This window comes from Micrococcus sp. ACRRV (assembly GCF_022346985.1).
Lineage (GTDB): Bacteria > Actinomycetota > Actinomycetes > Actinomycetales > Micrococcaceae > Micrococcus > Micrococcus porci.
Genome location: NZ_JAKRNH010000001.1, coordinates 1 through 57,671 on the forward strand (window position 1 = coordinate 1; position 57,671 = coordinate 57,671).

Sequence of the window (57,671 nt, forward strand, 5' to 3'; positions counted from 1 at the left end):
CCGTCCCTCCCGCCCTCCTCTTCCGCGGGGCCGCCCTGGCCTCCGGCCGCGTGGCGGACGTCCTCGTGCGCGACGGCCGCGTCGCCGCGGTCGGGGAGGTCCCGGCCGTCGACGCCGAGGGCGCGAGCGTCGTCGCGGCCGCCGGCACGGTGCTCCTGCCCGGCCTCGTGGACCTGCACACCCACCTCCGCCAGCCCGGCAAGGAGGACGCCGAGACCGTCGAGACCGGCACCCGTGCCGCCGCCCGCGGCGGATTCACCGCCGTCCACGCCATGGCGAACTCGACGCCCACGGCGGACACCGCGGGCGTCGTCGAGCAGGTCTGGCGCCTGGGGCGCGAGGCCGGCTGGTGCGACGTCCACCCGGTGGGCGCCGTCACGGTGGGCCTGGCGGGGGAAGCCCTCGCCGACATCGGCGCGATGGCCGACTCGCAGGCGCGCGTCCGGATGTTCTCCGACGACGGCATGTGCGTGCACGACGCCGTGCTCATGCGCCGCGCCCTCGAGTACGTGAAGTCCTTCGGCGGATTCGTGGCGCAGCACGCCCAGGAGCCCAGCCTCACCGCGGGTGCGCAGATGAACGAGTCGGAGCTCTCCGGCGTCCTCGGCCTCGCCGGCTGGCCGGCGGTCGCGGAGGAGGCGATCATCGCCCGCGACGTGCTGCTCGCCCAGCACGTGGACTCGCGCCTGCACGTCTGCCACGTGTCCACCGCCGGCTCCGTGGAGCTGATCCGCTGGGCCAAGGCGCAGGGCGTGCAGGTGACCGCCGAGGTGACCCCCCACCACCTGCTGCTCACCGAGGAGCTCGTGCGCTCCTACGACCCGGTGTTCAAGGTCAACCCGCCGCTGCGTCGCGAGTCGGACGTCCACGCCCTGCGCGCGGCGCTGGCGGACGGCACCATCGACACGGTGGGCACGGACCACGCCCCCCACACGGCGGAGTCCAAGCAGTGCGAGTGGACCGTCGCCGCGATGGGCATGACCGGCCTGGAGACCGCGCTCTCCGTGGTGCAGCAGGCCATGGTGGACACCGGCCTGATGGACTGGTCCGGCGTGGCGCGGGCCATGTCCACGGAGCCGGCCCGCATCGCCGGGCTGCGGGACCAGGGCCAGGCCGACGAGTCCGGCGAGCCGCTCGTGGGCGCCGTCGCCAACCTGGTGCTGTGGGACCCGGCCGTGCGTCGCGCTGTGGATCCCGAGACCCACGCGACGCGCTCCCGCAACAGCCCGTACCGGGGCATGGAGCTGCCCGGCGCGGTCGTGCACACCGTCTACCGCGGCCGCCGGGTCGTCGCCGACGGCGAGCTCACCCAGCCCGTGGTCCACGCCGACGCCCCCGAGGGCCGCGCATGAGCGCGGTGCTCCCGGCGGCGCTGCCCCTGGCGGCCACGCCGGTCCCGCCGGCCTCGCCCATGAAGGACTACTCGGACGTCTGGCTGCCGATCGTGCTGACGACCGTCGGGGTCATCGCCCTCCTGCTGGCCCTCATCGCATGGGGCTGGCGCGGCCGCCGGCGGCGGCAGGCCGGCATCCCGGCGCCGGCCACCGTGCCGCCCGAGGTCCTGGAGCGCGAGCCCGCCGTGTCCGCGGAGGGCATGTGGGTGGGCACCGTCTCCGGCACCGACCGCCTCGACCGGGTGGCCGTCCACGACCTGGGGCTGCGCTCCTCCGGCGTGCTGGAGGTCCACACGGCGGGCGACCGGCCCGGCGTGCTGGTGCTGCGCCCGAACATCGCCCCGCTGTTCGTCCCCGCCGCCCACCTCATGGAGGCCGGCCGCTCCGCCGGCATCGCCGGCAAGTTCGTGGAGCCCGGCGGGCTTGTCGCGTGGGGCTGGCGCCTCGGCGACGTCGACGTCACCTCCGCCTTCCGCCCCCGCCGCCCCGAGGACCGCGACCGCGTCCTGGAGGCCCTGCAGACCGTCATCGACCGCGCCGGCCGCCCCGACGCAGGACAGGAGAACGCCCGATGAGCACCCCGACCCCCGAGACCGCCCTGCTGGTGCTGGAGGATGGCACCGTGCACCGCGGCCGCGCCTACGGCGCCCGCGGCTCCACGCTGGGCGAGGCCGTGTTCACCACCGGCATGACCGGCTACCAGGAGACCCTGACGGACCCCTCCTACGCCCGCCAGATCGTGGTGCAAACCGCCCCGCACATCGGCAACACCGGTGTGAACGACGAGGACGCCGAGTCCCGCGCCATCTGGGTGGCCGGCTACGTGGTGCGCGACGCCGCCCGCCGCCCCTCGAACTGGCGCTCCCAGCGCACCCTGGACGAGGAGCTCGCCGCGCACGGCGTCGTGGGCATCCAGGATGTGGACACCCGGGCCATCACGCGCGCACTGCGCACCGAGGGGTCCATGAAGGCCGGCATCTTCTCCGGCGAGGCCGCCCAGCGCCCCGAGGCCGAACTGCTGGCGGAGGTCCGCGAGCAGCCGTCCATGGCCGGCGCCCGCCTGGCCGAGACCGTCTCCGCCCCCTCCGCGTACGTCGTCGAGCCGTCCGACCACGGCTGGGACGGCGAGCCCATCGCCGACGTCGCCGCCCTGGACCTCGGCATCAAGGCCGCCACCCCGCACCACCTGGCCGCCCGCGGCATCCGCGTGCACGTCCTCCCGGCGGACTCCGACTTCGCCGCGATCCAGGCCGTGCGGCCGGACGGCGTCTTCATGTCCAACGGCCCGGGCGACCCCGCCACCGCGGACGCCCAGGTTGCCGTCCTCCGCGAGGTCCTGGACGCGGGCCTGCCGTACTTCGGCATCTGCTTCGGCAATCAGATCTTCGGCCGCGCCCTCGGCTTCGGCACCTACAAGCTGCCGTTCGGCCACCGCGGCCCGAACCAGCCGGTGATGGACAAGGCCACGGGCCGCGTGGAGATCACATCCCAGAACCACGGCTTCGCGGTGGACGCCCCGATCGGCGAGGTCGTGGAGGCCCCGGAGGCCCGCTACGGCCGCGTCGAGGTCTCCCACTGGTCCCTCAACGACGACGTCGTGGAGGGCCTGCGCCTGCTCGACCGCCCCGCCTTCTCCGTCCAGTTCCACCCCGAGGCCGCCGCCGGTCCGCACGACTCGCTCGGCCTGTTCGACCGGTTCGCCCACACGCTCACCGAACGCCGCGCCGCCGCCCCGTCCGCCACCCCCGAAGGAGCCTGATCCATGCCCAAGCGCACCGACCTGAAGTCCGTCCTGGTCATCGGCTCCGGGCCCATCGTCATCGGCCAGGCGGCCGAGTTCGACTACTCCGGCACCCAGGCCATCCGCGTGCTCAAGGAGGAGGGCGTCCGCGTCATCCTCGTGAACTCCAACCCGGCGACGATCATGACCGACCCGGAGCTGGCCGATGCCACCTACGTCGAGCCCATCACCCCCGAGGTGGTCGCCAAGATCATCGAGAAGGAGCGCCCGGACGCGGTCCTGCCCACCCTCGGCGGCCAGACCGCGCTGAACACGGCGATCGCCCTGGACAAGGACGGCGTCCTCGAGAAGTTCGGCGTCGAGCTGATCGGCGCGAACATCGCCGCGATCGAGCTCGGTGAGAACCGCGAGCTGTTCAAAGGCGTCGTGGAGCGCGCCGGCGGCGAGTCGGCCCGCTCGCACATCGTGCACACCATGGAGGAGGCCTTCGCCGCCGTCGAGGACCTCAAGTACCCCGTCGTCGTGCGCCCGTCCTTCACCATGGGCGGCCTCGGCTCCGGCATGGCCTACGACGAGGCCGACCTGCGCCGCATCTGCGGCGCCGGCCTGCAGTACTCGCCCACCTCCGAGGTGCTCCTGGAGGAGTCCATCCTGGGCTGGAAGGAGTACGAGCTGGAGATGATGCGGGACAAGAACGACAACGTCGTCGTCGTCTGCTCCATCGAGAACTTCGACCCCGTGGGCGTGCACACCGGCGACTCGATCACCGTCGCCCCGGCGATGACCCTCACCGACCGCGAATACCAGAAGCTGCGCGACATCTCCATCAACGTCATCCGCGAGGTCGGCGTGGACACCGGCGGCTGCAACATCCAGTTCGCCGTGAACCCGGAGGACGGCCGCGTCGTCGTCATCGAGATGAACCCGCGCGTGTCCCGCTCCTCGGCGCTGGCCTCCAAGGCGACCGGCTTCGCGATCGCCAAGATCGCCACCAAGCTGGCCCTGGGCTACACGATGGACGAGATCCCCAACGACATCACGCAGAAGACGCCGGCCTCCTTCGAGCCCGTCCTCGACTACGTGGTGGTGAAGGTCCCGCGGTTCGCGTTCGAGAAGTTCCCGGCCGCCGACGCCACGCTGACCACCACGATGAAGTCCGTGGGCGAGGCCATGGCGATCGGCCGCTCGTTCTCCGAGGCCCTGCAGAAGGCCCTCCGCTCGCTGGAGCAGAAGGGCTCCGAGCTGTCCTTCGACGGCGACGCCGACCCGGCCTCCCTGCTCGCGTCCGCCCGCACCGCGACCACGCAGCGCCTGGCCCAGACCCAGCGCGCCCTCTACGCCGGCGCCACGCTCGAGGAGGCCTTCGAGGCCACCGCGATCGACCCGTGGTTCCTCGACCAGCTGGTGCTGATCAACGAGGTCGCCGACGAGGTCCGCGAGGCCCCGCAGCTGGACGAGGCGGTCCTCCGCCGCGCCAAGCGCCACGGATTCTCCGACGCCCAGATCGGCTCCCTGCGCCACATGGACCCCGCCGTGGTCCGCGGGCTGCGCCACGCCCTCGGCGTGCGCCCCGTCTACAAGACCGTGGACACCTGCGCCGCCGAGTTCGAGGCGTTCACCCCCTACCGCTACTCCAGCTACGACCTGGAGTCGGAGGTCGCCGAGCACGCCGCGCCGTCCGTGGTGATCCTCGGCTCCGGCCCGAACCGCATCGGCCAGGGCATCGAGTTCGACTACTCGTGCGTCCACGCCACCCTCGCCCTGCGCGAGGCCGGCTACGAGACCGTCATGGTCAACTGCAACCCCGAGACCGTCTCCACGGACTACGACATCTCCGACCGCCTCTACTTCGAGCCCCTCACCCTGGAGGACGTGCTCGAGGTGATCGCGGCGGAGGAGGCGACCGGCGGCGTCGCCGGCGTGTTCGTGCAGCTCGGCGGGCAGACCCCGCTGAAGTTGGCCCAGCAGCTGGCCGATGCGGGCGTGCCGATCCTCGGCACCTCCCCGGAGGCCATCGACCTGGCCGAGCACCGCGGCGAGTTCGCCCGCGTGCTCGACGAGGCCGGGCTCATCGCCCCGAAGAACGGCACGGCCGTCTCCTTCGAGGACGCCAGGCGCGTCGCGGACGAGATCGGCTATCCGGTGCTCGTCCGCCCGTCCTACGTGCTGGGCGGCCGCGGCATGGAGATCGTGTACACGGAGGAGGCGCTGGCCCACTACGTCACGAACGCCACCGAGATCACCCCCACGCAGCCGATGCTCGTCGACCGCTTCCTCGAGGACGCCATCGAGATCGACGTGGACGCCCTCTACGACGGCCACGAGCTGTACCTGGGCGGCGTCATGGAGCACATCGAGGAGGCCGGCATCCACTCCGGGGACTCGGCCTGCGTCCTGCCGCCCGTGACCCTCGGCCCGGACGTGCTGGAGCGCGTGCGCGCCGCCACGGAGAAGATCGCCGCGGGCGTGGGCGTGCGCGGCCTGATCAACATCCAGTTCGCGCTCGCCTCGGACGTGCTCTACGTGATCGAGGCGAACCCCCGCGCGTCCCGCACGGTGCCGTTCGTCTCCAAGGCCACCGGCGTGCAGCTGGCCAAGGCCGCGGCGATGATCGGCATGGGCCGGACCATCGCGGAGCTGCGCGCGGCCGGCACCCTGCCCACCGCCTTCGACGGCGCCTCCCTCCCGATGGGGGCCTCGGTGGCCGTCAAGGAGGCCGTGCTGCCCTTCACCCGCTTCCGCACGGCGGAGGGCCGCGTGGTCGACTCCCTGCTGGGCCCGGAGATGCGCTCCACGGGCGAGGTGATGGGCATCGACCGCCACTTCGACACCGCGTTCGCGAAGTCGCAGGCCGGCGCGGGCGGTCCGCTGCCCACCGAGGGCCGGGTGTTCGTCTCGGTCGCCAATCGGGACAAGCGCGCCGTCGTCGGTCAGGCCAAGCGCCTCCTGGACCTCGGCTTCGAGATCGTCTCCACGGGCGGCACCGCCGAGGTGCTGCGCCGCAACGGCGTGCCCGCCGAGGTCGTGGCGAAGATCGCGGACGCGTCCGACGCCGACGGCGCCGGGACCGTCCTCGAGCAGCTGCACGAGGGCCGCGTGGACCTCGTGTTGAACACTCCCTCCGGCGGCGAGGCCCGCACCGACGGCTACGAGATCCGCGCCGCGGCCACCTCCCTGGGCGTGCCGGTGATCACCACGACCGCCGAGTTCGCCGCATGCCTGCAGGCCATCGAGGCGATGCGCACCTACGAGTGGTCGGTCACCTCGCTGCAGGAGCACGAGGAGCGCCTCGCGCAGGCGGTCGCGGCGGAGGCGTCCGCGTGAGCGTGCCCGCCGCGTCCATGACGCGTGAGCCCTTCGGGCGGCGCCTGGCCGCGGCGATGGCCGCGGCCGGGCCGCTGTGCCTGGGGATCGACCCCCACCCGTCCCTGCTGCAGGCCTGGGGGCTGCCCGACACGGCCGCCGGCCTGGAGTCCTTCGGGCTGACGGCCCTGGAGGCCGCAGCCGGGGACGGCGCGGCCCGCGTGGCCGCCGTGAAGCCCCAGGTGGCCCTCTTCGAGCGCCACGGCTCGGCCGGCCTCGCGGTCCTGGAGCGGCTGCTGGCCGAGGCTCGGGACGCCGGGGTGCTCACCATCGCCGACGCCAAGCGCGGGGACATCGGCTCCACGATGGACGGCTACGCGGCGGCCTGGCTGGACGACGCCTCGCCCCTGGCCGCCGACGCCGTGACGCTGAGCCCCTACCTGGGCTACGGGACGCTGACCGCGAGCATCGAGCGGGCGGCCGCCGCCGGCCGCGGGGTGTTCGTGCTCGCACTGACCTCGAACCCGGAGGGGGCCTCCGTCCAGCACGTCGGCGCGTCCGAGGGGCAGGGGGCCGTGGCCGCACGGATCGTCACGTCCGCGGCCGCGGACGACGCCCGGCTGGCCGGTCTCGACGGCTGGGGCCCGGTGGGCCTGGTGGTCGGGGCGACGGTGGCGGGCCAGGCCCGCGAGCTGGGCATCGACCTCGCCGCGCTGCGCGGGCCGCTGCTGGCCCCCGGCTTCGGGGCGCAGGGTGCCACCGGGGCGGGCATGCGGGAGGCGTTCGGCGCGGCCTGGCCCCAGGTGCTGGCCACGTCGTCCCGAGGGATCCTGGCGGCCGGTCCGACTGTGACCTCGCTCACGCGCGCCATCGACGCCGCCCGGGCTGACCTGGGAGTCGAGGGGCCCGGCCCGCGGCATGCCGCGGGCCGGGATGCGTGATGGTGACTTTCCGTCCGAACTCAGCCGGTTATGGTTGTTTGAACGACCAACCGGCACCGTGCCGGGGAACCACCGGACGATGGAGCGAGGACTTTCGATGGCACTGCGGCAGTTGAGCGTCGAGGAGCGGGCTGAAGCGCGGGCCAAGGCCCTGCGGGCCCGCCAGGAGCGCGCGACCCTCAAGACCTCCTTCGCCAACCGAGACCTCAGCCTGCAGGAGGTGTTCGCCCGTGCGGACGTCGACCCCGCCATCGGCCGGCTCCGGACGGTGGACCTGCTCCAGGCGATGCCCGGCGTGGGCGAGGTCCGCGCCTCGGCCGTCATGGAGGCCTGCGAGATCTCCCCGGCGCGTCGCCTCAAGGGCCTCGGACGCCGCCAGCGCGAGGCGCTCATCGCCTATATTGGCCGATGACCTGCCGCCGGGGCGCGGCGCGGACCCTGCAGGCCCGTCGCCCGCAGCCGCCGCGGTGACCCACCACCCAGGAGCACCCGTGAGCGACCTCTCCGACCTCGGCCCCGCCCCCTCCGTCCCCGGCGAGCGCGCCCCCTCCCGCCCCCCGGCGCCGGGCGCCGGGGTCACCGTGCTGGCCGGCCCCACCGCGGTCGGCAAGGGCACCGTGTCCGCGTACATCCGCGAGCACTACCCCCAGGCCTGGCTCTCCGTCTCCGCGACCACGCGCGCCCCACGTCCGGGGGAGGAGGACGGGGTCCACTACTTCTTCACCACGCCCGAGGAGTTCGACGAGCTCGTGGCGGGGGACCAGATGCTCGAGTGGGCCGTGGTCCACGGCCGGAACCGCTACGGCACCCGGCGCGATCGCGTGGCCGAGGCCGTCGCGGCCGGGCGACACGTGCTCCTGGAGATCGACCTCCAGGGCGCCCGCCAGGTGCGCCGGACGCTCCCGGAGGCCACGTTCGTGTTCCTGGCCCCGCCGTCGTGGGACGAGCTCGTCTCCCGGCTGGTCGGCCGGGGCACCGAGGGCCCGGAGGAACAGCGCCGCCGGCTGGAAACGGCTAGACTTGAGCTCGCCGCCGAGCCGGAGTTCGACGCCGTCGTCGTGAACGACGCCGTCGAGCGCGCCGCCGCGGAGCTCGTGAAGCTCATGGGGATCGACCCCCATGACGCCCCCGCCTCCGCCTGACGGGCCGCCCCGTGCGTTCCGGCGCACGGCCAGAAGACCACCCGAGAGCAGACACTGGAGACCTACGTGACCGATCAGTACGAAGGCATCGTCAACCCGCCCATCGACTCCCTCCTGGAGCGGGTGGACTCGAAGTACGCCCTGGTGCTGTTCGCCGCCAAGCGCGCCCGCCAGATCAACGCCTACTACTCCCAGCTGCACGAGGGCCTGTTCGAGTACGTCGGCCCCCTCGTGGACACCCAGCTGAACGAGAAGCCGCTGTCCATCGCCATGCGCGAGATCGAGTCCGACATGCTGGTCATGGCCGAGACCGCCGCGGTGGAGCCCGCGATCGAGCTCGCCGAGGAGGAGTTCGGCGACTTCGCGCTGCCGGGCGACGACGACCCCTTCGTCGCCGAGCCGACCGTCGAGGGCGTGTCCCCCGAGGAGTACGGCGCCCCGGTCACCACGGGGGACGACGACGCCGTCGAGGACATCCTCTCCGGCGCGGACGTCGCGGACGAGGACGCCTGATCCGCTGATGGAGGTCGTGCTCGGCGTCGGCGGGGGCATCGCGGCGTACAAGGCCGCGCTGCTCCTGCGCCTCATGAAGGAGGCCGGCCACGGCGTCACGGTGGTGCCCACCGACAACGCCCTCAGGTTCGTCGGCGCCCCCACGTGGGAGGCGCTCTCCGGCCGTCCGGTGCGGACGGACACGTTCACCGACGTCCCGGAGGTCTCCCACGTCCGGCTGGGGCGGGAGGCCGACCTCGTCGTCGTCGCCCCGGCCACCGCCGACCTGCTCGCGCGCACCGCCGCCGGCATGGCCCCCGACCTGCTGGGCAACGTCCTCCTCACCGCCACGTGCCCGGTGGTGCTGGCGCCCGCCATGCACACCGAGATGTGGCGGCACCCCGCCACCGTGGCCAACGTCGCGCTGCTGCGCGAGCGCGGGGTGCACGTGATCGAGCCGGACTCCGGGCGCCTCACCGGTGCGGACTCCGGCCCCGGCCGGTTGCCCGAGCCCGCCCGGATCTGGGCCGAGGCCCAGGACGCCGCCGCCCGCGCCGGGGGTCGTGCGGGCCGCGAGGCCGCGGTCACCGCGGCGGAGCCCGGAGCCGCGTCGCCCCTGGCCGGACGCACCGTCGTGATCTCCGCCGGCGGCACGCGCGAGGCCCTCGACCCCGTCCGCTTCCTGGGCAACCGCTCCTCCGGCAAGCAGGGCGCGGCCCTCGCCGAGGCCGTCCTGGCCGCCGGGGCCCGGGTCCGGTTCATCGCCGGGCCCATGTCCGTGGAGCCGCCCGCGGGCACGGAGGTCACCGCGGTGGAGTCCACGCAGGAGCTGCTGGAGGCCGTCCTGTCGGAGGCCGCCGACGCCGACGTGCTCATCATGGCGGCCGCCGTCGCGGACTTCCGGCCGGCCCAGGTGGCCACGTCCAAGATCAAGAAGACGGACGACGGCGGGGCCCCCACCATCGTCCTCGAGCGCACCCCGGACGTGCTCGCCACGGCGGTGCAGACCCGGGACGCGGGCGGCCCCATGGCCCCCGTGATCGTCGGATTCGCCGCCGAGACCGGGGACGAGCACACCACACCGCTGGAATACGGCCGGGCCAAGCTGGCCCGGAAGGGCTGCGACCTGCTCGTGGTCAACGAGGTCGGGGGCGGCAAGGTCTTCGGCCAGGACGCCACGGAGGTCACGGTGCTCTCCGCGGACGGCGCCGAGCCCGTCACCCGAACCGGCTCCAAGGCGGAGGCGGCGGCCGCCGTCGTCGAGGCGCTGGAGCGTGTCCTGGCGAGTCGGGAGGCCGGAGGGGCCCCCGGACGCTGACCTAGGATGGTCGGCATGAGCGACACCCCCACGCCGAGCCCGTCCGCCGCCGCCCAGCCGTACCGCGGCGTCGGGGGCGGAGACCTGCGCCTGTTCACCTCCGAGTCCGTCACCTCCGGTCACCCGGACAAGATGTGCGACCAGATCTCGGACGCGATCCTCGACGCCATCCTGGCGGCGGACCCCTCCGCGAAGGTCGCGGTGGAGACGCTCTCCACCACCGGCCTGGTGCAGGTGGCCGGCGAGGTGAACACGTCGGCGTACGTGGAGATCCCGCACATCGTGCGCGAGACCATCCTGGACATCGGCTACGACTCGTCGGCCAACGGCTTCGACGGGGCCCAGTGCGGCGTCAACGTCTCCATCGGCCAGCAGTCCTCGGACATCTTCGCGGGCGTCTCCCGGTCCCTCGAGGCGCGCGAGCAGGGCTCGGCGGACGAGGTCGACGAGCAGGGCGCCGGCGACCAGGGCATCATGTTCGGCTACGCCACGAACGAGACGCCGTCGTACATGCCGACCCCCATCTACCTGGCCCACCGCCTCTCCGAGCGCCTCACCGCCGTGCGCCGCCAGGAGAACACCCCCATGCCGTACCTGCTGCCGGACGGCAAGACGCAGGTGACGGTGGGCTACGACGCCGACCACCGCCCCCGCACGGTCGAGACGGTGGTGGTCTCCACCCAGCACCACGACGTGGTCACCCAGGAGCAGCTGCGCGCCGACGTCGCCGAGCACGTGATCCGCCCCGTGATCGAGCGCTCCGGCCTGGACGTCTCGAACGCCCGGTTCATCATCAACCCGGGCGGCAAGTTCGTCATCGGCGGCCCCGTGGGCGACGCCGGCCTGACCGGCCGCAAGATCATCGTGGACACCTACGGCGGCATGGCCCGCCATGGCGGCGGCGCCTTCTCCGGCAAGGACCCGTCCAAGGTCGACCGCTCCGCGGCCTACGCCCTGCGCTGGGTGGCCAAGAACGTCGTCGCCGCCGGCCTGGCCGAGCGCGCCGAGTTCCAGGTGGCCTACGCGATCGGCTCCGCCCGCCCCGTGGGCCTCTACGTGGACACCTTCGGCACGAACGCCGTCCCCGAGGAGACCATCATCGCGGCCGTGAACGAGGTGTTCGACCTGCGCCCCGCCGCCATCGTGAAGTCGCTCAACCTGCTCCGGCCGATCTACCGCAAGACCGCCGCGCACGGCCACTTCGGCCGGGACGACGCCGACTTCACGTGGGAGCGGACGGACAAGGTGGAGGAGCTCCGCCGCGCCGCGGGGGTGTGATCCGCCACGGACGCCCTGTTCGCGCTCGCCGAGCCTGAGGAGCGGCCGCGGCTGCCCGAGTCCCCGGACGGGTGGCCCGAGGACCCGGTGGCCCGCGTGCTGCTGGACAGCCCCGTTCCCCACCTGGATCGGGAGTTCGACTACCTGGTCCCGCCCGCCCTCGACGAGCGGGCGGTGCCCGGCTCCCGCGTCTCGGTCCGCTTCGGGGGCCGCGAGACGACGGGCTGGCTCGTCGAGCGGGTCGCCGCGCCGGCCACCCACGCCCGGCTCACCGAGCTGGCCGGCGTCCTGACGGCGGTGCCCCCGCTCACCGAGCACGTCCTGGCCGTGGCCCGCGCCGTGGCCGCCCGTCAGGCCGGCGTCGTCTCCGACGTCCTGCGCTCCGCCGTGCCGCCGCGGGTGGTGAGCGTGGAGAAGGAGGTGCTCGCCGAGCTCGCGTCCGGCCCGGAGGTCGACCACCCCGTTCAGAGGGTCGTCGCGGACCCGCACGCCCGCCTGGTGTGGGAGGAGCTCACGGGGGGCACGGCGTTCGTGGCGTCCGCCGTGGCCGGTGACCCCGTCCGGGCGGCCGCCGTGGTGCCCAGCCGCGTGGGGGACTGGGACGAGTCCTCCGCGCTCGCCGCGCTGGCCACCGCCGTCTCCCGTGCCGGCGGGGGAGTGCTCCTCCTCGTGCCCGACCACCGGGACCTCGACCGGCTCAGCGCGGCCCTCGCCCGCGAGCTGGGTGAGGACGGGTTCGTGCGGGTCGGCTCCGAGGACGGCAACACCCCGAGGTACCGGGCCCACCTGCGCGCGCTGACCGGCCTGGCCCGGGTGGTCGCCGGCACCCGCGCCGCCGCGTGGGCGCCCGTGCAGGATCTCCGCCTGGTGGTGGTGTGGGACGACGGAGACGACGCCCACGCCGAGCCGCGCGCGCCGTACTTCCACGTCCGGGAGGTGGCCCTCGAGCGCGCCCGGCAGTCCGGCAGCGCGCTCCTGTTCGCGGGCCCGTCCCGGTCCGTGCCCGTGCAGCGGCTGGTGGAGCACGGCTGGCTCCTGGAGGTCTCCGCCGACCGCGCGTCGCAGCGGGCGGCGAGCCCCCGCATCGTGGCGTCGGCGGACTCGTGGGAGTCCGCCCGGGACCCGTTCGCCCGGCGGGCTCGCCTGCCGCACGCGGCGTGGGCCGCCGCGCGGGAGGCGCTCTCGGGGCCGACGCCCGGCCCGGTCCTGGTGCAGGTGGCCCGCGCGGGATTCATCCCCGCCGTCGTGTGCGGGCGGTGCCGCACCCCCGCCCGCTGCCGCGTGTGCGCGGGACCGCTGGCCTTCCGGGACCGACGGTCCGCCGAGCGGGGCGAGCTGGCCTGCCGCTGGTGCGGCACGCGCGAGCGGGACTTCCACTGCGCCGAGTGCGGGTTCACCGGCCTGCGCGCCGGGGTCCGCGGCGTGGACCGCACCGCAGAGGAGCTGGGCCGTGCCTTCCCCCAGGTCCCCGTCCACTCCTCCTCGGCGGACCACCGGCTCGGCGAGGTCGGGGAGGGTCCCGCCCTCGTGGTGGCCACCGTGGGCGCGGAGCCGCACGCCCGCGGCGGCTACGCGGCCGCCCTGCTGCTGGACGGCGACGCCCAGCTGCAGCGCGAGGGCCTCGACGTGCCCGTGCGCGTCCTGACCCGCTGGCTCGCGGCGGCCTCACTGGTGCGCCCGGCCGCCGAGGGCGGGACCGTGGTGGTCACCGCCGAGCACGACGCCGCCGTCGGCGCCCTCGTGCGCCGCGACCCCCAGGGGTTCGCCGGGCACCTGCTGGCGGAGCGCCGCGAGCTCCACCTGCCGCCCGCCGGCCGCCTTGCCGAGGTCACGGGGGAGGCGGGCGCCGTCGCCGAGTACCTCGCGCTGGTGGAGGCGGCGCGGCGCGAGCGTCGGCGCGTCGGCCCGGACGCGGACCCCTCCCTGGACCTCGACGTGGAGGCCCGGCCCGGGGACGCGACACCCCTGCCGTGGATCGGCCCGGTGCCGGACGTCGCGGACGAGTCCCGCTCGCGCGCGCTGCTGCTGTTCCCCTGGGCGGCGTCGGCGGCCACCGTGGACGCCCTGCGGGTGGCCCGCTCCGCCGCCAGCGCGCGCCGCGAGCGCTCCGCCGTCCGGGTCCGCCTGGACCCGCCGGGCGTGCTCTGACGCCTCCGGGCCGGGAGTCAGGGGTGCGTCAGGAGCCGGCGGCGAGCCACTCCCGCAGCAGTCGCGCGCACGCGGCCGGCCGCTCGTAGTGGAGCAGGTGTCCGACGCCGTCCAGCACGTGGAGCTCCGGGACGCCGCCCGCGGCGGCGATCCGCGCGGCGAGCGCCTCCTGCGCCGCGACGGAGCCCAGGGGATCCTCGCGGCCGGCGACGAGCAGGACCGGCAGGTCCAGGCGGTCCGCCGCCTGCGCGACGGTGCCCGTGCTCGAGGCGCGGTAGGACTCGGAGAGCATGCGGGCGGAGGCGAAGCCGGAGAAGAAGCGCCGGTGTTGGTCATGGGTGTAGGCCAGGACGTCCCTGTCCCGCGTGCGCGACATCGCCTGCGTGGTCACCCACACCACGGGCGGCGCGCCGAGCAGCCGCCGGCTCACCCGCTCCGGCAGGCGCGCCGCCGCCTCGTAGTACGCCTCCGCGACGCCGGCCAGCAGCCGGTCTGCGCGCGAGCCGGACGCGTCCAGGGCGGGCTCGGCGATGGGGTTGAGGAGCGCGAGCGCGGGCCAGGCGCCGGAATCCCGTTGCACGAGGTGCGCCGCGACGACGGTGCCGTAGGAGTGCGCCACCAGCACCGGCGGCGCGTCCAGGCCGAGCGCCGCCACGGCGGCGGCGAGCGCGTCCGCGTGGTGGGCCACCGTGTGCTCGGCGTCGGGGAAGGGATCGGAGGCGCCGAATCCGGGCAGCTCCACGGAGGAGACGCCGAACTCGGGCAGGCAGTCCGCCAGCAGCTGGAGGCCGTGGTGGTCCCCGCGGAACCCGTGCACGAACACCAGGTGGGGGCGCGCGGCGCCGGCCACGGGGGCGCCCGACGACGGCGCGGCGTCGTGCTGCCACACCGCGACCGAGAGGGGCGCGCCGCTGATCGGGTCCGGCACGGCGACGTCCCGCCGACGGGGGACGCGCACGTCGTGCCCCGTCAGGGCGCGGGGGGGCGCCGTCGGTGCCGGGATGCGGAGCCGGTGCCACGGCCGGATCGGGCGGGGCCCGGCGGGGGAGGCCGGGTCGGCGTCGTGGGGTGCGGGCATGGGGCCAGCGTAGTGAGGTGCCCCGCCGTGACGGACTCCACGTCCGGGGATCCTGTCCGCTGCCGGCCGGTACGCCTAGCGTGGACGGGTCCGCGCCGCGGCGAGCGCGCCCGTCGTGGATCGTCCCCGCACCCCACGAAAGGCACCCGCGTGCAGAAGTCCGCCGCCCTCAGATCCGTCCAGCTCGCCCTCGCCTTCGTCGGCCTCCTGGTCGGAGCGGGCTTCGCCACCGGGGCCGAGGTCATCCAGTACTTCGTCGGATTCGGGGAGGTCGGCATCGGGGGCGCGCTGCTCGCCGGCGTCCTGGTGGCCGTGGGCGGCGCCGTGGCCCTCCAGCTCGGCAGCCTCTTCCTGGCCGCGGACCACAAGGTCGTGTTCCGCAGCGTCTCGCACCCGGTGATGGCCAGGATCCTCGACGCCGTGGTGACCGTGACACTGTTCGCGATCGGCTTCGTCATGCTCGCCGGCGCCGGCTCGACCCTGGCGCAGCAGCTCGGGTGGCCCGTCTGGGCGGGCGCCGCGCTGATGACGGCCATGGTCATCGTCACGGGCATGCTCGACGTCGAGAAGGTCTCCGCGATCATCGGCATGATCACGCCGCTGATCATCATCGCGGTGGTCGCCGGCTTCGCCTACGTCGTGGCGACGCACGAGGGCCCCTTCACCGTGAACGACTCCCTGGCCGTGCAGGCCGTCACGCCGGTGTCCCCGTGGTGGCTGTCCTCGATCAACTACTTCGGCCTCGTCGTGGTCATGGCCGTCTCCATGTGCGTCGTCATCGGCGGCTCCATCTCGAGCCCGCGCGACGCCTTCGTCGGCGGCCTGGTCGGCGGCGTCGTGTACACGGTCCTGCTGGTGCTGGCCTCCGTTCTCCTGTACCTCGGCTACGCCGAACTCGGCACCGCGGACGTGCCCATGCTCCAGCTCTTCGCGTCGATCCACCCGGCACTCGGCTGGGCGATGGTGGTGGTCATCTACCTGATGATCTACAACACCGCCATCGGCATGTTCTACGCCCTCGGCCGCCGCCTGACCGCGGAGCGCCCCGGCCTCTACCGCCCCACGTTCGTCGGCGTCACCCTCGCGGCCTTCGCCGTGAGCTTCCTCGGGTTCGGCGACCTCATGAACTACGTCTACCCTGCGCTGGGCTATCTGGGCATCGTGCTGGCGGTCGTGCTCCTCGTCTGGTGGGCCGCCCACCGCGATGACATCGCCGCCGAGTCGGGCCTGCGCCTGCGCCTCCTCGCGCTGCTGCGCCTGCGCGAGCACCCGGAGAAGACCTTCACGCGGCAGCACGCCGTGATCCTGCAGGAGACCGCGGAGGAGTCCGTCGCCCCGACCGAGACCGTCAAGGAGATGATGGAGGCCGACGCGGTGGCCGTCATCGAGGCCGAGGACCCCGACCTCCTCCCCGCCGCCGACGAGACCGTCGGCCGCGGCGGCGCCGACCACGGCGGCGCGGACGGGTCGGCCGCCGCCCGCGGCTGAACCGCGCCGACCCACCGCCCCCCCGGACGACGACGTCGTGCGGGGGGCCGTCGTCGTGGTGGCGGTCCCGGGCGGCCGCCGCCGTAGGATGGTCGGGCCTGCCGCACCGGCCATCGTGCCGGGCGCCCAGCATCCGAGCACCCCGACTGCGTGAGGACACGAACCACCGTGAGCCAGACCCCCGAGAGCGCCGCACCGGCCACCCCCCAGGTCCCCGAGGACGCCGAGTATGCGTTCAGCGAGGTCGAGGCGCGCTGGGCCGGGTACTGGGAGCAGGCCGGCACCTTCACGCCGCGCGGCGACGGGTCCGCGACCCGCACCGTGGTCGACATGTTCCCCTACCCCTCCGGCGACCTCCACATGGGCCACGCCGAGGCCTTCGCCATGGGCGACGTCCTGGCCCGGTACTGGCTGCAGCGCGGCTACGACGTCCTCCACCCGATCGGCTGGGACTCCTTCGGCCTCCCCGCGGAGAACGCCGCCATCAAGCGCAACGCGCACCCCGCCGAGTGGACCTACGCGAACATCGAGACCCAGAAGCGCTCCTTCCAGCGCTACGGCATCGCGGTGGACTGGTCGCGCGAGCTGCACACCTCGGACCCCGAGTACTACCGCTGGACCCAGTGGCTGTTCCAGCAGCTGTACAGGAAGGGCCTGGCGTACCGGAAGGACTCCCCGGTCAACTGGTGCCCCCAGGACCAGACCGTGCTCGCCAACGAGCAGGTCGTGGACGGGAAGTGCGAGCGCTGCGGGGCCGAGGTCACCAAGCGCGAGCTGAACCAGTGGTACTTCCGGATCACCGAGTACGCCGATGCCCTGCTCGACGACATGGGCCAGCTCACCGGGCACTGGCCCGAGCGCGTGCTGGCCATGCAGCGCAACTGGATCGGCCGCTCCGAGGGCGCCCACGTGGACTTCCAGGTGGAGGACGGTCCCGCCGTCACCGTCTTCACCACCCGCCCCGACACCCTCCACGGCGCCACCTTCATGGTGGTGGCCGCCGACGCGCCCCTGGCCCTCGAGCTGGTCGACGACGAGCACCGCGCCGCGCTCGAGGCCTACCGCGAGGAGCTGAAGAAGGCCTCGGACATCGAGCGTCAGGCCACTGACCGCCCGAAGACCGGCGTGTTCCTGGGCCGTCATGCCGTCAACCCGCTCACCGGTGAACGGCTCCCCATGTGGGCCTCCGACTACGTGCTGGCCGACTACGGCACCGGCGCCATCATGGCCGTGCCCGCGCACGACCAGCGCGACCTGGACTTCGCCCGGGCCATGGACCTGCCGGTGCGCACCGTCGTGGACACCGGTGAGGAGGACCCGGCGGTCTCCGGCGTCGCCACCACCGGCGAGGGCACCCTGGTGAACTCGGGCGAGCTCGACGGCCTGTCCAAGGCCGACGGCATCGCCCGTGCCATCGAGATCGTCCAGGAGCGCGGCACCGGCCGCGGCACCACCACCTACCGCCTGCGCGACTGGCTGCTCTCCCGTCAGCGCTTCTGGGGCACCCCCATCCCCGTGGTGCACTGCCCCGAGCACGGCGAGGTGCTGGTCCCCGAGGACCAGCTGCCGGTGCTGCTGCCCACGGACCTCAAGGGCGGGCAGCTGGCCCCCAAGGGCCAGTCGCCGCTGGCCGCCGCCGAGGAGTGGGTGAACGTGCCGTGCCCCGAGTGCGGGGCGCCGGCCCGCCGGGACTCGGACACGATGGACACCTTCGTGGACTCGTCCTGGTACTTCCTCCGCTACGCGTCCCCGTGGGACGAGCAGCAGGTCTTCGACCCGGAGCTGGTGAAGACCTGGCTGCCCGTCGACCAGTACGTGGGCGGCGTCGAGCACGCCATCCTGCACCTGCTCTACGCCCGGTTCTTCACCAAGGCCCTCCACGATCTGGGGCTCGTGCCCTTCACGGAGCCCTTCCGCGCCTTGCTGAACCAGGGCCAGGTGCTCAACGGCGGCAAGGCCATGTCGAAGTCGCTGGGCAACGGCGTGGACCTCGGCCAGCAGCTGGACGAGTTCGGCGTCGACGCCGTCCGCACCACCATGGTGTTCGCCTCCCCGCCGGAGGACGACGTGGACTGGGCCGACGTCGCCCCGGCCGCGGCCGGAAAATTCCTCGCCCGCGCCTGGCGGCTGGCCCGCGACGTGCGCGCCGCCGGCACCCCGGCGGGCGACCCGGCCCAGGGCTCGGCGGCGCTGCGCCGCGTCACCCACCGCACCGTGCACGAGGCCGCGGCCCTCGTCGAGGACCACAAGTTCAACGTGGTGGTCGCCAAGACCATGGAGCTGGTGAACGCCACCCGCAAGGAGATCGACGGCGGCGCCGGCGCCGGCGACCCCGCCGTCCGCGAGGCGGCCGAGGCCGTCGCGATCCTGCTGTCCCTGGTGGCGCCCTACGTGGCCGAGGACATGTGGGCCATGCTCGGCCACGAGCCCTCCGTGGTCCGCGCCGGCTGGCTCGCGGTGGACGAGTCGCTGCTCGTCGAGGACACGGTGACCGCCGTCGTCCAGGTCAAGGGCAAGGTCCGCGATCAGCTCCAGGTGCCGGCGGACGTCTCCGCCGCGGACCTCGAGGCCGCGGCCCGCGCGTCCGCCAAGGTCCGGGCGTTCATCGGCGACGCGGAGATCGTCAAGGTGATCGTGCGCGAGCCCAAGCTGGTCAACCTGGTCATCCGCTGACCGCACCGGCACACTGGGCGGGCCGGGTCCTCGGGGCCCGGCCCGCTCCCATCGACGACGACGACGAGGAGGACCCGGCCATGGCGAGCACCTCCCAGTGGCTCGAGGACGCGGTGGAGCGGCTGCGCGCCCGCCGCGGGCAGCTCGTGGGCCGCGCCCGCTACGGGCTCAAGCCGGCCCGACGGGACCGCACGGGCATCGTCACCGACTCCGCGGCGGCCCTGCCGGTCGAGGTCTTCGCCCACCCCTTCGCCGCCGGGATCCGGCAGGTCGCCCTCCCGGTGATGGTGGGGGAGCAGATCCACGTGGAGGGCGACGCCGACCTCGACTTGGAGCTCCAGCTCGCCCTCGCCGCAGGGACGCCGGTGCGGACGTCGCGCCCCGCCCCGGGGGCGTTCCGGGCGGCCTACGCCGACCTGGCCCGGGCCGGGTGCGCGCGGATCCTGTCCGTCCACCTGTCCGGGGAGCTGTCCGGCACGGTCGAGGCCGCGCGGCTCGCGGCGGCCGACGCCCCCGTCCCCGTGGTCGTCCTCGACTCGAGGACCGCCGGCCTGGCGCTGGGGCACGCCGTCCTCGACGCCGCCGTGGAGGCCGGGTTCGGACGGCCCCTGGACCAGGTGGCGGCGATCGCCCAGGCATGCGCGGACCAGAGCTCGGTCCTGTTCACCGTGCCCCACCTGGAGCAGCTGCGCCGCGGAGGTCGGATCGGGGCCGTGCCGTCCCTGCTGGGGGCGCTGCTGCAGGTCCGGCCCGTCCTGGGCCTCCAGGACGGATCCGTCCACCTGGTGGACCGCGCGAGGACGAGCCCCCGCGCCCTGGAGCGCATGGTGGACCTCGCCCGGGAGCGCGCGGCCGGTGGCCCCGCGCGGATCGCGGTGCACGAGTACGGGGATCCGGCCGGTGCAACGGCGCTGGCGGAGCGCCTGCAGTCCGCCTCCGCCACGCCTGTCCCCGTCGTCCCGCTGCCGGCGGTCCTGGCCGCGCATCTGGGACTGGGGACGCTGGCCGTCGTCGTGAGCCCCCTCGAACCGGTCCCGTCGACCTCGTCCTCTCCTGCACAGGCGAACTGACCATTCCATCCCTCCACCGAACCCCTGAGGCATCGGGTGGGCGCACCCGCGCGGTGGCCAGGCTGGGCGCATGGACACGAAGACCCTGACCCCCGCCGTCGACGAGCCGGACTGGGAGGACCCGCCGCCCCGCGGCCCCCTGCTGCGGTGGCGCACCGCCGGTGCCGGACTGACGCTCGTCGCGATCCTCGGGCTGACCTGGTGGCTGGTGGCCTGGCTGACGGCGCCGGCCCCGCCCGACGCCGTGCCCGCGGGCGCGGTGGGCCCGGCCTCGGCCGCGGGGTCCGCGGCCCACGAGGCAAGCGCCGCTCCCCTCGGGGCGACGGCGGCGACCCCCGAGGGCCAGGACGGCGGCGGGCGGTCCGCCGCGGCCGCGAACCCCTCGGGACGCGTCCGGGTGCACGTCGTCGGCCAGGTGCGACGCCCGGGCGTCGTCGAGCTGCCCGCGGGGGCCCGGGTGGCCGACGCCGTCGCCGCCGCGGGCGGCGCCCGCGAACTCGCCCGCACCGACCGGATCAACCTCGCCGCGCCCGTCGTGGACGGTCAGCAGGTCGTGGTGCCGGACGCGCAGACCGCCGTCGAGCCTGCGGCCGTGGCGGGTGAGGCTCCGGACGGCGGTCCGACGCCGCGCACCGGGTCGGGCGCGAGTGCGGCGGACGGCTCCGGAGGCGGGCCGGCCACGGTGGACTTGAACACGGCCGACCTCGCCGCCCTGCAGACCCTGCCCGGAGTCGGCCCGGCCACGGCCGAGAAGATCATCGCCCAGCGGGAATCGGTCGGACCCTTCAGCGGGCTGCAGGACCTCGACGCGGTCCCCGGCATCGGCCCGGCCACTCTCGACCGGCTCAAGGACCACGTCACGTGGTGAGGCGGGAGCGACACCCTCGTGGTGCGGTGTGAGGCCCGCCGGACCGGTCGACGCCCGGTGGGTTCCAGCGCTGCTGCTCTGCCTCGTGCTGGGTCAGGCGGCTCCCACCTGGCCGGCGTCGACGGCGGCCGCGGTGTCGCTCGGGTGCGCCGCCCTGGCGGCGGTGACGCTGACCCTGCGCCTCCGGATTCGGCGCACCGGCTCGTCCCGCGTCCGCACGGGCGCCGCGACCGCCGTCGTGCTGGCCGGACTCTGTGGAGCCGTGCTCGTCCAGCACATCGCCGTCGAACGATCAGGACGCGAGCAGGTCGGATGGATCGAGACCGTCGATGCCGGCGGGCCCGTCCGCCTCGAGGTCACTGCCCAGGGCCCGGCGACCGCCGAGGACTCCCGCTTCGGCCCCTCGTGGACCCGTCCGGTGACGGTGCAGCGGTTCGGGCACCCGCTGCGACCCCTCACGCCTCCCGCGGAGGCCACACTCACCGGAACGGGGAGCCCCGACGCCGCCGCGAACGGCGCGGAGGTGCTGTGCGTCGTCGCCGAGCCGAGGCCGGCGGACGGCGCCCTGTTCCTCGCGGCACGGGCCGCTCCCGAGTCGGACGGCTGCGGGGAAGGCTCAACGGCCGCCTCCTCCGGCCCCACCGGCCGGGACGTGCTGCGCGCCCGATTCCGGGAGGCGGCGGCGGACGGCGTCGGCCTGGCCCCGGAACTGGTGCCCGGGCTCGTCCTCGGGGACCGCACGGCGCAGTCGGAGCAGACGGACCAGGCCATGAAGGACGCCGGGCTGTCGCACCTCTCGGCGGTCTCCGGGGCGAACTGCGCCCTGCTCCTCGGGACGGTCGCCCTGGTCCTGCGATCCCTGCGCTGCCCGCGTGGCGTCGTCCTGGGCGCGGGGCTCGCCGTCCTGGGGGTGTTCGTCCTGGTGGTGGGGCCGGAGCCGTCCGTCCTGCGGGCGGCGGTGATGGGAGCCCTCGGAGCCCTGGCGGTGTTCCTGGGCCGCGGTCGCCAGGCCTTCGGGCTGCTCTGCGCCGGCGGCACGCTGCTGCTGGTGGCCGTCCCGGACCTGGCGGGGGAGGTCGCCTTCCACCTCTCCCTGGCCGCGACGGCGGGCATCGTCCTGGTCGCCGCGCCCGTGGACCGGTGGCTGCACGGCCGACTGGGCCGCGTCCTGCCGGACCTGGCGGCGCGGGGGCTCTCCTCGTCGCTCGCGGTCACCCTCGCCGCGCACCTGGCCTGCCAGCCGATCCTGCTGGCCATGACGGGAACGGTGAGCCTCTGGGCGGTGCCCGCCAACCTCGTGGCCGCGCCGGCCGTGGCGCCGGTGACGGTCCTGGGAACGCTCGCCGCCGCGCTCGTCGTGCCCGCACCGTGGGCGGCCGCCCCGCTGCTGTGGACCGTCCAGTGGCCGGCCGCGTGGATCGGTATGACGGCCACGGCGGCCTCCGCGGCGCCGGGTGCGGTGCGGCCCTGGCCGGAGGGCGCGCTCGGCATCGCGCTGGGGGCGCTGCTGACCGCCGCCACGCTGGCGGGGTTCCACGCCGTCCTCGTCCTCGAACGCCGGCCGACGGCCCCCGTCCGGCGGGTGGGGCGGTCCGCCCGGGACGCCCGCGTGAGGGTCCCCGCCCGCGTCGTGCTCGCCGCCGTGCTGGCCGCCTCCGCGACGGGGGCGGCGGCCGCCGTGCTCGTCCCGCGCCCGGCCGGCACCGTGCCGGAGGGGTGGGCGGTGGCCGTCTGCGACGTCGGCCAGGGGGACATGACCGTCTTCCGCTCCGGGCCGGGCTCGGCCGTGGTCGCGGACGCCGGCCCGGACCCCGCGGCGGCCTCCCGCTGCCTGGACGACCTCCGCATCGAGCGCGTCGACGCCCTGCTGCTGACCCACCTCCACGCCGACCACGCCGCCGGCGCTCCCGGGCTGTCCGGGCCCCGCGCGGCCGCGGCTGTGCGCCACGGGGCGTGGTCCGGCTCCGGGGGAGGAGGAGGGGAGGAGCCCGGACTGGACGCGCCCGCGGGCTCCGCGCCCCTGACGACAGGCGACGAGGGCCGTGCCGGCGACGTCGCCTGGCGGGTCCTGCTGGCCGACCCGCGCGCCGCCGAGCAGAACGACTCCTCCGCCCAGCTGCTCGTCACGGTGACGACGCCGGCCGGTCCCGTCACCACCCTCGTCACCGGGGACATGGAGCAGGAGGCCTCCGCCGCCTGGGCCGCCGGGACGCGGTCGGACGCGGCGCCGCCTCCGCGGGTCGACCTGCTCAAGGTCGCCCACCACGGCGCCCGCAACGGCGGCCTGGACGTCCCCCGCCGCGTGCGGGCCCGCCTCCAGGCCATCTCCGTCGGGGCGGACAACACCTACGGGCATCCGGCGGCGGCCACGGTCGCCGGGCTCGAGGAGCTGGGGCCCGTGCTCCGGACCGACCGGCACGGCACCGTGGCGCTCGTCCCCGGACCGGACGCCCGGCTCACCCCGTACACCGTCCGGCCCCCGACCTAGGATGGGGGCATGTCCGCCGCACGCAGCACCCGTTCCGCCCGAGGCGCCCGCGGCGTCGACCCGTTGGCCTGGCGCCGGGCCGAGCCCGCGCCGCTGATGCTGCTGCGCGGCCCGGAGGAGTATGCGGCCCGCTGGGTCGCCGACCGCGTGGTCGCGACGCTGCAGGCGCGTCACGGCTCACTGGAGACCCACCGGCTGCGGGCGTCCGACTACCAGGCCGGCCAGCTCGCGCTCGCCGCGAGCCCGTCGCTGTTCGCCGAGCCCACGCTCATCCGCGTGGACGGGCTGGAGTCCATGAACGACGCCTTCCTCGAGGACGCCCTGCGCCTCGTCGCCCAGGGCCCCGGTGCGGACGACGTCACCGTGCTGCTCCGGCACACCGGCGGCAGCCGCGGCAAGAGGCTGATCGACGCCGTCGCCGCGGCCGGCGTCGTCGTGGAGTGCCCCGCCCTGAAAAAGGACGAGGACCGGCTCGCCCTGGTCCAGGCGGAGTTCCGCGAGGCCCGCCGCCGGATCGACGAGGACGCCGCGCGCGCCCTGGTCCGCGCCACGGGCGCCTCCCTCACGGACCTGGCCTCGGCCTGCCGCCAGCTGATCGAGGACGTCGAGGGGACCGTCACCCCGCAGACCGTGGAGACGTACTACGGCGGGCGTGTGGAGGCGACCAGCTTCGCCGTGGCGGACGCGACGCTGGAAGGTCACGCGGCGCGGGCCGTCTCCCTCACCCGGCACGCCCTGGCCACCGGGGTGCACCCGGTGATGATCACGTCCGCGCTGGCCGTGAAGGCGCGGCAGGTGGCCCGCATCATCGACGCGCGGGCCGGTCAGGGCGAGCTGGCGTCGATCCTCGGGGTGGCGCCCTTCCAGGTGCGGTTCATCCAGCAGGCGGCCCGTCACTGGACGCCGGCGGGGATCGCCCGGGCGGTGGAGTGGATCGCCCAGGCCGACGCCGAGGTCAAGGGCGCCGCGCGGGACGCGGACTTCGCCGTGGAGCGTGCCGTCATCCGGGTCGCCACCGCGGTCTCCCGCTGAGTCGTGCCCGGCCGCCCCGGGCCCCGTGGTGATCCCCCTGGACGACGACGGCCCCCGACCGGTGAGGTCGGGGGCCGTCGCGCACGGCGTGCGTGGATCAGCCGAGGAGGGCCTTCACGCGGGCGGCGATGCCGGACTTGCGGTTCGCGGCCTGGTTCTTGTGGATGACGCCCTTGGAGGCGGCCTTGTCCAGCTTGCGGGAGGCGGTGCGCAGCGCCTCGACGGCGGCGTCCTGCTCGCCGGCCGCGACGGCCTTGTCCACGGCGCGGATGGCCGTCTTCAGCTCGGACTTCACCGCGACGTTGCGCTGGCGCGCCTTCTCGTTGGTGAGGATGCGCTTCTTCTGGGACTTGATGTTAGCCAAATCGGGTCCTTCGTCTGCTGCGCTCGGCGGTCCCGCCGGCGCGGATGTACAGGGGGTCGTGGAGGGTGCCCGGGTCCGATGACTGAGCGGCGTGGGGAACACCGATGGTGCGACCGTCCCGGGGGTGCCCGTCGACCGGCGGACACAATGCAGGAGAGCCTACCATCCGGCCCGCCGCATCCTGATCCCGGGGCGGCCCGGCGTGGCGCGGTCGGGCGGCGTCAGCGGTCCCAGCCCTGGGCGCGGGCCAGTGCCTCGGCCACGGCGTCGAACCGCGAGCGCTCCAGGACCCCGCCCTCCCGACGCACGGCGGCCGGGTCGACGCGGAGGATGCGGTCCAGCTTGGCCTCCGAGGCGCGTCCGCCACGGTCCCAGGGTCCGGTGCCCACGTCGACGTAGTCGGCGTCGCGACGGGCGGCGTTGGTGTGGTCCTTGCTCGTGAGCATCAGGGCGAGCAGGAGGTCGCCGTCCCGGCCGACCAGGAGCACGGGGCGGTCTTTTCCGCGACCGTCCATCTCCTCGAACGGCACCCACGTCCAGACGACCTCGCCGGGGTCGGGCGTCGCCCCCGGAACCGGGGCGTACTCGACGCGGGCCCGGCCGGTGAAGTCCGGCAGCAGAGCATGGTCGGAGCCGGCGCCTCCGGAGCGCGCCCCGCGCGTCTCCTCGGCGTCCGCCCGACGCCGGCGGCCGGCGCGCGAGGCAGGGGAGGAGCGGGCGGCGCCGCGAGTCGTGCCGGCGCCGGACATGGAGCGCACCTGCTCCACGAGCCGCAGGGCGGTCCGGCCGAGGGCGAGGGCGCGCTGGAAGTCGAAGGCCATGGCCCGAATCTATCGCCCCCGCCGCGCGCGGGCGGCTCCCCGGCGCCTCGGCCGACGGGCGCATGGAAGAATGGGCGGTCAGTGTCCGAAGCCCCCGAGCCGATCAAGGATGTGCCCGTGTCGCCCCTGGCGTCCAAGCCCCCGGTCCCCGCCGCCACCGATCCCGCGGTGATCCGCAACTTCTGCATCATCGCCCACATCGACCACGGCAAGTCGACCCTGGCCGACCGCATGCTCCAGGCGACCGGCGTCGTCCAGCCGCGCGAGATGAAGGCCCAGTACCTGGATCGCATGGACATCGAGCGCGAGCGGGGCATCACCATCAAGTCCCAGGCCGTGCGCATGCCGTGGGAGGTGGACGGGGTCAACTACGCCCTGAACATGATCGACACCCCCGGCCACGTGGACTTCACGTACGAGGTCTCCCGGTCCCTCGCCGCGTGCGAGGGCGCGATCCTCCTCGTGGACGCCGCGCAGGGCATCGAAGCGCAGACCCTGGCCAACCTGTACCTGGCCATGGAGAACGAGCTCGAGATCATCCCCGTGCTCAACAAGATCGACCTGCCCGCCGCGGACCCGGACCGCTACGCGGCGGAGCTCGCCACGCTGATCGGCTGCGAGCCCGACGACGTGCTGCGCGTCTCCGGCAAGACCGGCCAGGGCGTCGAGGCGCTGCTGGACCGCGTCGTCGAGCGCCTGCCCGCCCCGCAGGGCGTGGCCGACGCCCCGGCCCGCGCCATGATCTTCGACTCGGTGTACGACACCTACCGCGGCGTCGTCACCTACGTGCGCGTGGTGGACGGCATGCTCTCGCCGCGCGAGAAGATCCGCATGATGTCCACCGGTGCCACGCACGAGCTGCTGGAGATCGGCGTGTCCTCACCCGAGCCGATGCCCACCAAGGGCCTGTCCGTGGGCGAGGTGGGCTACCTCATCACCGGTGTGAAGGACGTGCGCCAGTCCAAGGTGGGCGACACCGTCACCAACAGCTCGCGCCCGGCCACCGAGCAGATCGGCGGCTACGAGGACCCCAAGCCCATGGTGTTCTCCGGCCTGTACCCGATCGACGGGTCGGACTACCCGAACCTGCGGGACGCCCTGGACAAGCTCAAGCTCAACGACGCCGCGCTCGTCTACGAGCCGGAGACCTCGGTGGCGCTGGGCTTCGGCTTCCGCGTGGGCTTCCTGGGCCTGCTGCACCTCGAGATCGTGCGCGAGCGCCTGGAGCGCGAGTTCGACCTCGACCTCATCTCCACCGCGCCCAACGTGGTCTACGAGGTGAAGCGCGAGGACACGACGGTGGTCACCGTGACCAACCCGTCCGAGTTCCCCGAGGGCAAGGTGCTCGAGGTGAAGGAGCCCATGGCCTCCGCCACCGTGATCGTGCCCGCGGAGTACATCGGCGCCGTCATGGAGCTGTGCCAGACGAAGCGCGGCCACCTCAAGGGCATGGACTACCTCTCCGAGGAGCGCGTGGAGATCCGCTACTGGATCCCGCTCGCGGAGATCGTCTTCGACTTCTTCGACCAGCTCAAGTCCCGCACCAAGGGCTACGCCTCCCTGGACTGGAAGGCGGACGGCGACCAGGTGGCCGACCTCGTGAAGGTGGACATCCTGCTCCAGGGCGAGCAGGTCGACGCGTTCTCCGCGATCACCCACCGGGACAACGCCTACTCCTACGGAGTGATGATGACGGGCAAGCTCAAGGACCTGATCCCGCGCCAGCAGTTCGAGGTGCCGATCCAGGCGGCCATCGGCTCGCGGATCATCGCGCGCGAGAACATCCGCGCGATCCGCAAGGACGTGCTCTCCAAGTGCTACGGCGGCGACATCTCGCGCAAGCGCAAGCTGCTGGAGAAGCAGAAGGAGGGCAAGAAGCGCATGAAGATGGTGGGCCGCGTGGAGGTCCCGCAGGAAGCGTTCATCGCGGCGCTCTCCTCGGACGGCGCCGAGCCCGCGAAGAAATAAGTGCCCTCCGTCCTGCCCGTGGGCCTGCCCGTGCCCGACGACGGCGCCCTGCCGCCCGCCTCCGTGGCGGCGGTCCGCGCGGCGTCGGCGACGGGGGAGCCGCGCACGTTCAGCCTGTACGTGCACGTGCCGTTCTGCACGGTGCGCTGCGGATACTGCGACTTCAACACGTACACGGCCGAGTCCTTCGGCCCGGGCGCCGGCCGCGGCGACTACGTGGACTCGGCCCTCGCGGAGCTGGACTTCGCGGCGGGCGTCCTCGAGCGCTCGCGGGTGCCGGCGCGTCCCCTGCACACGGTGTTCGTCGGAGGAGGCACGCCCACGCTCCTCCCCGCCGAGCACCTCGTGCGGATCCTCGCGCACGCACGCGAGCGGTTCGGCCTGGCCGAGGGCGCGGAGGTGACCACCGAGGCCAACCCGGACACCCTCACCCCGGAGTACGTCGCGGAGCTGGCCGCGGGCGGGTTCACGCGGCTGTCCGTGGGCATGCAGTCCGCCGTGCCCCACGTGCTGGCCACGCTGGAGCGCACGCACGCCCCGGAGAACGTGCCGGCCGCCGTCGCCGCCGCGCGCGCGTCCGGGATGGAGGTGTCACTGGACCTGATCTACGGCACGCCCGGGGAGTCCCTGGCGGACTGGCGCACCACCCTGGAGGCCGCGATCGCGATGGCCCCGGACCACGTCAGCGCGTACTCGCTGATCGTGGAGGAGGGCACGCGCTTCGGCGCGCAGGTGGCCCGCGGCGAGGTCGCGGACGTGGACCCGGACGACCAGGCGGACAAGTACCTGCTGGCGGACGAGCTCCTCTCCGCCGCCGGGTACCGCTGGTACGAGGTCTCCAACTGGGCGCACGACCCGGCCGGGGCCGGTGTCCACCGGGCCCGTCACAACGTGGCCTACTGGGAGGACCAGGACTGGTGGGGCGTGGGTCCGGGGGCCCACTCGCACGTCGCCGGCACGCGCTTCTGGAACGCCAAGCACCCGGCCGCGTACGCGCAGCGGCTGGCCACGGGCGTCACGCCCGCCGTGGGGAGGGAGATGCCCGACGACGAGGCACGCCGCCTGGAGCGGATCATGCTCGCCGCGCGCACCGTGGAGGGGCTGGACCTGTCCGAGGTGCGGGGCTCCCTGGAGCCGGAGGAGCTGCGCCGACGCGTGGCGGCGCTCATCGGCGAGGGACTCGTGGAGGGCCCGGCGGCCCTGCGGGGTCGGATCGTGCCGACGCTGGAGGGGCGGCTGCGGAACGACAGGATCGTGCGGGACCTCGCCGGGTTCTGACGGACCCGGCTCGGCCGACGGGTCAGCGCAGGAGGCGCGGGTTGAACGGGTACCGGAAGGGCCGGCCCTTCGCCACCTGGGAGGCGCCCATGACGCCGTAGAGGGCCAGCGCGATCCACAGCAGGGCGCCGAGGATCGCGAGCAGCCCGCCGAGCAGCGGCACGCCGCCGAGCAGGAACAGGAGGACGATCAGCAGGGTGGGCGCGAGGGAGAAGTTCAGGGCCTCGCGGGACTCCTGAGCCGTGAACGGGCCGCGGTCCCGATAGAGCAGCCACATCACCAGCGGGCCGGGCAGGCCGCACGCGAGGCTGAGGTGGGACAGGGCTGCGCGGTCGCGGTCCTGCTTGGCGGTGAGGGGCGCGCGGCCGCCGGCGGCGTCGCGCAGCCAGGCGGGGGCCTCGTGGGCCGCGCTCCCGCCCGCGGCGCGGCGCGGGGTCGCGGTCTCGCCGGCGGGGGTGGTGCTGGGGGTGGTGGCCACGGTGCTCCTCTGTCGTCCTGCCGCCCGGTGCCGCGGGCGTCGTCCGGGGCGGGGCCTGCCCCAGTGTAGACGCAGGGGGTGGAGACGGGGTGGCGGCCCCGCCGGGGCCGGCGGGTCAGGCCCCCGGGGCGGTGAGGAAGTCGATCAGCTCCTCCACCCGGCCCAGCAGGGCGGGCTCGAGATCGGCGTAGGTCCGCACGTGGGAGAGCAGCCGCTTCCAGCCCAGGCCCGTGGCCTCCTTGGTGCCCGCGGGCCAGCCGAGGCCGCGGAGGACGCCGGTCTTCCAGTCCTGGCCGCGGGGCACCACCGGCCAGGCGTCGATGCCGAGCACGGCGGGCTTGATGACCTGCCACACGTCCAGGTACGGGTGGCCCAGGATCAGGACGTTGCCGGCGGCGCCGGGCACGGCCATGGCCTCGGCGGCGAGGCGCTCCTCCTTCGAGCCGGCGACGAGGTGGTCGACGAGGATCCCGAGGCGGCGGCCCGGGCCGGGGGCGAAGTCGCGGATCGCCCCGGCGAGGTCGTCGACGCCGTGGAGGGGTTCCACCACGATCCCCTCGAGGCGCAGGTCCTCGCCCCAGACCTTCTCCACGAGCTCGGCGTCGTGCACGCCCTCCACCCAGATCCGCGACGCGCGGGCGGTCCGGGCGCGCGCGCCCTCGACCCGCCGGGAGCCGGAGGCGGTGCGGGCGGCGGCCGCCGGGGCGGCCGACCGCGGGGGCACGAGCACGACGGGGGAGCCGTCGATCCAGAAGCCCGGGCCGAGGGGGAAGCCGCGGCGGACGCCCCGTCGGTCCTCGAGGACGACCACGTGGGTGCCGCCGGAGCGCTCCACACGCACCACGGCCCCGACGAATCCGCTGGCCACGTCCTCGACCACCGTCCCCGGGGTGGCGGGCGCCTCCACGGCGGTGGGTCCGGCGGGGCGGGCGAGGTCCTCGTGGGCCCCCGGGCCCCAGCTGCTCCAGTCCATGCGGGCCACCCTAGCGAGGTGCCCGGCTCCGCCGGAGGCGGAATCGGGGCGCGCGGTCCGGGCGGCGCGTCCCGCCGATGGCTAGCATTGGCACTTGGCGCCGGTGAGTGCCAGCGCGGGGCCCGGGGTCCCGCTCGTCGTCGTGAGGAGAGGAGCGCACCGTGACCGAGCAGCCCCGCCGTCTCCAGGTGCTGCAGGCGATCGTGGAGGACTACGTGTCCCTGCGCGAGCCGGTGGGCTCCAAGGCGCTCGTCGAGCGCCACGCCCTGGGCGTCTCCTCCGCCACGGTGCGCAACGACATGGCGGCCCTCGAGGAGGAGGGGCTGATCGTGGCCCCGCACACCTCCGCCGGACGCGTCCCCACGGACAAGGGCTACCGGGTCTTCGTGGACCGCATCTCCGAGGTCAAGCCGCTCTCCGCGGCCGAGCGCCGCGCCGTGCGCACCCTGCTGGACTCCGAGGCGGACACCGAGTCCATGATGGAGGCCACCGTCCGGCTCCTCGCCCAGCTCACCCGACAGGTGGCCGTGGTCCAGTTCCCCCACGAGGACGGCTCCACGGTCCGCCACCTGGACCTGGTCGCGCTCACCCCCGAGCGCGTCCTCGTGGTGCTGATCCTCTCCACGGGGCGGATCGAGCAGCGCACGGTGGCACTTGCCCGGCCGGTGCAGGACGAGGACCTCGCGGCCCTGCGCGCGGTCCTGCTGCCCGTCATCGAGGGCCTGGGCCCGGCGCAGGCGGCGGCCGTCCTGGACACCCCGCTCGAGGGGCTGCCCCCGGCCCGACGCGCGGCCGCGGTCGACGTCGTCGGGGCGGTCCGCGGTCTGCTCGAGGCCGAGCGGCAGGACCGCATCGTGCTCGCCGGCACCGCCAACCTGGCACGCAGCACGGACGACTTCCACTCGTCCATCGGCCCCATCCTCGAGGCGCTGGAGGAGCAGGTCGTGCTGCTGCGCCTGCTCACCGAGATGGGGCAGGACGCCCACGGCGTCTCCGTCCGGATCGGCGCCGAGAACGGGGCGTCGCTGGCGGACACGTCCGTCGTCGCCGCCGCCTACGGCCCGGGGGCCGTCGCCAAGGTCGGCGTCATCGGGCCCACCCGCATGGACTACCCCGGGACCATGGCCGCCGTGCGCGCGATCGCCCGGTACCTGTCCCGCATCCTGACCACCTGAACCTGACCCCACCGGAGGAAGACCCATGGCCGACCACTACGCCACGCTCGGCGTCAGCCGCGACGCGTCCGCGGAGGAGATCAAGCGTGCCTACCGCAAGCTCGCGCGTCAGCACCACCCGGACGTGAACCCCTCGGAGGAGGCCGCGGAGGAGTTCAAGCGCATCTCCCACGCCTACGAGGTGCTCTCCGACGAGGACAAGCGCCGCGTCTACGACCAGACCGGCAACGAGAACGGCACCGCCGGAGGCTTCGGGGGCGGAGGGTTCGGCGGCGCCGGCTTCGGCGGGTTCGCGGACATCTTCGAGACCTTCATGAACGCGGCGGGCACCCCCGGCGGCGGGCGCGGCCCCATGCCCCGCGCCCGGCGTGGCCAGGACGCGCTCGTCACGGCGCGGATCGAGCTGCGGGACGCGGTGTTCGGCGGCGAGGCCACCCTCCAGCTGGACACGGCCGTCACCTGCGAGCGGTGCTCCGGCACCTGCTGCGAGCCGGGGACCCACCCGGAGACCTGCTCGACGTGCCAGGGCCAGGGCATGACCCAGCGCCCGGTGCGCTCCATGCTGGGCACCATCATGGCGGCGGAGACCTGCCCGGTCTGCCGCGGCTTCGGCACCGTCATCCCGCACCCCTGCACGGAGTGCTCCGGCCAGGGCCGCGTGCGCGTGCAGCAGCCCCTCACCATCCGCATCCCCGCCGGCGTGGACGACGGCACCCGCATCCACCTCGCCGGCCGCGGCGAGGCGGGCCCCGGCGGCGGCCCGAACGGAGACCTGTACGTGGAGGTCCAGGTGCGCCCGGACGAGGTGTTCCGCCGCGAGGGCGACCACCTGGCCACCACGGTCACCGTGCCCATGGCCGCGGCCGCGCTCGGCACCTCGGTGACCCTGGAGACCCTCGACGGCCCCCAGGAGGTCGACATCGAGCCGGGCACCCAGTCGGGCCACGTGGAGACCCTGCGCGGCCTCGGCGTCGGCCGCCTGCGCGGCGCGGGGCGCGGCGACCTCAAGGTGGACGTCGTCGTCACCACGCCCACGGACGTCACCGACGAGCAGCGCGCGCTGCTGGAGCAGCTGGCCGGCCTGCGCGGCGAGGAGGTCGTCCACGGCGCCCCGCCGCAGTCCAAGGGCATGTTCGCCCGGCTGCGCGAGAACCTGAGGAACCTGTGACCGCGCCGCTCTTCCTCCTCGACGCCGGTGCGCTCGCCGGCGTCGCCCCCGGCGCGGAGGTGACCTTCACCGGCGCGGAGGCCCGGCACGCCGCGGCCTCGATGCGCCTCGGAGCGGGGGAGTCCGTGCTCGTGGCGGACGGCTCCGGCGCCCGGGCCTCGTGCGTCGTCGTCGACGCCGCGCCGTCGGCGGTCACGGTCCGCGTGGAGTCGCTGGAGCACGACGCCGCCCCCCGCCCCGCGCTGGTGCTCGTCCAGGCGCTCGCCAAGGGGGACCGCGACCTGATGGCGGTCCAGGCCTCCACGGAGCTCGGCGTGGACGCGGTGGTGCCCTGGGAGGCGGAGCGCTCGATCGTGCGCTGGAAGGGGGCGAAGGCCGCCAAGGCCCACCAGAAGTGGGAGGACACCGTCCGCGCCGCCGCCAAGCAGGCCCGGCGCGCGCGCGTCCCGGAGGTCCGGCCCGTCGTCTCGGGCACGGCGGTCGCCGGGCTGGCCGGCCCGGACCGGCTGCTCCTGGTGCTCCACGAGGACGCGGACCTGGGCCTCGGCGGTCTCCCGGACGCGGACCTGGAGGCGGCCGCGGAGGTGGCGCTCGTCGTCGGCCCGGAGGGCGGGGTGAGCCCCGCGGAGCTGGACGCGTGCACCGCGGCCGGCGCCGTGCCGGTGCGGCTCGGCCCCCACGTGCTGCGCGCCTCCACGGCGGGCCCGGCCGCCCTGGCCGTGCTCCAGCACCGCCTCGGCCGCTGGTGAGCGCGCCGACTAGACTGACCCGTACCTGTCCGCGCCGCACCCCGAGGTGATCCGCCCCATCGTGTCCGACCCGTCCTCGCACGTCGTCCTGCCGCCCGTCTCCGTGCCCGGAGCGGAGTCGGTGTCCTTCGAGTCAGCGGAGCTGATGGTCCGCACCCTGGGCGCGCACGACGCGCTGCTGCGGATCCTCGCCGGGGTGTACCCGGACGTGGAGGTCACCGTCCGGGACCAGTCGCTCGGCATGTCCGGTCCGCCGCGCCACGTGGCCCAGGCCCGCCGGATCGTGGAGGACCTCCGCTCCCTGGCGCGGCGCGACGCCCCGGTGACCCCGGACGTCGTGGAGCAGGTCGTGTCCCTCGTGCGCGACGGGGAGACCGGCCGCGCGTCGGGCACGCTCCACCTGGACTCGATCCTCTCCGGGCGCGGTCGCAAGATCCGCGCCAAGACCCTGCACCAGCAGGACTACGTCGAGGCCATCGACCGCGCCACGATCGTGTTCGGCCTGGGTCCGGCGGGAACCGGCAAGACCTACCTGGCCATGGCCAAGGCCGTGCAGGCCCTCCAGGCGAAGGAGGTCACGCGGATCATCCTCACCCGGCCCGCCGTCGAGGCCGGCGAGCGGCTCGGCTTCCTCCCGGGCGGGCTGTCGGAGAAGATCGACCCCTACCTGCGCCCCCTCTACGACGCGCTGCACGACATGATCGAGCCCGAGTCCATCCCGCGCCTCATGGAGTCCGGCACCATCGAGGTGGCGCCGCTGGCCTACATGCGTGGCCGCACGCTCAACGACGCGTTCGTGATCCTCGACGAGGCCCAGAACACCACGGGCGAGCAGATGAAGATGTTCCTCACCCGCCTCGGGTTCGGGGCGCGCATGGTCGTCACGGGGGACACCTCGCAGGTGGACCTGCCCCGGGGCGTCCGCTCCGGCCTGGCGGAGGCCGTGGAGGTGCTCGAGGGCGTCGACGGGCTCGAGATGGTCCGGTTCGACTCCTCCGACGTCGTCCGCCACTCCCTGGTCAGCGCCATCGTGGACGCCTACGACGGCGCCCGCGGCACCGGGTCCGCAGCGGACCCCCGCCCCGCCGGGCGCGGGGCCCAGCGTGGAAGGAGCGGCCGTGGCCGTTGAGATCGTGAACGAGTCCGGCGTGGAGGTGCCGGAGGAGGCGCTGCTGGGCATGGCCCGGCACGTCTACGCGGCGCTGCACGTGCATCCCCTGGCCGAGACCGCCGTGACGGTGGTGGACGCGCAGCGGATGGCCGAGCTCCACGTGGAGTGGATGGACCTGGAGGGCCCCACCGACGTGATGAGCCTGCCGATGGACGAGCTCACCCCGGGCACCGAGAAGTCCCCCGCGGAGGGCGTCCTGGGTGACGTCGTGCTCTGCCCCGAGGTGGCCGCGGAGCAGGCCGCCCGCGGCGGCCACAGCCGGGACGACGAGCTGCTCCTGCTGCTCACGCACGGCATGCTCCACCTGCTCGGCTACGACCACATGGAGGAGGACGAGCGCGCAGAGATGTTCGCGCTGCAGGACCGCCTGGTGTCCGAGGTCCTCGGCCGGCCCGCCCCGGCGCCCACGGTGGAGGACTGATCGCCCCCATGGCCACCGCCGTGTCCCTGGTCCTGCTGTTCCTGGCCTGCCTGGCGTGCACCTGGGTGCTCGCGCTGGCCGAGTCCGCCTTCACCTACCTGCCCCGCAGGGACGCCGAGGACGTGGCCCGCACGCGCCCCGGCTCGCGGATCCTCGACGTCACCGCCGACCTGGACGGCCACCTCGGTGCGCTGCGCGTGTGGCGCTTCCTCTCCGAGGCGTTCGCGGCCATGTTCCTCACGGCCGGCCTGCACGCCCTGACGGACTCGGTGTGGGCCGCGCTGGCGGTCACCGCCGTGCTCCTGGTGGGCACGGCGGCCGTGCTGGGCGTGTGGAGCCCGCGACCCATCGGCTCGCGCAACGAGGCCGCCGTCGCCGCGCGGACGGCCGGGCTGGTGCACGGGTTGAAGCGGGCGCTCGGCCCGGTGGGGGACCGGCTGGGCCGGGACCGCCGACGCACCGAGGCGGAGGCCGCGGACGAGGACGACTTCCACGAGCGGCACCTGCGCGAGGTCGTCGCGCGCGCCCACGATGCGGAGGTCCTCGAGGACTCGGAGGCCGAGCTGATCGCGTCCGTGTTCTCCATGGGCGACACCCTGGTGCGCTCCGTGATGGTGCCCCGCACCGACGTGGTGACCATCGACGCGGACCACACCCTCGGCCAGGCGCTGGACCTGTTCCTGCGCTCGGGCTGCTCGCGCGTCCCGGTGATCGGCGAGGACTCGGACGACGTCCGCGGCATGCTCTACCTCAAGGACGCGGTCCGCGCCCTGCACCACGAGGGCCACGCCTCCCAGGACGCGGTGACCGCGGTGATGCGCGAGGTGCGCTTCGTCCCCGAGTCCAAGCCCGTGTCCGTGCTTCTGGAGGAGCTCCAGCGGGAGTCCACGCACGTGGCGATCGTCGTCGACGAGTACGGCGGCACCGCCGGCCTGGTCACCCTGGAGGACCTCATCGAGGAGATCGTCGGGGAGATCTGGGACGAGGACGACCGCCCCGACCGCCCGGAGATCGAGGAGCTCGCCCCCGGTGTCTACTCGGTGGACGCCCGCATGGGCATCGGCGACTTCCGGGAGGAGTTCGAGCTCCCGGAGGACGAGGACGAGGACGACGACGTCGACACGGTGGGCGGGCTGCTCGCCAAGGAGCTCGGCCGGGTGCCGATCCGCGGCTCGCGCGTGGTGGTGCACGGGCTTGAGCTCACCGCCGACACCCTCGAGCCCCGCCGCAACCGCGTGGCGCGCCTCAAGGTGGTGGAGACGGAGGACCGACCCGCCCGGCTGCGCCGCCAGCACGATCCGACCGACCCCGACTGAGGAGACGCCATGACCTCGCTGCTCGATCCCGCCGTCCCGGAGGGGCACCGCTCCGGCTTCGCGTGCCTCGTGGGCCGGCCGAACGCCGGCAAGTCCACGCTCACGAACGCGCTGGTGGGGGAGAAGGTGGCCATCACCTCCTCCAAGCCCCAGACCACGCGCCACACGATCCGCGGCATCGTCCACCGGCCGGACTTCCAGCTGGTCCTGGTGGACACCCCCGGACTGCACCGGCCGCGGACGCTCCTGGGTGAGCGCCTGAACGCCCTGGTCCAGGAGACGCTGTCCGAGGTGGACGTGGTGGGCTTCTGCCTGCCGGCGGACGAGAAGATCGGTCCCGGCGACCGCTTCATCGCCCAGCAGCTGGCCGCACTGCGGCGCACGCCGGTGGTGGCGATCGTGACCAAGACCGACAAGACGGACCCGCAGCGGGTGGCCGAGCAGCTGCTGGCCGTCACCGCGCTGGGGGACGAGGTCCTGGGTCCGGAGAACGGCGGGCGCGGCTTCGCCGCGGTCGTCCCGGTCTCGGCCGTGGCCGGGCGACAGGTGGAGGACGTGGAGTCGGTGCTGGCGCAGCTGCTGACCGACGGCCCGCCCCTGTACCCCGACGGCGAGCTGACCGACGAGCCGGAGGCCATCATGGTCGCCGAGCTGATCCGCGAGGCCGCACTCGAGGACGTGCGGGACGAGCTGCCCCACTCGGTGGCCGTCGTCGTGGAGGAGATGAACCCCCGCGACGGCCGACCGGAGGAGCGCCCCCTGCTGGACGTCTACGCCAACGTGTTCGTGGAGCGGGAGAGCCAGAAGGGCATCATCATCGGCAAGGGCGGCTCCCGGCTGCGGGCCATCGGCACCCAGGCGCGCACGGGCATCGAGCGGATGCTCGGGACGCCCGTCCACCTGGACCTGCGGGTCAAGGTGGCCAAGGACTGGCAGCGGGACCCGAAGCACCTGAACCGCCTCGGGATGTGAACCCGGAGGGTGTCCGAAAAGTGAGACCGGGGCCTCATTGGTCGAGAACTGCCCGTGTCGGGTGTGGAATGGGGAACAAGGCCCGGCCGTGCACCGGTCGGACCGTGAGACCAGGACGAGGCCCGGCGACCCCGCGGCCGAACGAAGAGGTGGATCCGCCATGCGCAATCTGCAGAAGCCCTCGGGCATGAAGCACGGGAAGTACGTGCCGTACCACGAGCAGATCGAGGTGCACCTGCCGGATCGCACGTGGCCGGACAAGGTGATCACCGAGGCCCCCCGCTGGTGCGCGGTCGACCTGCGCGACGGCAACCAGGCGCTGATCGACCCGATGGGCCCCGAGCGCAAGCTGCGCATGTTCCAGCTCCTGGTGCAGATGGGCTACAAGGAGATCGAGGTCGGCTTCCCGTCGGCCTCGCAGACCGACTTCGACTTCGTCCGCCAGCTCATCGAGGGCGACCACATCCCTGACGACGTGTCCATCCAGGTCCTCACCCAGGCCCGGGAGCACCTGATCGAGCGCACCTTCGAGTCCCTCGAGGGCGCCGACCGCGCCATCGTGCACCTCTACAACTCCACCTCGGTGCTGCAGCGCCGGGTGGTGTTCCGTCAGGACGAGGACGGGATCGTGGACATCGCCACGTCCGGCGCCCGCCTGGTGAAGAAGTTCGAGGAGCAGCTCAGGGGCACCGAGATCACCTACGAGTACTCGCCGGAGTCCTACACCGGCACCGAGCTCGAGTTCGCCCGGCGCATCTCGGACGAGGTCGCCACCGTCCTGGAGGCCTCCACGGACCGCCAGATGATCCTCAACCTGCCGGCCACCGTCGAGATGGCGACGCCGAACGTCTACGCGGACTCCATCGAGTGGATGCACCGCAACCTGGAGCACCGCGACTCGATCATCCTGTCCCTCCACCCGCACAACGACCGCGGCACCGGCGTAGCAGCGGCCGAGCTCGGCTACCTCGCCGGCGGCGACCGCATCGAGGGCTGCCTGTTCGGCAACGGCGAGCGCACCGGCAACGTCGACCTCGTGACCCTGGGCATGAACCTCTTCTCCCAGGGCATCGACCCCATGATCGACTTCTCCGACATGGACCACATCCGCCGCACGGTGGAGTACTGCAACCAGCTGCCGGTGCCCGAGCGCTCCCCGTGGGGCGGCGACCTCGTGTTCACCGCCTTCTCCGGCTCCCATCAGGACGCCATCAAGAAGGGGTTCGAGGCGATGGAGGCCGACGCCGCCGCCGCCGGCAAGCACGTCGACGAGATCCCGTGGGCCGTGCCCTACCTGCCGATCGACCCGAAGGACATCGGCCGCTCCTACGAGGCCGTCATCCGCGTGAACTCGCAGTCCGGCAAGGGCGGCGTCGCGTACCTGCTCAAGTCCGAGCACAAGCTGGACCTGCCGCGCCGCGCGCAGATCGAGTTCTCCCACGTCATCCAGGACCTCGCCGACGCGCACGGCGGCGAGGTCTCCGGCGCCGACCTGTGGACGGCGTTCCAGGACGAGTACCTCCCGGCGGAGAACAAGGAGGAGGCGTGGGGCCGCTACCGCGTGCGCTCCGTGAGCTCCGAGTCCGGCGAGAACGGCGCGTTCCGCATGACCGCGGAGATCTTCGTGGACCACGAGCCCCAGACCCGCACGGCGGAGGGCAACGGCCCGATCGACGCGTTCCTGAAGATCCTCGGCGAGGACGGCCAGGACGTCCGCGTGCTCGACTACACCGAGCACGCACTGTCCGAGGGCGGCTCCGCCATGGCCGCCGCCTATGTCGAGGCGGCTGTGGGCGACCGCGTCCTCTGGGGCGTCGGTCTGGACCACAACACCACCACGGCCTCCCTCAAGGCGGTCGTCTCCGCGGTCAACCGGTCCCTGCGCGCGTGAGCGGCGCGCGGCACGGCGGCTACTCGGCGAACTCGTTCCGCACCGAGGCCATCGTGCTGCGCACCCACCGCCTGGGGGAGGCGGACCGGATCGTGGAGGCGATCACCCCCGAGCACGGCGTCCTGCGCTGCGTGGCCAAGGGGGTGCGGAAGTCGTCCTCCCGGTTCGGCTCCGTCGTGGAGCCGTTCATGCACTCCACCCTCCAGGTCGCGCGGGGGCGGGGGGAGCTGCACACCATCACCCAGGCGCAGCTGCTCCACCCGTACGCCACGGCCGTCGCAGCGGACTACGAGGCGTTCGCGGTGGCCGCAGCCCTGGCTGAGGGCGTCGAACGCATTCCCGCGCTCGACGCCGACGGCCGACGCGCCCAGTACCTGCTGTTCCACGGGGCCCTGGCCGCGCTGGCCCGGCGGGCCCACGACCCGCGGATGATCCTCCACAGCTTTCTGCTGCGCACCCTCACGCAGGCCGGCTGGGCCCCGACCTTCGACCGCTGCGCCCGATGCGGGGCGCCAGGTCCGCACACCGCGGTCAACGTCGCCCTGGGCGGGGCGGTCTGCGCCGAGCACCGGCCCCCGGGCTCGGCCAGTCCGGCCCCGGAGACGTTCGCGCTGCTCACGGCCCTCACCGCGGGGGACTGGGCCGTCGTCGACACCGCCGGTCCGCTGGCCCGGCGTGAGGCGGCCGGTATCGTGTCCGCGTACCTGCAGTTCCACGCGGAGCGCCGGCTGGTCGCCCTGTCCGTGCTGGACCAGGAGATCGCCCCGCCGGCCCCGCGCGCCGAGAGGAGCGCCTGAATGTCCGACGTGCCGAAGGTGAGCCCGCCCCCGCATCCCTCGGGTGCTGTCCCCCCGAAGCTCGACCCGCGGTTCGTGCCCCGGCACGTGGCCGTGGTGATGGACGGCAACGGTCGCTGGGCCAACCAGCGGGGCCTGCCCCGCACCGAGGGGCACCGCGCGGGCGAGGCCGCCCTGCTGGACGTCGTCGCCGGCGCCGTGGAGCTCGGCGTCGGGCACGTCTCCGCCTACGCGTTCTCCACGGAGAACTGGTCGCGCTCCGCGGAGGAGGTGCGCTTCCTCATGGGCTTCTCCAAGGACGTGCTGCGCCGCCAGCGCGACACCCTCGACTCGTGGAACGTGCGGATCCGCTGGAACGGCCGCGCCCCGCGCCTCTGGACCCCGGTGATCCGCGAGCTCCGCGAGGCCGAGGACCTGACCCGGGACAACACCGGCACCACCCTGCACATGTGCGTCAACTACGGCTCCCGCGCAGAGATCGTCGACGGCGTCCAGGCCCTCGCGGAGGAGGTCGCGGCCGGACGCATGCGCCCCCGCGACCTCACCGAGGACGTGATCACCCGGTGGCTGGACCGCGGCTTCCGCGCGGGGGACCGGGACGTCGACGTGACCCCGGACGTCGACCTGTTCCTGCGCACCTCGGGGGAGCAGCGCCTCTCCAACTACCTGCTGTGGCAGTCCGCCTACGCCGAGCTGCTCTTCCTGGACGAGCTGTGGCCGGACGTGGACCGGCGCACCCTCTACGCCGCGGTCCTCGAGTACGCCCACCGCGACCGCCGGTTCGGCGGGGCGGTGGACGCGCCCGCCGCCGACTGAGGGCCGGCCCGCCCCGTCGGCTCAGCCGGCGATGCGCGGGGGCGCCGTCTCCGCCAGCCAGGACAGTGTGGCGTCCAGGGCCGCGCGGCGGACCGGGGGAGCCGAGGCGAACACGTCGTGGAGCGCGCCGGGGCAGCGGTGGACGACGACGCCGGGCCCGAGCCGGCGGGCCGCCCTCGCCTGGGCGCGGGGCGAGAGGATCACGTCCGAGCTCGACGCGCGGCGTCGGGTCGCCAGTGGGAGGCCGCCGCGGTCGGAGACCAGGACGAGCACGGGCACGGGCAGGTCGAGCCCGCGCGCCACGGTGGTGTGCCCGTCCAGGACCGCGGCCAGCCACCCGGCCGGCACCGCGAACGCCCACCGGTCGCGCCACGCCGGCTCGAGGTCCCACTCGCCGTCCGCCTCGGCGGACAGAGAGCGCCAGTAGTGGTCGACACGGGGCAGGGGGAGGATCTCGTAGGGATCACGCCGCGCGATGCGGCGGACCGCGGGGCCCGCCACGGCCCGGGCGAGCGGTCCGCCGTGCGTCTGCAGCCACGGGCTGTTGAGCACCAGCGCGGACGCGGCCTCCGGCCGGTCTGCGGCCCAGAGCGCCGTGGTCAGCCCGCCCGTCGAGTGGGCCTCCACGACGGGCGGGGCCGGATGGTCCTCCGCGATCAGGGCGAGCGCCGCGTCCAGGTCCTCGTGATGCCGGTCGAGCCGGTCGACGAAGCCGGGGGTCTGCCCGGGTCGGAGCGAACGGCCGTGGTGACGCAGGTCCACGGCGTGGAAGGCGTAGCCCGCGGACTCCACGGCCTCGGCCAGGGGCGCGTTGTAGAAGTAGTCGCTCCACCCGTGCACGGCCACGAAGGGACGCCGGCAGGGATCCCGGTGCCGTGACGCGGCGCGACGCCGCACGACTGTGACAACGTTCGGTCCTTGTCTGTCGGCGTTCAGAGCGAGGCTCCGCCGTTCGAAGCCGTCCAGCACGTCCGGCGTCCACCCGGCCTCCGGGCCCACGGGCGTCGGAGGCGCCGCGGCGTCGTCGGCGGGGAGGCCGAGCCCGTGGCGGGGCCAGGGCCCGCGGACGTGGGGGAAGAGGGTCACGGCCTCACCTTAGGCGGCGGCCCTGCATGGGAGGATGACGGCATGCAGCTGCCCGACCCCCGTTTCCGCGTCCAGTCCGTCCTGCGCTCCTCCGCGCCCCGGATCTACCCGCCGTTCTTCCGGGCGGTGTTCGCCGGGATGGACCCGGAGCGGGCGCACCACGTCGGCTTCGCCGGCATCCGCGCCGCGGAGGCGAGCGGGGCGTCACGCGTGCTGCGCTCGACCATGGCCCCGGACCTCGGCCTCGCGCGCACGGTGATGGGCCTGCGGTTCCCGTCGCCCTTCGGCCTCGCGGCCGGCTTCGACAAGACCGGCGTCGGCACCACCGCCCTGGCCGAGCTTGGCTTCGGCCATATCGAGGTCGGCACGATCACCGCGCAGGCCCAGCCGGGCAATCCCGCCCCCCGGCTGTTCCGCCTGCCGGAGGACCGCGCGCTGATCAACCGCATGGGCTTCAACAACGACGGCGCCGCCGCCGTCGCCCCGCGGCTCGCCGCCACTCGCCGCACCCTCGAGGAGCGGTTCGGCACCGTGCGTCCCGTCCTGGGCGTCAACATCGGCAAGACGAAGGTCGTGCCCCTGGACGGCGCCGTCGAGGACTACCGGGCGTCGGCGCGGCTGCTCGCCCCGCACGCCGACTACCTCACGGTGAACGTGTCCTCCCCGAACACGCCGGGCCTGCGTCAGCTCCAGGAGATCTCGTCCCTCGAGCCGATCCTGGCCGCCGTCCGGGAGGAGGCGGACCGCGCCGTCCCGGACCGGCGCGTCCCGTTGACGGTGAAGATCGCGCCGGACCTGGCCGACGAGGACGTCCGCGCCGTCGCGGAGCTCGCGGGCCGGATCGGCCTCGACGGCGTCATCGCCACCAACACCACCATCGGGCGGGGGGGCCTGTCGACGCCCGCCTCCGAGGTCGAGGCGATGGGAGCCGGAGGCCTCTCCGGTGCGCCGCTGGCCGCGCGCTCCCTGGAGGTCCTGCGGACGCTCAGGGCCGCCCTGCCGGCCGGGGTCGCGCTGATCGCCGTGGGCGGTGTCACGGACGGGGACGACGTCCTGCGGCGCCTGGACGCCGGGGCCGACCTGGTGCAGGGCTACACGGCGTTCCTGTATGAGGGCCCGTTCTGGGCCGGGCGGATCAACGCCGGCCTCGACGCGGCCCAACGCGCCCGTTGAGGGCCGCGCGGGTGCACGGCGCCCGCACTGCACGTCGCCCCGGCCCACGCACGCGGACCGGGGCGACGGGGGAGCGTCGGGCTCAGGCGGGGAACTCACCGCGGCGCACCTGCGGCCTGGGCAGGCGGAGGCGGCGGAACTGCAGGGCCCGCATGACGCCGTAGAAGCGGCTGCCGGGCTCGGGCGTGCCGAACGTCGCGGTCAGGCGCTTCTTGATCTGGGCGGAGATGTAGAAGCTCTCGGCGATCACGAGGCCGACGATCACATAGAGCGTGACCATCAGGATGACCTGGGCCCGCGTGCCGGGGATGAACATGGCGATCACGTAGACGAGGACGATCGGCATGAGCCACTCGCCCAGACCGGTGCGGGCGTCGATGTAGTCGCGCACGTACCGCTTCTGCGGGCCCTTGTCGCGTGCGGGGAGGTTGCGCTCGTCGCCCGTCTCCAGGGCCTGCCGCTGGCGCATGCGCTCGGCGGTCGCCGCGTCGCGCTCCGCCTTCCGGGCCGCCTTGCGGTCCTCGGGCACCAGCGTGCGACGACGGGCGGCCTCCTGGTCGCGGCGGCGCGGCGTCGGCCCGGTCTTGCCCTGGGAGCGGTCGCGGGGAGCGGGCTGGGCCGCGGGCGTGTTCCCGGCGCCCAGGGCGGTGGAGCCGTGGGAGGCGGGGGCGTCGTTCTCGGTCTTCTTCCGGCGATTCAGCACCGCGCCAGTCTAGTCGTGGCCGCGTCGTAGGCTGGACCGCATGACCCAGAGCACGCAGAACACCCCCGTCGGCGCGGCCCCGGACCCCGAGCTGGTCTCCGCGATCCGTGCCGCCGTCGACCGCCGGTTCCCCGAGACGCTGCAGAGCCTCAAGGACCTGGTGTCCATCCCCGGCATCGCCTGGGACTCGATGGACCGTGAGCCCCTGGAGCGCTCGGCCGCCGCGGTGGCGGACCTGCTCCGCACCGCCGGCCTGGAGGGCGTGGAGACCGCGGTCGAGGAGCGCGCGGACGGCCGCCCTGGCGGCCCTGCCGTGATCGGCGGCCGCCCCGCCGTCGGCGACAAGCCCACCGTCTTGTTGTATGCGCACCACGACGTGCAGCCCCTCGGAGAGGAGGGCCTGTGGGACACCCCGCCGCTGGTGGCCACCGAGCGGGACGGGCGCCTCTACGGGCGCGGCGCCGCCGACGACAAGGCCGGCATCATGGTGCACCTCGCGGCCCTCGCCGCCCTGGACGAGGTGTGCCCGGACGCCGGCGTCGGGGTCCGGGTGTTCATCGAGGGCGAGGAGGAGGCGGGCTCGCCCACCTTCCGTCCGTTCCTGGAGCGGCATCGTGACCGTCTGGCCGCCGACGCCATCGTGGTGGCCGACTCCTCCAACTGGGCCGTCGGCGAGCCGGCCTTGACCACCTCCCTGCGCGGGGTGGTCAGCGCGACCGTGACCGTGCGGGCGCTGGACCACGCCGTGCACTCCGGCATGTTCGGCGGCCCCGTGCTCGACGCCGTCGTCCTGATGTCCCGTCTCATCGCGACCCTCCACGACGCCGACGGCGCCGTGGCGGTGCCCGGCCTGGAGCCCCGTCACCACACCGACGTGGACTACCCGGAGGACGCGTTCCGCGCCGACAGCGGCATCCTCCCCGGTACCCGGCTGGCGGGCCGCGGCGCCCTGGCGGACCGCCTCTGGAACGGCCCCGCACTCAGCGTGATCGGGCTCGACGCCCCGTCCGTGGACACCTCGTCCAACACCATCCAGCCCGCGGCGCGCGCCAAGATCTCGCTGCGCCTCGGGCCCGGGATGGATCCGGCCGCCTCGCTGGACGCGCTGCGCGCCCACCTGGAGGCGCAGTCGGACGCCGTCCTGGGGGCGGAGATCACGGTGGAGCCGGGGGAGCTGGGCCAGCCCTTCTCCACGGACACCTCGGCCCCCGCCGCGGCCGCGATGATGGGCGCCCTCGGCGCCGCGTTCGCCACACCCGCGCGGGAGACGGGCCTGGGCGGCTCCATCCCGTTCACGGCCGACCTCAAGGAGCTGTTCCCCGAGGCCACGATCCTGATCACCGGTGTCGAGGACCCGGACTCCCGCGCGCACTCGGCCAACGAGTCGCTGCACCTGGAGGACTTCCGCCGCGCGATCGTCGCAGAGGCCCTCTGGCTGGCGGCGATGGGCGCCTGACGACCCGGCCTTCCCGGAGTCCCCGCCGTCCGGGAATGCGGCACCGGGGAGACGGCGTTCTCCCGGAAGACCCACGCGGCGACACCGTCGCACAACCGAGGACCCAGGAGGTCACCATGGCTCTGTCCGCAGAGGAGACCGGCGTCGAGATCGGCGCCACCGAAGACGCCACCGGCCTGCCGCCGCACGAGGTGGAGCTGACCGACGTCGCCGCGGCCAAGGTCCGCGCCCTGCTCGAGCAGGAGGGTCGCACCGACCTGCGCCTGCGCGTGGCGGTCCAGCCGGGCGGATGCTCCGGCCTGATCTACCAGCTCTACTTCGACGAGCGGGTGCTCGACGGCGACACCGTCCGCGACTACGACGGCGTCGAGGTGATCGTGGACAAGATGAGCGTCCCGTACCTGATGGGAGCGACCATCGACTTCGAGGACACGATCTCCAAGCAGGGCTTCACCATCGACAACCCGAACGCCGTGGGCTCCTGCGCGTGCGGCGACTCGTTCCACTGAGCCGCTGACGCCCCCGCGGCGCCGCCCCGCCGGGCCGGTCTCCACCAGGAGGCCGGCCCGGCGTCGTCGTGCGGGGAGGGCGCCGGGCGACACCGCCCGTACGACACCCCGAGCGCGTCACGATGCACCCGTTCGCGCGCGCTGGCATAGACTGACTCCGAATCACCTGGGTCTACCCGCCCTCCCTGAACGGAACCCGTGAGAAGTCACGACGTACCTGGTGGGGCGGGGCCCACTCGCACACGAGATGAAGAGGAAGGCCGTCTGTGAGAGCACAGAATGACGCCGGACGTCGGACGCGACGCCGCCTCACCGCAGGGGCCCTCGGGGCCACGGCGCTGGTGGCGCTGACCGGCTGTTCGGCAGAGGCACAGCGTGGTTGGCTGCCGGGCACGGACAACACGACCAACCACAATGCGCAGCTCACCGACCTGTGGGTGAACTCCTGGATCGCGGCCCTCGCCGTGGGCCTGATCGCCTGGGGCGCGATGATCTGGTGCATGATCGCCTACCGCCGGCGGAAGAACGACCAGGGCTTCCCGAGGCAGACGGCCTACCACATGCCGATCGAGACGATGTTCACCGTCATCCCGATCCTGATGGTGTTCACCCTCTGGGGCTTCACCGACCGCGTGCAGGCCGAGGTCGACACCCCGATCGACGACTCCCCGCTGACGGTCACCGTGTACGGCAAGCAGTGGTCCTGGGACTTCAACTACTCGTACGAGAAGGACGGCCAGACCAGGGAGGCCCACTTCCAGGGCGTCCAGGCGCAGCTCGACGGCTCGGACGGCAAGCGCGAGACCCTGCCGACCCTGTACCTCCCCAAGGACGTGCCGGTGCACTTCGAGCTGAAGTCCCGCGACGTGGCGCACTCCTTCTGGATCCCGCAGTTCCTCCAGAAGCGCGACATGCTCCCCGGCAAGACGAACAACCTGTACCTGACCCCGCAGGAGATCGGGCGCTTCGACGGCAAGTGCGCCGAGCTCTGCGGCGAGTTCCACTCGGAGATGCTCTTCAACGTGGAGGTCGTGGACGAGGCCACCTTCGTTCAGAAGATGAACGAGATGGAGCCCGGCCTGGTCGGCGACGAGCTCAACCGCAACCCCAACCAGAACCCGGACGGCGCGAGGAACATGGAGGTCGACCTCCAGACCCCGCGCGGTGGAGGCAATCACTGATGACCACTTACGAATACGCCACGGACGAGGTGCGCACGCAGGCCCAGCCGCGCGTCGCCCCCCGCTCCCTGGGCAAGATCGTCGTCAGCTGGCTGACGACCACGGACCACAAGGTCCTGGGGTACATGTACCTCATCGTCTCGTTCGTCTTCTTCTGCGTGGGCGGCGTGATGGCGCTCATGATCCGCGCCGAGCTCTTCGAGCCCGGCATGCAGATCCTGCAGACCAAGGAGCAGTACAACCAGCTGTTCACCATGCACGGCACGATCATGCTGCTGATGTTCGCGACGCCGCTGTTCGTCGGCTTCGCCAACGTGCTCGTGCCGCTGCAGATCGGCGCCCCCGACGTCGCGTTCCCGCGTCTGAACGCGCTGGCGTTCTGGTTCTTCCTGTTCGGCTCGCTCATCGCGACCGCCGGCTTCCTCACCCCGCAGGGTGCGGCCTCGTTCGGCTGGTTCGCCTACGCCCCGCTCTCCAACACCACGTACTCGCCGGGCGTCGGCGGTGACCTCTGGGTGTTCGGTCTGGTCCTCCAGGGCTTCGGCACGATCATGGGCGGCGTCAACTTCATCACCACGATCCTGACGATGCGCGCCCCGGGCATGACGATGTGGCGCATGCCGATCTTCACCTGGAACACGCTCATCACCGGCATCCTGATCATGATGGCGTTCCCGCCGCTGGCCGCCGCGCTCTTCGCGCTGGGCATGGACCGTCGCTTCGGCGGCCACATCTTCAACCCGGAGAACGGCGGCGCCATCCTGTGGCAGCACCTCTTCTGGTTCTTCGGCCACCCCGAGGTGTACATCATCGCCCTGCCGTTCTTCGGCGTCGTCTCCGAGATCATCCCGGTGTTCTCCCGCAAGCCGATCTTCGGCTACAAGTCCCTGGTCTTCGCGACGACGTCGATCGCCGCGCTCTCCGTGACGGTGTGGGCGCACCACATGTACGTGACCGGCGCCGTGCTCCTGCCGTTCTTCTCCGTGATGACCATGCTCATCGCGGTCCCGACCGGCGTGAAGTTCGTGAACTGGATCGGCACCATGTGGCGCGGTTCGATCACCTTCGAGACCCCGATGCTGTGGACGCTCGGCTTCATGGTCACCTTCCTGTTCGGTGGCCTGACCGGCGTCATCCTGGCGTCGCCGCCCCTGGACTTCCAGGTGTCCGACACCTACTTCGTCGTGGCGCACTTCCACTACGTCATCTTCGGCACCGTGGTGTTCGCGATGTTCGCCGGCTTCTTCTTCTGGTGGCCCAAGTTCACCGGCAAGATGCTGAACGAGCGTCTCGGCAAGATCCAGTTCTGGCTGCTGTTCGTGGGCTTCCACGGCACGTTCCTGGTGCAGCACTGGCTGGGCGTCATCGGCATGCCGCGTCGCTACGCGGACTACATGATCGAGGACGGCTTCACCGCGATGAACCAGTTCTCCACCGTGTTCTCCTTCATCCTGGGCGCCTCGCTGATCCCGTTCTTCTGGAACGTGTACGTGACCGCCCGCTACGGCAAGAAGGTCACCGTGGACGATCCGTGGGGCTTCGGGGCCTCGCTCGAGTGGGCCACTTCGTGCCCGCCGCCGCGGCACAACTTCCACTCCCTGCCGCGCATCCGCTCCGAGCGTCCGGCGCTGGATCTGCACCACCCGGAGCTGGCGGCCTACTCGCCCCAGGCCGAGCCTGAGGTTTTCGGAGAGAAGGTGGCTTCCAAGTGAAGATCGCGTCCAACATCTTCTGGATCATCGGCGCCTTCCTCGTCGCCGTCGCCACGCTCTACGGCTTCTGGGTGAAGTGGACCGAGTGGGCCGGCATCCCCGCCATCTACGCCCTCGGCGCGATGTGCTGGATGATCGCCTGGTACGTGCAGTCCACGGACAAGCGCCATGGCCTCGGCCCGGCGGATGACGAGGACGGCGAGATCGTCGAGTACGCCGGTACCTACGGCACCTTCGCCCCCTCCAGCTGGTGGCCGCTCGGCGTGGCCGTCGCCTGCGCCATGCTGGTGACCGGCCTGGCCGTCGGCTGGTGGATCTTCGCCCTCGGCGTCATCGCCGGCGTGTACTTCACCTTCGGCTGGGTCTACGAGTTCTCCCGCGGCAAGTACGCCCACTGACCACTCGCTGACGCAGCACAGAGGCCGCCGGCCGGTTCCCCCTGGGGGAGCCGGCCGGCGGCCTCTCTGCGTGCGCGGCCACCGGCCGGGTGGGACGTGAGCTCCGTCCGGGGGTAGGGGCCGCGGGCTGGCACACCAGGCTGCCATGTGGTCGGTCAAGGGCTCTGACGGCCCGAGCTCGTGGGGCGTGCCCGCAGTTCGGACGCCTGGATCGTGAGGTGGTCGGACGCTGAGCAGCGTGGGCCGTCGCCGACGGCGGGGAGGCTTTCCGGCATCCGCCGGTGCCGTCCCGCAGCGAGAACCGCGTGAGGTCCTCGATCACGGCGGCGCGGCCCCTCTGCATCGAGGCGGTCGGCGAGGACGCCAGGATGGGAGCGGAGGCCGGCCGCTGGCGGGTCCTACGCCAGTGAGCCGCGCACAGGCGCGGCCGCGTGTCTCGGTGGGGCGGTTGCTGTGCCTGCCTCGGTGCCCCCCTGGACGCGTGGTGGGTGAGACAGGGGGACGACCGGTCGGGGTGGGTCCGCCGTGGAACAGCGGGGGCTCACAGGTGCCGACCGTGTCCCGCCGAGGAGGGCTCGGGGAACGGAGCGCGCATGTGAACGGGTCACCGGGGTCTGTGGGCGCCTATGGCCGAGGGCACGGCTCCGCGTGTTCGGGTCGGCTGAGGCGCGGTGATCCGGCCCAGGGCGCCTCCGGCGGGGCACGCTCGGGCGAGGGTCGCACCACGGGTGTCGCCGCGCAGGACGACCATGCGTGCCCACGGGACGGTCGCGCCACCGGCAGTGGGCAGGCATGAGGCGGTCGACGACCTCGGCCGCAGGTGGAGATCGACGACGGCGGCGAAGCCGGCCGACTCACGCCGAGGGTGTTCCCGCTTGCCCAGGGTGTCGACGGCGTCGGACGCCATCACAGGCAGCAGTCCCGGACGGCCACGCAGAAGGGCCCCGCACGCCATGTGGCGTGCGGGGCCCTTCGTCAGGGGATCAGCGGTCGCCGATCAGTGGCCGAGCTCCGCGGAGTGGGAGCCGCCCTGGACGGCGCCGACGTGCTCGCCGTGGCCGTGGGTGCGAGCCTCGACCAGCTCCTCGCGGGAGACCGGCGCGACGCGCTCCTGGTAGAACATCCGGTTCAGACCGGCACGCATCCTCTCAGCGCCGGAGACCTTGCCGTTGCGGCCCGGGGTCGCCGGCACAGGGCGGCGATCCTCGAACGAGACCAGACGGTACATCTCGTAGTCGGTGAGCTGACGGTGACGCTCGGAGAAGCCTCCCTCAGGGGACATCTCGACGACGCCGGACTCGTGGCCGTGCAGCACGGTCTCGCGGTCACGACGCTGCAGGGAGATGCAGATGCGACGGGTGACGATGAACCCGAGGATCGGGCCGAGGATGAACAGCGCGCGCAGGAAGTAGAGCACGTCGTTCAGCGACAGGTGGAAGTGCGTGGCGATGAGGTCCGAGGAGGCCGCGGCCCACATGGTGCACCACATGATCATCATGCCGACGCCGATGCCGGTGCGGGCGGGGGCGTTGCGCGGACGGTCGAGCAGGTGGTGCTCACGGTCGTCCTTGGTGATCCAGCGCTCGATCCACGGCCAAGAGATCATGCCGACGAGGATGACGCCCACCGGGATCAGCGGGGTCAGCACGCCCATGGGAAGGGAGACGCGGGAGCCCCACGGCATCGGGATGTTCCACAGGAAGGAGAAGTCGCCGATCATGCCCGGCATCAGGCGCAGGGCGCCGTCGAACGGGCCGATGTACCAGTCCGGCTGGGTGCCGGCGGAGACGGGCGAGGGATCGTACGGACCGTAGATCCAGATCGAGTTGATCGTCACGGTGGACGCGATCAGGGCCAGGACGCCGAACACGATGAAGAAGAAGCCGCCGGCCTTGGCCGCGTACACCGGGCCCACGGGGTAGCCGACCACGTTGTTCTCCGTGCGGCCGGGGCCGGGGTACTGGGTGTGCTTGTGCACGACGACCATGAACAGGTGCACGGCGATGAGCAGCAGGATGATCGCCGGGACGATCATGATGTGCAGCGCGTACAGGCGACCGATCACGGAGTAGCCCGGGAACTCGCCGCCGAACAGGAAGGCGGAGAGGTAGGAGCCCACCAGGGGCATGGCCTTGAGGATGCCGTCGATGATGCGCAGGCCGTTGCCGGACAGCACGTCGTCGGGGAGGGAGTAGCCGGTGAAGCCGGCGGCCCAGCCGGCCATCAGCAGGAAGCAGCCGACGACCCAGTTGAGCTCACGCGGGCGACGGAAGGCGCCGGTGAAGAAGATGCGGAGCATGTGCACCGACATCGAGGCGACGAAGAGCAGCGCCGACCAGTGGTGCAGCTGGCGCATGAAGAGGCCGCCGCGGATGTCGAAGGAGATGTCCAGGGCGGACGCCATGGCCGCCGACATCTCGATGCCGCGCAGCGGGGCGTAGGCGCCGTCATAGGTCACGTGCGACATCGACGGATCGAAGAAGAACGTGAGGAAGGCGCCCGACAGCAGCAGGATGACGAAGCTGTAGAGGGCCACCTCGCCGAACATGAAGGTCCAGTGGTCCGGGAAGGTCTTGCGGCCGAAGAACTTCACGATGGGGGAGAGCCCCACTCGCGTGTCCAGGAAGTTGGCCAGACGACCGGTCCCGGTCGCCGGCTGGTACTCGTGCGTTGCAGTGCTCATAGGGGTCAGCCACGCTCCCAGTAGACAGGCCCGACGGGCTCATGGAAATCGCTCTGCGCCACGAGGTAGCCCTCGTCGTCCACGGTGATCGGCAGCTGCGGAAGGGCGTGGCTGGCCGGGCCGAAGATGACCTTGCACTCCTGCGCGAGGTCGAAGGTCGACTGGTGGCAGGGGCAGAGCAGGTGATGGGTGTGCTGCTCGTACAGGGCGATGGGGCAGCCCACGTGCGTGCAGACCTTGGAGTAGGCGAAGATGCCGTCCACGTTCCAGTTCTCACGGCCGGGGCTGATCTTCACCTTGGAGGGATCGAGGCGCATGACGAGCACCACGGCCTTGGCCTTCTCGTTCAGCTTGCCGTGCTCCAGGTCGTTCAGGCCGTCCGGGATCACGTGCAGGGCCGAGCCGAGGGTCACGTCCGACGCCTTGATGGGGGAGCCGGTGGGGTCGCGCACCAGGCGCACGCCCTCGTGCCACATGGTGTGGCGCAGGCGTTCCGGGCCGAAGTTCTTCGCGGCCTCGTCGGAGAAGTTGTCCGTGTTGTCCAGGTCGCGGAACGCGGCGATGAACGGCAGCGGAGCGAGCACGGCGGCGCCGATCAGCGTGTTGCGCAGCAGCGGGCGACGCTTGATCTGGGACTCGTCCAGGATGTCCGCGATCATGCCCTGCGCGGCGGCGCGGTCCGCCTCGGTGCGGATCTCATGGCGCTCCTCGACGACCTCGTGGTCGGGCATGAGCGTCTTCGCCCAGTGCACGACGCCGATGCCGATCCCGAACATCGCCAGCGCGACGCCGAGGCCCAGCAGGAGGTTCTGCAGGTACAGGACGCTCGTCGACTCGCCGTTGCCGACCTGGCCGACGCCGAAGTACCCGATGAAGAACAGGACCGTGCCGATGACGGAGATCAGGAAGAAGACGGAGACCTGACGCTCGGCGCGCTTGGCCGCACGCGGATCCTCGTCCGCGAGGCGCGGACGGTGCGGCGGAAGGCCCGGGTTGTCGATGGCGTAGCGCGGAGATTCCTCTCCGGCGTGCTCGAGGGCGTCCGAGTGTCGCTCGGCCCCTTCGTAGCCTTTCTCGCCCATAAGACCAGTTTCCTTTGCTCGAGTGATGTGTAGATGACGTGTGCGCGGCGCCGCGGCGCCCGCGCGAGATCAGGAGGAGCGGCTGGTGAGCCAGACCATGAAGCCGACGATGAGCGCGAGGCCCGCGGTCCAGATGAACAGGCCCTCGGCCACCGGGCCGAGCGAGCCGAGCTGCAGGCCGCCGGGGGAGCCGTTCGCCTCGATGGTCTTCAGGTAGGCGATGATGTCGCGCTTGTCCTCGGGCTTGAGGTTGGCGTCCGAGAACACGGGCATGTTCTGGGGGCCGGTCTCCATGGCCTCGTAGATGTGCTTCTCGGAGACGCCCTCGAGGGACGGGGCGAACTTGCCGCGGGTCAGCGCGCCGCCGGCGGCCGCCGCGTTGTGGCACATGGCGCAGTTGATGCGGAACAGGTCGCCGCCCTTGGCGATGTTCACGCCCTCGGCGTTCGGGTCGAGGTCCTCGTCGGCGGGCACGGCGGGGCCGGCGCCGAGAGAGGCGACGTAGGCCGCGAGCTGCGCGGTCTGCTCCTCGGAGAACTGGTTGGGCTTGCGCTGCGCCTGCGGACCGTTCATCTGCATGGGCATGCGACCGGTGCCGACCTGGAAGTCCACGGCGGCGGCGCCGACGCCGACGAGCGAGGGCCCGTCCGCGGTGCCGGTGGCCCCCATGTTGTGGCACGAGGCGCAGTTCGCGTTGAAAAGCTTCTCGCCAGCCGTGATGTCGTCAGCGGCGGCGGCCGCGGTGACCTGCGTGGCCGCCTGCGCCTGATTGACGGTGCTCGCGACGGAATAGAGTCCGCCGGTCACCAGGAGTCCCAGCAGGAGGAGCGCCAGCCCCACCAGGGGGTGGCGTCGGTTCTGCGAAAGTGCCTTCACGGGGGTTTCCTATCGTGTGTCTTCCGGACGCGGGGGGCCGCCCCTCGCCCGTACCTCGGTCGGTGCGGTTGGGGCGTCTTACTTCAGGAAGTAGACGATGAAGAACAGGGCGATCCAGACGACGTCGACGAAGTGCCAGTAGTAGGACACGACGATGGCGGACGTGGCCTCGTGATGGCCGAAGCGGCGGGCCAGGAAGGCGCGGCCGATGATGAACAGGAACGCGATGAGGCCGCCGGTCACGTGGAGGGCGTGGAAGCCGGTCGTGATGTAGAAGGCGGAGCCGTAGGCGTTCGCGGCGATGGTCACGCCCTCGGACACCAGGGTCGCGTACTCGAACGCCTGCACGGCGACGAAGATCGAGCCCATGATGAAGGTGAGGATGAACCACTCGACCATGCCCCAGCTCTTCACGGAGAAGAGGCCGCCGGTGCGGCGGGGCTGGAGGCGCTCGGCAGCGAGGACGCCGAACTGAGCGGTGAAGGAGGAGAGCACCAGGATCACGGTGTTCACCGCGGCGAGCGGGACGTTGAGGATCGCAGTGTGCTCGGCCCACAGCTCCGGAGAGGTGGAGCGGAGCGTGAAGTACATGGCGAAGAGCCCACCGAAGAACATGAGCTCGCTGGCGAGCCACACCATGGTCCCGACCTGGACCATGTTGGGCCGGCTCGGGAGCCCCGTGGTGGGCTGGTGGAGTGTGGAGGTTGCAGTGGTCACCCAGCCATTATGTCCCCAAAGACGCGCGGGGGACTAAATCGAACCTACCGTGTCGCATCGTCTCGGGGGCGGGAAAGCGCCACTCTCTGGGTGAGTCCCCACATGACCTCCAGGAGACGTCCAGGTTCGGGGTCGGATCCCGCCACGGGGATAGGCTCAGGTCGTGAGCCCTGGAGGAGAGATGCGAGAGACCGTGACCCACACCTGGCCCGAGGTGTTCCGCCGACTGACCCTCGGTCAGGACCTCGATGACGCCGCCGCGGAATGGGCGATGGGCGAGATGATGTCCGGCGACGCCACCGAGGGGCAGGTCGGCGCCTTCCTCCTCGCGCTGGCGGCGAAGGGCGAGACCGTCCCCGAGCTGCGCGGCCTCACCGACGCCATGGTGGCCAAGGCCCGGCGTGTGCACGTGTCCGGCGAGACCCTCGACATCGTCGGCACCGGCGGTGACCGGCTGGGCACCGTCAACCTCTCGACGATGTCGTCGCTCGTCGCAGCCGGCGCCGGGGCCCGCATCGTCAAGCACGGCAACCGCGGCGCGTCGTCGACGGCCGGCGCCGCCGACGTGATCGAGGCGCTGGGCGTCGACCTGTCCATGCCCCCGGCCAAGGCGGAGGAGTGTGCGGAGGCGGTCGGCATCACCTTCCTCTTCGCCCAGAACTACCACCCCTCGATGAAGTACGTCGCCCCCGTGCGCAAGCAGCTCGGGGTGCCCACGGTCTTCAACTTCCTCGGCCCCCTGAGCAACCCCGCCCAGGCGTCCGCCCAGGCGCTCGGGTGCTCCAGCGAGGAGATGGTGCCGCTGCTCGCCCAGGTCCTGGCGGACCGCGGCGTGCGCGGATTCGTCTTCCGCGGCTCGGACGGCCGGGACAAGATCACGACGTCGGGGCCCTCCACGATCATGGAGGTCCGGGGAGGGGTCACCGCCCACGAGATCGACCCCCGCGACTTCGGGATCGAGCTGGCCCCGGTCGAGGCTCTCGCCGGCCGCGACGGCGCCTACAACGCGACGCTCGTGCGCGGCCTGCTGGCGGGGGAGCACGGCCCGATCCGCGACGCCGTGCTGCTCAACGCCGCCGCCGGTCTGACCGCGTGGGACGTCGAGGCGGAGGGTCCCCTCATGGACCGGCTGAGAACCAACATGGCCCGCGCCGCCGAGTCCATCGACTCGGGCGCGGCGGCGGACGTCCTCGAGCGCTGGGTGCAGTTCTCCCGCTCGTGACCGACCCCGGCGTCAGCCGCCGGGGGAGGTCCGTTCCGACAGGCCTGGGGTGTTGTCGGAGCCGATGGCGACGCGGGTCCTCGCCGCGGACTCCTCGAGGCGCCCCCGGAGCTCTGGGCCCGCCTGGGGCAGCTCATCCGGAATGAGCAGCACCCGCGGCCGCCCGGTCGGGTCCGTGTCCGCGTCGGTGATGAGGGTGGGAGCCCACGTCACCCCGGTCGCGTCGAAACGGCCGTCGTCGCCCTCGCGGAACGCGACCTCCACGATCGCCCCGTCGTGGGTGCCGGGACGCTCGCCCTTCATGGAGGCGATGAGGTTGCCGGTGCTGTAGACGACCCACACGCCGTTCACCTTCTCCACCGGCTGCACCCAGTGCGGGTGCTGCCCGATGACCAGGTCGACCTCCCCGGAGGCCGTCACCTGGTTCGCCATCCACCGCTGGTCCTCGTTCGGGATCCGCACGTATTCGTCCCCGGCGTGCATGTGGAAGACGACGACGTCGGCTCCGGCCTCCCGCGCGGCGTGCGCGTCCGCGATCGCCCGGTCCGGATCCAGCAGGTCCACGGACCACTCCCGGCCCTCCGGGACGGGGATCAGATTCGTGCTGAACGTCTGGGACACGATCCCGACCACCACCCCGTCGGCCGTGGTGAAGAGGTCGGGCGCCTGGTCCTCCCCCGGGGTGGTGGACGTGCCCGCGACGCCGACGCCGGCAGCGCGCAGAGCGTCGTGCGTGCGGACCATCCCGTCCCAGCCGTCGTCCACGGTGTGGTTCGAGGCCGTGGTGCAGACGTCGAAGCCGGCGTCGACGACGGCCGCCACGGTCTGCTGCGGGGCACGGAAGCGCGGCCAGCCGGTGTACGGGCCTCCGGGAGCGGCCAGGGGCACCTCTTGGTGGCACACCGCGAGGTCCGCGGCCGCCACGAACGGGCGGACCGAAGCGAGCATCGGCCGGAAGTCGAATCCGCCGCCCGTCCTCGCCGCGTCGAACAGCGGCTCGTTCCAGAGGAGGTCGCCGGAGGTGTTGATCGTGACCGTCCGCGGCTCCCCGGACGCCGTCGCAGGGCTCGCGGGGGGCATGGTGGACGAGGTCCCGGGCGTGTCCGCGCGGAGGTCGGACGCCGAGTCCGAGGAGGAGGCGTCCTGCGAGGTCCCGGAAGCGGCGCCGTCCGGGGCGTTCGCGGTGGGAGCGCAACCAGTGAGGAGGGCCATCGCGAGCAGGGTGGCGGCGGCGGTGCGGCGGTGCGGGGTCATGGGATCACGGGTGGCGCGCTCAGCCGTCGAAGCCCAGCGCCCACCCCTCCTCGAGGTCTTCCGTGGAATAGGTGCGGAACGCCAGCATGGTCTCGGTGTCCTCGATCCCGTCCACCTTGGACAGCTGGTCCGCGATGACGTCCGCCAGGTCCTCGTAGCGCTTCAGCTTGACCATGGCCACCAGGTCCCACGCGCCCGTCACCGAGTACACGGAGCTCACGCCCTCCAGGGACGCGATGGCCTGGGCCGTCTCCGGGATGGTGGACTTGTCGGTCGTGATCATGACGATGGCGGTCACCATGGCGAATGCTCTCCTTCGGCGGGACGGGGCTTCGCCCTCGATGGTACGCTCCGACGCGCTGGAGGGGAGGAGGCGGACTCGCCGCCCCATGACCGGTTCGACGACGTGTCATGAGGCCCGGCTCGCGCGATCCGTCGCCCGGTGGGCGAGAAGCGTCGAGGCCCACCGGCGGCCCAACAGGAAGACGGCGAGGACGGCGGAGGCCACGAGCACGAACGGGACCGGGGCCCCTCCGAGGCCCCACAGCACGCGCAGCCCCATCCCCGCCGCGACGGTCACCGCCCAGACGACGACGCCCTGCGGCCAGACGCGGGCCCAGGTCCGGGGGCCGCCGGCGAGGGCCGTTCCCGCGACCCAGGCCAGGAGGAAGGGGGCGGCGGCCGTCACCAGGGCGAGGCCGCCGCGATCGGTCGCGTGCTCGCGCTGCCCGAGCGCGACGAAGAGGACGACCAGGGCGGCGTCGAGCGCGAAGGCGACCCATGGTGCGGAACCCCGCCGTCGGTCGG

At 73.3% G+C, this 57,671-nt stretch carries 50 protein-coding genes (1 of these 50 running past the window's edge); 36 read left to right on the forward strand and 14 right to left on the reverse strand.

The window, feature by feature from the left end; translation table 11 throughout:
* The 11 genes from MHY29_RS00005 to MHY29_RS00055 all read left to right on the forward strand — a co-directional run.
* Positions 1-1,352 (forward strand): dihydroorotase (locus MHY29_RS00005; protein WP_239237837.1); only part of this gene is annotated, 1,352 nt, incomplete at its 5' end.
* The gene (locus tag MHY29_RS00010; RefSeq protein ID WP_224354803.1) at positions 1,349-1,969 is read left to right on the forward strand and encodes a hypothetical protein; all 621 of its coding nucleotides are present in this window, start codon (positions 1,349-1,351) and stop codon (positions 1,967-1,969) included. The genes MHY29_RS00005 and MHY29_RS00010, both read left to right, overlap by 4 nt.
* Positions 1,966-3,153: a glutamine-hydrolyzing carbamoyl-phosphate synthase small subunit gene (gene carA / locus MHY29_RS00015; protein WP_224354804.1), complete on the forward strand. Its 1,188-nt coding sequence runs from the start codon at positions 1,966-1,968 to the stop codon at positions 3,151-3,153. The genes MHY29_RS00010 and carA overlap by 4 nt, the downstream gene beginning before the upstream one ends.
* Before the next feature lie 3 nt (positions 3,154-3,156).
* Positions 3,157-6,459 carry a carbamoyl-phosphate synthase large subunit gene (gene carB, locus MHY29_RS00020; protein WP_239237838.1) on the forward strand — a complete coding sequence of 1,101 codons (3,303 nt, stop codon included), beginning with the start codon at positions 3,157-3,159 and terminating at the stop codon, positions 6,457-6,459.
* 17 nt (positions 6,460-6,476) lie between these two features.
* Positions 6,477-7,379, forward strand: a complete 903-nt coding sequence (gene pyrF, locus MHY29_RS00025; protein WP_239237872.1) for an orotidine-5'-phosphate decarboxylase — start codon at positions 6,477-6,479, stop codon at positions 7,377-7,379.
* A 97-nt stretch (positions 7,380-7,476) separates the two neighbouring features.
* Positions 7,477-7,791: an integration host factor, actinobacterial type gene (gene mihF / locus MHY29_RS00030; RefSeq protein ID WP_224354806.1), complete on the forward strand. Its 315-nt coding sequence runs from the start codon at positions 7,477-7,479 to the stop codon at positions 7,789-7,791.
* A gap of 169 nt (positions 7,792-7,960) precedes the next feature.
* Complete coding sequence (gmk, locus tag MHY29_RS00035; RefSeq protein ID WP_370643403.1) at positions 7,961-8,521, forward strand: guanylate kinase; 561 nt, start codon at positions 7,961-7,963, stop codon at positions 8,519-8,521.
* A gap of 66 nt (positions 8,522-8,587) precedes the next feature.
* Positions 8,588-9,034 (forward strand): DNA-directed RNA polymerase subunit omega, encoded by a 447-nt coding sequence (gene rpoZ / locus MHY29_RS00040; protein WP_239237839.1) that lies wholly within the window; start codon positions 8,588-8,590, stop codon positions 9,032-9,034.
* A gap of 7 nt (positions 9,035-9,041) precedes the next feature.
* The gene (gene coaBC, locus MHY29_RS00045) at positions 9,042-10,331 is read left to right on the forward strand and encodes a bifunctional phosphopantothenoylcysteine decarboxylase/phosphopantothenate--cysteine ligase CoaBC (protein ID WP_239237840.1); all 1,290 of its coding nucleotides are present in this window, start codon (positions 9,042-9,044) and stop codon (positions 10,329-10,331) included.
* Positions 10,332-10,346: 15 nt separating this feature from the next.
* Positions 10,347-11,609 (forward strand): methionine adenosyltransferase, encoded by a 1,263-nt coding sequence (gene metK, locus MHY29_RS00050; protein ID WP_255718349.1) that lies wholly within the window; start codon positions 10,347-10,349, stop codon positions 11,607-11,609.
* 96 nt (positions 11,610-11,705) lie between these two features.
* On the forward strand, positions 11,706-13,757 hold the full coding sequence (locus MHY29_RS00055) for a primosomal protein N' (protein WP_239237841.1): 2,052 nt from the start codon (positions 11,706-11,708) through the stop codon (positions 13,755-13,757).
* A gap of 28 nt (positions 13,758-13,785) precedes the next feature.
* Here the strand turns inward: MHY29_RS00055 and MHY29_RS00060 are convergent, their stop codons facing one another.
* Complete coding sequence (locus tag MHY29_RS00060) at positions 13,786-14,835, reverse strand: alpha/beta fold hydrolase (protein WP_239237842.1); 1,050 nt, start codon at positions 14,833-14,835, stop codon at positions 13,786-13,788.
* 150 nt (positions 14,836-14,985) lie between these two features.
* Here MHY29_RS00060 and MHY29_RS00065 point away from each other — a divergent pair, with 150 nt between their 5' ends.
* The 6 genes from MHY29_RS00065 (at position 14,986) to holA (ending at position 24,454) form a co-directional block, all read left to right on the forward strand.
* Complete coding sequence (locus tag MHY29_RS00065; protein ID WP_239237843.1) at positions 14,986-16,323, forward strand: hypothetical protein; 1,338 nt, start codon at positions 14,986-14,988, stop codon at positions 16,321-16,323.
* 168 nt (positions 16,324-16,491) lie between these two features.
* Positions 16,492-18,996: a leucine--tRNA ligase gene (gene leuS / locus MHY29_RS00070; RefSeq protein WP_239237844.1), complete on the forward strand. Its 2,505-nt coding sequence runs from the start codon at positions 16,492-16,494 to the stop codon at positions 18,994-18,996.
* A gap of 80 nt (positions 18,997-19,076) precedes the next feature.
* Positions 19,077-20,066, forward strand: a complete 990-nt coding sequence (locus MHY29_RS00075) for a DegV family protein (RefSeq protein WP_239237845.1) — start codon at positions 19,077-19,079, stop codon at positions 20,064-20,066.
* Between the two features lie 70 nt (positions 20,067-20,136).
* Complete coding sequence (locus MHY29_RS00080) at positions 20,137-20,934, forward strand: ComEA family DNA-binding protein (protein WP_239237846.1); 798 nt, start codon at positions 20,137-20,139, stop codon at positions 20,932-20,934.
* Positions 20,935-21,067: 133 nt separating this feature from the next.
* Positions 21,068-23,422 carry a ComEC/Rec2 family competence protein gene (locus MHY29_RS00085; protein WP_239237847.1) on the forward strand — a complete coding sequence of 785 codons (2,355 nt, stop codon included), beginning with the start codon at positions 21,068-21,070 and terminating at the stop codon, positions 23,420-23,422.
* Between the two features lie 9 nt (positions 23,423-23,431).
* Positions 23,432-24,454: a DNA polymerase III subunit delta gene (holA, locus tag MHY29_RS00090; protein ID WP_224354818.1), complete on the forward strand. Its 1,023-nt coding sequence runs from the start codon at positions 23,432-23,434 to the stop codon at positions 24,452-24,454.
* Positions 24,455-24,551: 97 nt separating this feature from the next.
* Here the strand turns inward: holA and rpsT are convergent, their stop codons facing one another.
* Together rpsT and MHY29_RS00100 are read right to left on the reverse strand one after the other, a co-directional pair.
* Positions 24,552-24,818: a 30S ribosomal protein S20 gene (gene rpsT, locus MHY29_RS00095; RefSeq protein WP_239237848.1), complete on the reverse strand. Its 267-nt coding sequence runs from the start codon at positions 24,816-24,818 to the stop codon at positions 24,552-24,554.
* 221 nt (positions 24,819-25,039) lie between these two features.
* Positions 25,040-25,639: a type II toxin-antitoxin system PemK/MazF family toxin gene (locus tag MHY29_RS00100; RefSeq protein ID WP_239237849.1), complete on the reverse strand. Its 600-nt coding sequence runs from the start codon at positions 25,637-25,639 to the stop codon at positions 25,040-25,042.
* A 117-nt stretch (positions 25,640-25,756) separates the two neighbouring features.
* On the opposite strand from MHY29_RS00100, the gene lepA reads away from it, so the two are divergent.
* Positions 25,757-27,607, forward strand: coding sequence for a translation elongation factor 4 (gene lepA / locus MHY29_RS00105; RefSeq protein WP_239237874.1), 1,851 nt, complete (start codon positions 25,757-25,759; stop codon positions 27,605-27,607).
* Positions 27,608-28,885, forward strand: coding sequence for a radical SAM family heme chaperone HemW (gene hemW, locus MHY29_RS00110; protein WP_239237850.1), 1,278 nt, complete (start codon positions 27,608-27,610; stop codon positions 28,883-28,885). It abuts the gene before it with no gap.
* 22 nt (positions 28,886-28,907) lie between these two features.
* Here the strand turns inward: hemW and MHY29_RS00115 are convergent, their stop codons facing one another.
* Together MHY29_RS00115 and MHY29_RS00120 are read right to left on the reverse strand one after the other, a co-directional pair.
* Positions 28,908-29,363 (reverse strand): DUF4870 domain-containing protein, encoded by a 456-nt coding sequence (locus tag MHY29_RS00115; protein WP_239237851.1) that lies wholly within the window; start codon positions 29,361-29,363, stop codon positions 28,908-28,910.
* Positions 29,364-29,478: 115 nt separating this feature from the next.
* Positions 29,479-30,336 (reverse strand): DUF3097 family protein, encoded by an 858-nt coding sequence (locus tag MHY29_RS00120; protein ID WP_239237852.1) that lies wholly within the window; start codon positions 30,334-30,336, stop codon positions 29,479-29,481.
* 161 nt (positions 30,337-30,497) lie between these two features.
* Here MHY29_RS00120 and hrcA point away from each other — a divergent pair, with 161 nt between their 5' ends.
* The 10 genes from hrcA (at position 30,498) to MHY29_RS00170 (ending at position 40,812) form a co-directional block, all read left to right on the forward strand.
* Positions 30,498-31,511: a heat-inducible transcriptional repressor HrcA gene (gene hrcA, locus MHY29_RS00125; protein WP_224354824.1), complete on the forward strand. Its 1,014-nt coding sequence runs from the start codon at positions 30,498-30,500 to the stop codon at positions 31,509-31,511.
* 25 nt (positions 31,512-31,536) lie between these two features.
* Complete coding sequence (gene dnaJ, locus MHY29_RS00130; protein WP_239237853.1) at positions 31,537-32,679, forward strand: molecular chaperone DnaJ; 1,143 nt, start codon at positions 31,537-31,539, stop codon at positions 32,677-32,679.
* A complete protein-coding gene (locus MHY29_RS00135; RefSeq protein WP_239237854.1) occupies positions 32,676-33,428 on the forward strand; it encodes a 16S rRNA (uracil(1498)-N(3))-methyltransferase in 753 nt (250 codons plus the stop codon). Before dnaJ ends, MHY29_RS00135 begins: the two co-directional genes overlap by 4 nt.
* 61 nt (positions 33,429-33,489) lie before the next feature.
* The gene (locus MHY29_RS00140) at positions 33,490-34,557 is read left to right on the forward strand and encodes a PhoH family protein (RefSeq protein WP_239237855.1); all 1,068 of its coding nucleotides are present in this window, start codon (positions 33,490-33,492) and stop codon (positions 34,555-34,557) included.
* Complete coding sequence (gene ybeY, locus MHY29_RS00145) at positions 34,547-35,020, forward strand: rRNA maturation RNase YbeY (RefSeq protein WP_224354828.1); 474 nt, start codon at positions 34,547-34,549, stop codon at positions 35,018-35,020. The genes MHY29_RS00140 and ybeY overlap by 11 nt, the downstream gene beginning before the upstream one ends.
* Positions 35,021-35,028: 8 nt before the next feature.
* Positions 35,029-36,336, forward strand: a complete 1,308-nt coding sequence (locus MHY29_RS00150) for a hemolysin family protein (protein ID WP_239237856.1) — start codon at positions 35,029-35,031, stop codon at positions 36,334-36,336.
* A gap of 9 nt (positions 36,337-36,345) precedes the next feature.
* A complete protein-coding gene (gene era / locus MHY29_RS00155; protein ID WP_239237857.1) occupies positions 36,346-37,308 on the forward strand; it encodes a GTPase Era in 963 nt (320 codons plus the stop codon).
* 160 nt (positions 37,309-37,468) lie between these two features.
* Positions 37,469-39,199 carry a 2-isopropylmalate synthase gene (gene leuA / locus MHY29_RS00160; RefSeq protein ID WP_239237858.1) on the forward strand — a complete coding sequence of 577 codons (1,731 nt, stop codon included), beginning with the start codon at positions 37,469-37,471 and terminating at the stop codon, positions 39,197-39,199.
* The gene (gene recO / locus MHY29_RS00165) at positions 39,196-39,996 is read left to right on the forward strand and encodes a DNA repair protein RecO (protein WP_224354832.1); all 801 of its coding nucleotides are present in this window, start codon (positions 39,196-39,198) and stop codon (positions 39,994-39,996) included. Before leuA ends, recO begins: the two co-directional genes overlap by 4 nt.
* The gene (locus tag MHY29_RS00170; protein WP_224354833.1) at positions 39,997-40,812 is read left to right on the forward strand and encodes an isoprenyl transferase; all 816 of its coding nucleotides are present in this window, start codon (positions 39,997-39,999) and stop codon (positions 40,810-40,812) included.
* Positions 40,813-40,833: 21 nt separating this feature from the next.
* Here MHY29_RS00170 and MHY29_RS00175 read toward each other — a convergent pair whose 3' ends face one another.
* Positions 40,834-41,658 (reverse strand): alpha/beta hydrolase, encoded by an 825-nt coding sequence (locus tag MHY29_RS00175; RefSeq protein ID WP_239237859.1) that lies wholly within the window; start codon positions 41,656-41,658, stop codon positions 40,834-40,836.
* Between the two features lie 282 nt (positions 41,659-41,940).
* On the opposite strand from MHY29_RS00175, the gene MHY29_RS00180 reads away from it, so the two are divergent.
* A complete protein-coding gene (locus MHY29_RS00180; protein ID WP_239237860.1) occupies positions 41,941-43,071 on the forward strand; it encodes a quinone-dependent dihydroorotate dehydrogenase in 1,131 nt (376 codons plus the stop codon).
* A gap of 82 nt (positions 43,072-43,153) precedes the next feature.
* Here MHY29_RS00180 and MHY29_RS00185 read toward each other — a convergent pair whose 3' ends face one another.
* Complete coding sequence (locus MHY29_RS00185) at positions 43,154-43,771, reverse strand: DUF3043 domain-containing protein (RefSeq protein ID WP_255718361.1); 618 nt, start codon at positions 43,769-43,771, stop codon at positions 43,154-43,156.
* 43 nt (positions 43,772-43,814) lie between these two features.
* On the opposite strand from MHY29_RS00185, the gene MHY29_RS00190 reads away from it, so the two are divergent.
* The 5 genes from MHY29_RS00190 (at position 43,815) to MHY29_RS00210 (ending at position 49,030) form a co-directional block, all read left to right on the forward strand.
* Entirely contained in the window at positions 43,815-45,230 is a 1,416-nt protein-coding gene (locus tag MHY29_RS00190) for a dipeptidase (protein ID WP_239237862.1), read from the forward strand.
* Positions 45,231-45,346: 116 nt separating this feature from the next.
* A complete protein-coding gene (gene erpA / locus MHY29_RS00195; RefSeq protein WP_224354838.1) occupies positions 45,347-45,739 on the forward strand; it encodes an iron-sulfur cluster insertion protein ErpA in 393 nt (130 codons plus the stop codon).
* Positions 45,740-46,005: 266 nt separating this feature from the next.
* A complete protein-coding gene (gene coxB, locus MHY29_RS00200; RefSeq protein ID WP_224354839.1) occupies positions 46,006-46,920 on the forward strand; it encodes a cytochrome c oxidase subunit II in 915 nt (304 codons plus the stop codon).
* A complete protein-coding gene (gene ctaD, locus MHY29_RS00205) occupies positions 46,920-48,632 on the forward strand; it encodes a cytochrome c oxidase subunit I (RefSeq protein ID WP_239237863.1) in 1,713 nt (570 codons plus the stop codon). The genes coxB and ctaD overlap by 1 nt, the downstream gene beginning before the upstream one ends.
* Complete coding sequence (locus MHY29_RS00210; protein WP_224354841.1) at positions 48,629-49,030, forward strand: cytochrome c oxidase subunit 4; 402 nt, start codon at positions 48,629-48,631, stop codon at positions 49,028-49,030. The genes ctaD and MHY29_RS00210 overlap by 4 nt, the downstream gene beginning before the upstream one ends.
* Positions 49,031-50,027: 997 nt before the next feature.
* Here the strand turns inward: MHY29_RS00210 and MHY29_RS00215 are convergent.
* The 4 genes from MHY29_RS00215 to MHY29_RS00230 form a co-directional block, all read right to left on the reverse strand.
* On the reverse strand, positions 50,028-51,713 hold the full coding sequence (locus MHY29_RS00215) for a ubiquinol-cytochrome c reductase cytochrome b subunit (protein WP_224354842.1): 1,686 nt from the start codon (positions 51,711-51,713) through the stop codon (positions 50,028-50,030).
* A gap of 5 nt (positions 51,714-51,718) precedes the next feature.
* Positions 51,719-52,795 (reverse strand): ubiquinol-cytochrome c reductase iron-sulfur subunit, encoded by a 1,077-nt coding sequence (locus MHY29_RS00220; RefSeq protein WP_224354843.1) that lies wholly within the window; start codon positions 52,793-52,795, stop codon positions 51,719-51,721.
* A 69-nt stretch (positions 52,796-52,864) separates the two neighbouring features.
* Complete coding sequence (locus tag MHY29_RS00225) at positions 52,865-53,671, reverse strand: cytochrome c (protein ID WP_224354844.1); 807 nt, start codon at positions 53,669-53,671, stop codon at positions 52,865-52,867.
* A gap of 78 nt (positions 53,672-53,749) precedes the next feature.
* Complete coding sequence (locus MHY29_RS00230; protein WP_370643400.1) at positions 53,750-54,388, reverse strand: heme-copper oxidase subunit III; 639 nt, start codon at positions 54,386-54,388, stop codon at positions 53,750-53,752.
* Between the two features lie 181 nt (positions 54,389-54,569).
* On the opposite strand from MHY29_RS00230, the gene trpD reads away from it, so the two are divergent.
* A complete protein-coding gene (gene trpD, locus MHY29_RS00235) occupies positions 54,570-55,610 on the forward strand; it encodes an anthranilate phosphoribosyltransferase (protein WP_224354845.1) in 1,041 nt (346 codons plus the stop codon).
* Positions 55,611-55,622: 12 nt separating this feature from the next.
* Here the strand turns inward: trpD and MHY29_RS00240 are convergent, their stop codons facing one another.
* The 3 genes from MHY29_RS00240 to MHY29_RS00250 form a co-directional block, all read right to left on the reverse strand.
* Positions 55,623-56,864 carry a CapA family protein gene (locus MHY29_RS00240; RefSeq protein WP_224354846.1) on the reverse strand — a complete coding sequence of 414 codons (1,242 nt, stop codon included), beginning with the start codon at positions 56,862-56,864 and terminating at the stop codon, positions 55,623-55,625.
* Between the two features lie 19 nt (positions 56,865-56,883).
* On the reverse strand, positions 56,884-57,165 hold the full coding sequence (locus MHY29_RS00245; protein WP_224354847.1) for an Lrp/AsnC family transcriptional regulator: 282 nt from the start codon (positions 57,163-57,165) through the stop codon (positions 56,884-56,886).
* Positions 57,166-57,273: 108 nt separating this feature from the next.
* Positions 57,274-57,671 carry the 3' portion of a DUF3054 domain-containing protein gene (locus MHY29_RS00250; protein ID WP_224354848.1) on the reverse strand. 49 nt of this gene lie beyond the right edge of the window, so the window shows 398 of its 447 coding nt (coding positions 50-447); the start codon falls outside the window, past its right edge — the gene reads right to left on this strand; the stop codon is at positions 57,274-57,276.

Excerpts from the sequence above, each read along its gene's own strand:
- MHY29_RS00010 (WP_224354803.1), top strand. The coding sequence starts at position 1,349 with ATGAGCGCGGTGCTCCCGGCGGCGCTGCCCCTGGCGGCCACGCCGGTC.
- carA (WP_224354804.1), top strand. The coding sequence starts at position 1,966 with ATGAGCACCCCGACCCCCGAGACCGCCCTGCTGGTGCTGGAGGATGGC.
- carB (WP_239237838.1), top strand. The coding sequence starts at position 3,157 with ATGCCCAAGCGCACCGACCTGAAGTCCGTCCTGGTCATCGGCTCCGGG.
- pyrF (WP_239237872.1), top strand. The coding sequence starts at position 6,477 with ATGACGCGTGAGCCCTTCGGGCGGCGCCTGGCCGCGGCGATGGCCGCG.
- mihF (WP_224354806.1), top strand. The coding sequence starts at position 7,477 with ATGGCACTGCGGCAGTTGAGCGTCGAGGAGCGGGCTGAAGCGCGGGCC.
- coaBC (WP_239237840.1), top strand. The coding sequence starts at position 9,042 with ATGGAGGTCGTGCTCGGCGTCGGCGGGGGCATCGCGGCGTACAAGGCC.
- metK (WP_255718349.1), top strand. The coding sequence starts at position 10,347 with ATGAGCGACACCCCCACGCCGAGCCCGTCCGCCGCCGCCCAGCCGTAC.
- MHY29_RS00060 (WP_239237842.1), bottom strand. The coding sequence starts at position 14,835 with ATGCCCGCACCCCACGACGCCGACCCGGCCTCCCCCGCCGGGCCCCGC.
- MHY29_RS00075 (WP_239237845.1), top strand. The coding sequence starts at position 19,077 with ATGGCGAGCACCTCCCAGTGGCTCGAGGACGCGGTGGAGCGGCTGCGC.
- MHY29_RS00080 (WP_239237846.1), top strand. The coding sequence starts at position 20,137 with ATGGACACGAAGACCCTGACCCCCGCCGTCGACGAGCCGGACTGGGAG.
- holA (WP_224354818.1), top strand. The coding sequence starts at position 23,432 with ATGTCCGCCGCACGCAGCACCCGTTCCGCCCGAGGCGCCCGCGGCGTC.
- MHY29_RS00100 (WP_239237849.1), bottom strand. The coding sequence starts at position 25,639 with ATGGCCTTCGACTTCCAGCGCGCCCTCGCCCTCGGCCGGACCGCCCTG.
- MHY29_RS00120 (WP_239237852.1), bottom strand. The coding sequence starts at position 30,336 with ATGGACTGGAGCAGCTGGGGCCCGGGGGCCCACGAGGACCTCGCCCGC.
- dnaJ (WP_239237853.1), top strand. The coding sequence starts at position 31,537 with ATGGCCGACCACTACGCCACGCTCGGCGTCAGCCGCGACGCGTCCGCG.
- MHY29_RS00150 (WP_239237856.1), top strand. The coding sequence starts at position 35,029 with ATGGCCACCGCCGTGTCCCTGGTCCTGCTGTTCCTGGCCTGCCTGGCG.
- era (WP_239237857.1), top strand. The coding sequence starts at position 36,346 with ATGACCTCGCTGCTCGATCCCGCCGTCCCGGAGGGGCACCGCTCCGGC.
- leuA (WP_239237858.1), top strand. The coding sequence starts at position 37,469 with ATGCGCAATCTGCAGAAGCCCTCGGGCATGAAGCACGGGAAGTACGTG.
- MHY29_RS00170 (WP_224354833.1), top strand. The coding sequence starts at position 39,997 with ATGTCCGACGTGCCGAAGGTGAGCCCGCCCCCGCATCCCTCGGGTGCT.
- MHY29_RS00180 (WP_239237860.1), top strand. The coding sequence starts at position 41,941 with ATGCAGCTGCCCGACCCCCGTTTCCGCGTCCAGTCCGTCCTGCGCTCC.
- MHY29_RS00190 (WP_239237862.1), top strand. The coding sequence starts at position 43,815 with ATGACCCAGAGCACGCAGAACACCCCCGTCGGCGCGGCCCCGGACCCC.
- erpA (WP_224354838.1), top strand. The coding sequence starts at position 45,347 with ATGGCTCTGTCCGCAGAGGAGACCGGCGTCGAGATCGGCGCCACCGAA.
- ctaD (WP_239237863.1), top strand. The coding sequence starts at position 46,920 with ATGACCACTTACGAATACGCCACGGACGAGGTGCGCACGCAGGCCCAG.
- MHY29_RS00215 (WP_224354842.1), bottom strand. The coding sequence starts at position 51,713 with ATGAGCACTGCAACGCACGAGTACCAGCCGGCGACCGGGACCGGTCGT.
- MHY29_RS00220 (WP_224354843.1), bottom strand. The coding sequence starts at position 52,795 with ATGGGCGAGAAAGGCTACGAAGGGGCCGAGCGACACTCGGACGCCCTC.
- trpD (WP_224354845.1), top strand. The coding sequence starts at position 54,570 with ATGCGAGAGACCGTGACCCACACCTGGCCCGAGGTGTTCCGCCGACTG.
- MHY29_RS00240 (WP_224354846.1), bottom strand. The coding sequence starts at position 56,864 with ATGACCCCGCACCGCCGCACCGCCGCCGCCACCCTGCTCGCGATGGCC.
- MHY29_RS00245 (WP_224354847.1), bottom strand. The coding sequence starts at position 57,165 with ATGGTGACCGCCATCGTCATGATCACGACCGACAAGTCCACCATCCCG.